53 protein-coding genes (2 of these 53 running past the window's edge) are annotated in these 57547 nt (G+C 58.5%); 34 read left to right on the plus strand and 19 right to left on the minus strand.

The annotated features are described in order from the left end of the window. From QZR14_RS10715 to lpxC, 13 genes are all read left to right on the plus strand, one after another. A protein-coding gene (locus tag QZR14_RS10715; protein WP_250606392.1) for a peptidoglycan D,D-transpeptidase FtsI family protein crosses the window boundary here: on the plus strand, positions 1–1269 show its 3' portion. It extends 471 nt beyond the left edge of the window; only the last 1269 of its 1740 coding nucleotides appear in the window; its start codon lies beyond the left edge, outside the window; its stop codon occupies positions 1267–1269. Continuing rightward, positions 1269–2732, plus strand: coding sequence for a UDP-N-acetylmuramoyl-L-alanyl-D-glutamate--2,6-diaminopimelate ligase (locus QZR14_RS10720; protein ID WP_311996518.1), 1464 nt, complete (start codon positions 1269–1271; stop codon positions 2730–2732). The genes QZR14_RS10715 and QZR14_RS10720 overlap by 1 nt, the downstream gene beginning before the upstream one ends. After that, a complete protein-coding gene (locus QZR14_RS10725; RefSeq protein WP_311996519.1) occupies positions 2725–4092 on the plus strand; it encodes a UDP-N-acetylmuramoyl-tripeptide--D-alanyl-D-alanine ligase in 1368 nt (455 codons plus the stop codon). The genes QZR14_RS10720 and QZR14_RS10725 overlap by 8 nt, the downstream gene beginning before the upstream one ends. Continuing rightward, positions 4092–5174 (plus strand): phospho-N-acetylmuramoyl-pentapeptide-transferase, encoded by a 1083-nt coding sequence (mraY, locus tag QZR14_RS10730; protein WP_007956769.1) that lies wholly within the window; start codon positions 4092–4094, stop codon positions 5172–5174. The genes QZR14_RS10725 and mraY overlap by 1 nt, the downstream gene beginning before the upstream one ends. A 5-nt stretch (positions 5175–5179) precedes the next feature. Next, complete coding sequence (murD, locus tag QZR14_RS10735) at positions 5180–6526, plus strand: UDP-N-acetylmuramoyl-L-alanine--D-glutamate ligase (protein WP_311996520.1); 1347 nt, start codon at positions 5180–5182, stop codon at positions 6524–6526. Beyond that, positions 6523–7740, plus strand: coding sequence for a putative lipid II flippase FtsW (gene ftsW, locus QZR14_RS10740; RefSeq protein WP_007916996.1), 1218 nt, complete (start codon positions 6523–6525; stop codon positions 7738–7740). The genes murD and ftsW overlap by 4 nt, the downstream gene beginning before the upstream one ends. After that, positions 7730–8800 (plus strand): undecaprenyldiphospho-muramoylpentapeptide beta-N-acetylglucosaminyltransferase, encoded by a 1071-nt coding sequence (gene murG, locus QZR14_RS10745; protein ID WP_250606236.1) that lies wholly within the window; start codon positions 7730–7732, stop codon positions 8798–8800. Before ftsW ends, murG begins: the two co-directional genes overlap by 11 nt. Next, positions 8793–10253, plus strand: coding sequence for a UDP-N-acetylmuramate--L-alanine ligase (murC, locus tag QZR14_RS10750; protein WP_016987574.1), 1461 nt, complete (start codon positions 8793–8795; stop codon positions 10251–10253). The genes murG and murC overlap by 8 nt, the downstream gene beginning before the upstream one ends. After that, the gene (locus tag QZR14_RS10755; protein WP_250606237.1) at positions 10250–11209 is read left to right on the plus strand and encodes a D-alanine--D-alanine ligase; all 960 of its coding nucleotides are present in this window, start codon (positions 10250–10252) and stop codon (positions 11207–11209) included. Before murC ends, QZR14_RS10755 begins: the two co-directional genes overlap by 4 nt. 4 nt (positions 11210–11213) lie before the next feature. Beyond that, positions 11214–12080, plus strand: a complete 867-nt coding sequence (locus tag QZR14_RS10760) for a cell division protein FtsQ/DivIB (RefSeq protein ID WP_250606238.1) — start codon at positions 11214–11216, stop codon at positions 12078–12080. 15 nt (positions 12081–12095) lie between these two features. Continuing rightward, positions 12096–13355, plus strand: coding sequence for a cell division protein FtsA (gene ftsA, locus QZR14_RS10765; RefSeq protein WP_007916987.1), 1260 nt, complete (start codon positions 12096–12098; stop codon positions 13353–13355). 104 nt (positions 13356–13459) lie between these two features. Then, positions 13460–14656 carry a cell division protein FtsZ gene (gene ftsZ / locus QZR14_RS10770; RefSeq protein ID WP_016986475.1) on the plus strand — a complete coding sequence of 399 codons (1197 nt, stop codon included), beginning with the start codon at positions 13460–13462 and terminating at the stop codon, positions 14654–14656. 112 nt (positions 14657–14768) lie between these two features. Next, on the plus strand, positions 14769–15680 hold the full coding sequence (lpxC, locus tag QZR14_RS10775) for a UDP-3-O-acyl-N-acetylglucosamine deacetylase (protein WP_007916984.1): 912 nt from the start codon (positions 14769–14771) through the stop codon (positions 15678–15680). Positions 15681–15828: 148 nt separating this feature from the next. On the opposite strand, the gene QZR14_RS10780 is transcribed toward lpxC, so the two are convergent. The 7 genes from QZR14_RS10780 to QZR14_RS10810 form a co-directional block, all read right to left on the minus strand. Next, on the minus strand, positions 15829–17334 hold the full coding sequence (locus QZR14_RS10780; RefSeq protein WP_250606240.1) for a sensor domain-containing diguanylate cyclase: 1506 nt from the start codon (positions 17332–17334) through the stop codon (positions 15829–15831). Positions 17335–17558: 224 nt separating this feature from the next. After that, positions 17559–18875: an OprD family porin gene (locus QZR14_RS10785; RefSeq protein ID WP_311996521.1), complete on the minus strand. Its 1317-nt coding sequence runs from the start codon at positions 18873–18875 to the stop codon at positions 17559–17561. Positions 18876–19072: 197 nt separating this feature from the next. Next, complete coding sequence (locus QZR14_RS10790) at positions 19073–19294, minus strand: hypothetical protein (protein ID WP_311996522.1); 222 nt, start codon at positions 19292–19294, stop codon at positions 19073–19075. A gap of 410 nt (positions 19295–19704) precedes the next feature. Beyond that, the gene (locus QZR14_RS10795; RefSeq protein ID WP_311996523.1) at positions 19705–21069 is read right to left on the minus strand and encodes a heavy metal sensor histidine kinase; all 1365 of its coding nucleotides are present in this window, start codon (positions 21067–21069) and stop codon (positions 19705–19707) included. Continuing rightward, complete coding sequence (locus QZR14_RS10800; protein WP_166221297.1) at positions 21059–21736, minus strand: heavy metal response regulator transcription factor; 678 nt, start codon at positions 21734–21736, stop codon at positions 21059–21061. The genes QZR14_RS10795 and QZR14_RS10800 overlap by 11 nt, the downstream gene beginning before the upstream one ends. Positions 21737–21745: 9 nt before the next feature. Further along, the gene (locus tag QZR14_RS10805; RefSeq protein WP_311996524.1) at positions 21746–24847 is read right to left on the minus strand and encodes a multidrug efflux RND transporter permease subunit; all 3102 of its coding nucleotides are present in this window, start codon (positions 24845–24847) and stop codon (positions 21746–21748) included. Then, a complete protein-coding gene (locus QZR14_RS10810) occupies positions 24844–26001 on the minus strand; it encodes an efflux RND transporter periplasmic adaptor subunit (protein WP_311996525.1) in 1158 nt (385 codons plus the stop codon). The genes QZR14_RS10805 and QZR14_RS10810 overlap by 4 nt, the downstream gene beginning before the upstream one ends. A 1073-nt stretch (positions 26002–27074) precedes the next feature. On the opposite strand from QZR14_RS10810, the gene QZR14_RS10815 reads away from it, so the two are divergent. The 5 genes from QZR14_RS10815 to QZR14_RS10835 all read left to right on the plus strand — a co-directional run bounded on the left by QZR14_RS10815 (position 27075) and on the right by QZR14_RS10835 (position 29428). Continuing rightward, on the plus strand, positions 27075–27437 hold the full coding sequence (locus QZR14_RS10815; protein ID WP_123595730.1) for a DUF6124 family protein: 363 nt from the start codon (positions 27075–27077) through the stop codon (positions 27435–27437). Positions 27438–27630: 193 nt separating this feature from the next. Then, positions 27631–28260 (plus strand): nucleotidyltransferase domain-containing protein, encoded by a 630-nt coding sequence (locus tag QZR14_RS10820; RefSeq protein ID WP_250606246.1) that lies wholly within the window; start codon positions 27631–27633, stop codon positions 28258–28260. After that, entirely contained in the window at positions 28223–28642 is a 420-nt protein-coding gene (locus tag QZR14_RS10825; RefSeq protein ID WP_311996526.1) for a hypothetical protein, read from the plus strand. The genes QZR14_RS10820 and QZR14_RS10825 overlap by 38 nt, the downstream gene beginning before the upstream one ends. 129 nt (positions 28643–28771) lie before the next feature. Further along, complete coding sequence (locus tag QZR14_RS10830) at positions 28772–29077, plus strand: class I SAM-dependent methyltransferase (RefSeq protein ID WP_250606248.1); 306 nt, start codon at positions 28772–28774, stop codon at positions 29075–29077. A gap of 111 nt (positions 29078–29188) precedes the next feature. Beyond that, a complete protein-coding gene (locus tag QZR14_RS10835; RefSeq protein WP_250606249.1) occupies positions 29189–29428 on the plus strand; it encodes a hypothetical protein in 240 nt (79 codons plus the stop codon). 120 nt (positions 29429–29548) lie between these two features. On the opposite strand, the gene QZR14_RS10840 is transcribed toward QZR14_RS10835, so the two are convergent. The 5 genes from QZR14_RS10840 to norR all read right to left on the minus strand — a co-directional run bounded on the left by QZR14_RS10840 (position 29549) and on the right by norR (position 34125). Further along, on the minus strand, positions 29549–30298 hold the full coding sequence (locus tag QZR14_RS10840; RefSeq protein WP_311996527.1) for a YkgJ family cysteine cluster protein: 750 nt from the start codon (positions 30296–30298) through the stop codon (positions 29549–29551). A gap of 83 nt (positions 30299–30381) precedes the next feature. Next, positions 30382–30708 carry a hypothetical protein gene (locus QZR14_RS10845; RefSeq protein ID WP_250606251.1) on the minus strand — a complete coding sequence of 109 codons (327 nt, stop codon included), beginning with the start codon at positions 30706–30708 and terminating at the stop codon, positions 30382–30384. 156 nt (positions 30709–30864) lie between these two features. Then, positions 30865–31323 (minus strand): GNAT family N-acetyltransferase, encoded by a 459-nt coding sequence (locus QZR14_RS10850; RefSeq protein ID WP_311996528.1) that lies wholly within the window; start codon positions 31321–31323, stop codon positions 30865–30867. Positions 31324–31350: 27 nt separating this feature from the next. After that, complete coding sequence (locus tag QZR14_RS10855; protein ID WP_008084803.1) at positions 31351–32253, minus strand: chemotaxis protein CheV; 903 nt, start codon at positions 32251–32253, stop codon at positions 31351–31353. A gap of 312 nt (positions 32254–32565) precedes the next feature. Beyond that, on the minus strand, positions 32566–34125 hold the full coding sequence (gene norR, locus QZR14_RS10860; protein WP_311996529.1) for a nitric oxide reductase transcriptional regulator NorR: 1560 nt from the start codon (positions 34123–34125) through the stop codon (positions 32566–32568). A 163-nt stretch (positions 34126–34288) separates the two neighbouring features. Between norR and hmpA the strand changes: the two genes are divergently transcribed. The 10 genes from hmpA (at position 34289) to QZR14_RS10910 (ending at position 43659) form a co-directional block, all read left to right on the plus strand. Then, complete coding sequence (hmpA, locus tag QZR14_RS10865; protein WP_311996530.1) at positions 34289–35470, plus strand: NO-inducible flavohemoprotein; 1182 nt, start codon at positions 34289–34291, stop codon at positions 35468–35470. 218 nt (positions 35471–35688) lie between these two features. Then, entirely contained in the window at positions 35689–36249 is a 561-nt protein-coding gene (locus QZR14_RS10870) for an ester cyclase (RefSeq protein WP_250606255.1), read from the plus strand. Between the two features lie 25 nt (positions 36250–36274). Continuing rightward, on the plus strand, positions 36275–36784 hold the full coding sequence (locus tag QZR14_RS10875) for a disulfide bond formation protein B (protein ID WP_311996531.1): 510 nt from the start codon (positions 36275–36277) through the stop codon (positions 36782–36784). Between the two features lie 825 nt (positions 36785–37609). After that, positions 37610–38551 (plus strand): ubiquinol oxidase subunit II, encoded by a 942-nt coding sequence (gene cyoA, locus QZR14_RS10880; RefSeq protein ID WP_007916947.1) that lies wholly within the window; start codon positions 37610–37612, stop codon positions 38549–38551. A gap of 3 nt (positions 38552–38554) precedes the next feature. After that, complete coding sequence (gene cyoB, locus QZR14_RS10885) at positions 38555–40585, plus strand: cytochrome o ubiquinol oxidase subunit I (RefSeq protein ID WP_007916945.1); 2031 nt, start codon at positions 38555–38557, stop codon at positions 40583–40585. A 3-nt stretch (positions 40586–40588) separates the two neighbouring features. Beyond that, a complete protein-coding gene (gene cyoC / locus QZR14_RS10890; protein ID WP_007916943.1) occupies positions 40589–41212 on the plus strand; it encodes a cytochrome o ubiquinol oxidase subunit III in 624 nt (207 codons plus the stop codon). After that, on the plus strand, positions 41212–41547 hold the full coding sequence (cyoD, locus tag QZR14_RS10895; protein ID WP_007916940.1) for a cytochrome o ubiquinol oxidase subunit IV: 336 nt from the start codon (positions 41212–41214) through the stop codon (positions 41545–41547). Before cyoC ends, cyoD begins: the two co-directional genes overlap by 1 nt. 11 nt (positions 41548–41558) lie before the next feature. Further along, positions 41559–42446, plus strand: coding sequence for a heme o synthase (cyoE, locus tag QZR14_RS10900; protein ID WP_007916939.1), 888 nt, complete (start codon positions 41559–41561; stop codon positions 42444–42446). 225 nt (positions 42447–42671) lie between these two features. After that, a complete protein-coding gene (locus QZR14_RS10905) occupies positions 42672–42971 on the plus strand; it encodes a hypothetical protein (RefSeq protein ID WP_250606257.1) in 300 nt (99 codons plus the stop codon). A gap of 196 nt (positions 42972–43167) precedes the next feature. Next, positions 43168–43659 carry a RidA family protein gene (locus QZR14_RS10910; RefSeq protein ID WP_311996532.1) on the plus strand — a complete coding sequence of 164 codons (492 nt, stop codon included), beginning with the start codon at positions 43168–43170 and terminating at the stop codon, positions 43657–43659. A 303-nt stretch (positions 43660–43962) separates the two neighbouring features. Here QZR14_RS10910 and QZR14_RS10915 read toward each other — a convergent pair whose 3' ends face one another. From QZR14_RS10915 to QZR14_RS10925, 3 genes are all read right to left on the minus strand, one after another. Next, complete coding sequence (locus QZR14_RS10915; RefSeq protein WP_250606259.1) at positions 43963–44664, minus strand: hypothetical protein; 702 nt, start codon at positions 44662–44664, stop codon at positions 43963–43965. Positions 44665–44797: 133 nt separating this feature from the next. Continuing rightward, the gene (locus QZR14_RS10920; RefSeq protein ID WP_250606260.1) at positions 44798–45202 is read right to left on the minus strand and encodes a GNAT family N-acetyltransferase; all 405 of its coding nucleotides are present in this window, start codon (positions 45200–45202) and stop codon (positions 44798–44800) included. A gap of 54 nt (positions 45203–45256) precedes the next feature. Beyond that, a complete protein-coding gene (locus QZR14_RS10925) occupies positions 45257–46162 on the minus strand; it encodes a LysR family transcriptional regulator (protein WP_250606261.1) in 906 nt (301 codons plus the stop codon). A gap of 102 nt (positions 46163–46264) precedes the next feature. Between QZR14_RS10925 and QZR14_RS10930 the strand changes: the two genes are divergently transcribed. Further along, positions 46265–47437 carry an aspartate aminotransferase family protein gene (locus QZR14_RS10930; RefSeq protein WP_311996533.1) on the plus strand — a complete coding sequence of 391 codons (1173 nt, stop codon included), beginning with the start codon at positions 46265–46267 and terminating at the stop codon, positions 47435–47437. Positions 47438–47559: 122 nt separating this feature from the next. On the opposite strand, the gene QZR14_RS10935 is transcribed toward QZR14_RS10930, so the two are convergent. The 3 genes from QZR14_RS10935 to QZR14_RS10945 all read right to left on the minus strand — a co-directional run bounded on the left by QZR14_RS10935 (position 47560) and on the right by QZR14_RS10945 (position 50763). After that, positions 47560–49479, minus strand: a complete 1920-nt coding sequence (locus QZR14_RS10935) for an alkaline phosphatase D family protein (protein ID WP_311996534.1) — start codon at positions 49477–49479, stop codon at positions 47560–47562. A 71-nt stretch (positions 49480–49550) separates the two neighbouring features. Then, entirely contained in the window at positions 49551–50288 is a 738-nt protein-coding gene (locus QZR14_RS10940; RefSeq protein ID WP_311996535.1) for a hypothetical protein, read from the minus strand. A 115-nt stretch (positions 50289–50403) separates the two neighbouring features. Further along, positions 50404–50763: a hypothetical protein gene (locus QZR14_RS10945; protein WP_311996593.1), complete on the minus strand. Its 360-nt coding sequence runs from the start codon at positions 50761–50763 to the stop codon at positions 50404–50406. 124 nt (positions 50764–50887) lie between these two features. Between QZR14_RS10945 and QZR14_RS10950 the strand changes: the two genes are divergently transcribed. Next, a complete protein-coding gene (locus QZR14_RS10950) occupies positions 50888–51634 on the plus strand; it encodes a hypothetical protein (protein ID WP_311996536.1) in 747 nt (248 codons plus the stop codon). Between the two features lie 45 nt (positions 51635–51679). Continuing rightward, positions 51680–52048, plus strand: a complete 369-nt coding sequence (locus QZR14_RS10955) for a PH domain-containing protein (RefSeq protein WP_034156100.1) — start codon at positions 51680–51682, stop codon at positions 52046–52048. A 12-nt stretch (positions 52049–52060) separates the two neighbouring features. Here QZR14_RS10955 and QZR14_RS10960 read toward each other — a convergent pair whose 3' ends face one another. Further along, the gene (locus QZR14_RS10960) at positions 52061–52390 is read right to left on the minus strand and encodes a hypothetical protein (RefSeq protein ID WP_115984401.1); all 330 of its coding nucleotides are present in this window, start codon (positions 52388–52390) and stop codon (positions 52061–52063) included. Between the two features lie 417 nt (positions 52391–52807). Between QZR14_RS10960 and QZR14_RS10965 the strand changes: the two genes are divergently transcribed. The 3 genes from QZR14_RS10965 to QZR14_RS10975 all read left to right on the plus strand — a co-directional run. After that, positions 52808–54103, plus strand: coding sequence for a DUF4062 domain-containing protein (locus QZR14_RS10965; RefSeq protein WP_311996537.1), 1296 nt, complete (start codon positions 52808–52810; stop codon positions 54101–54103). A 1032-nt stretch (positions 54104–55135) separates the two neighbouring features. Then, a complete protein-coding gene (locus QZR14_RS10970) occupies positions 55136–56758 on the plus strand; it encodes a hypothetical protein (RefSeq protein WP_311996538.1) in 1623 nt (540 codons plus the stop codon). Between the two features lie 62 nt (positions 56759–56820). Further along, positions 56821–57547, plus strand: the 5' portion of a protein-coding gene (locus tag QZR14_RS10975) for a DNA adenine methylase (protein WP_311996539.1). Its footprint extends 140 nt past the window's final position; only the first 727 of its 867 coding nucleotides appear in the window; its start codon is at positions 56821–56823; its stop codon lies beyond the right edge, outside the window.

Raw genomic sequence — 57547 nt, forward strand, 5'->3', positions numbered from 1 at the left:
ACTGCGCACATGGTCGGCTTTACCGACATCGATGACCACGGTCGTGAAGGTGTCGAGCTGGCTTATGACGAATGGCTGGCCGGAGTGCCGGGCAAACGACAGGTCATCAAGGATCGGCGCGGACGCCTGATCAAGGATGTCCAGGTCACCAAAAACGCCAAGGCCGGCAAGCCCTTGGCGTTGTCCATTGACCTGCGTCTGCAATATCTGGCCAACCGCGAGCTGCGCAACGCGATCATCGAGAACGGCGCCAAGGCCGGCAGCCTGGTGATCATGGACGTGAAGACTGGCGAGATTCTCGCCATGGTCAACCAGCCGACCTACAACCCGAACAACCGTCGCAACCTGCAACCGGCGATGATGCGTAACCGCGCAATGATCGACGTGTTCGAACCGGGTTCGACCATGAAAGCCATCTCGATGAGCGCCGCGATCGAAACTGGCCGCTGGAAACCGAGTGACACCGTCGAGGTGTATCCGGGCTCTCTGCAGATCGGCAAATACACGATCAAGGACGTTTCCAAGACCGAAGGTCCGGTGCTCGACCTGACCGGCATTCTGATCAATTCCAGTAACGTCGGCATGAGTAAGGTCGCCTTCGATATCGGCGGCGAAACGATTTTCCGCCTCGCGCAGAAGGTCGGTCTGGGCCAGGACACCGGCCTCGGCTTCCCGGGCGAACGTGTCGGCAACCTGCCGAACTACCGCGAGTGGCGCAAGGCTGAAACCGCAACCTTGTCCTACGGCTACGGTATTTCCGTGACTGCGATTCAACTGGTGCACGCGTTCTCGGCCTTGGCCAACAACGGTCGTCTGGCGCCACTGACCCTGATCAAAACCGACAAGATGCCGCAGACCACGCAAGTGCTGCCGGAAGCCGTGGCAAAAACCATGCAAGGCATGCTGCAGCAAGTGATCGAAGCGCCGCGCGGCGTGTTCCGAGCGCAGGTGCCGGCGTATCACGTGGCGGGCAAGTCGGGTACTGCGCGTAAGACCTCGGTGGGTACCAAGGGCTACGCGGAAAACTCTTATCGCTCGCTGTTCGCCGGTTTCGGCCCGATGAGCGATCCGCGTTACGCGATTGTTGTGGTGATCGATGAGCCGTCCAAGGCCGGTTACTTCGGTGGTCTGGTTTCCGCGCCGGTGTTCAGCCGCGTGATGTCCGGCACCCTGCGCCTGATGAACGTGACCCCGGACAACCTGCCGAACACTCAGCAGGCCAACGCGACTCCCGTCATTCCGCTGAAAGCCAATGGAGGGCGCGGCTGATGTCATTAAGTCTGAACAAGATATTCCCCCACGCCGGCCACGATCTGTTGATCCGTGAACTGGCGCTGGACAGCCGCAACGTACGCGCGGGCGATTTGTTCCTTGCCGTGCCGGGCGGCAAATTCGATGGCCGTGCGCACATTGCCGATGCTCTGGCGCGCGGCGCTGCCGCGGTGGCCTATGAAGTGGAAGGCGCCACCGTGCTGCCGATCACTGATGTGCCGCTGATCCCGGTCAAAGGCCTGGCTGCGCAGCTGTCGGACATCGCCGGGCGTTTTTACGGTGAGCCGAGCCATCACCTGAACCTGATTGGCGTGACCGGCACCAACGGCAAGACCAGCGTGACTCAATTGGTCGCGCAGGCGCTGGATCTGCTCGGCCAGCATTGCGGCATCGTCGGGACCTTGGGTTCCGGCTTCTATGGCGCACTGGAAAGCGGTCTGCACACCACGCCGAATCCGATCGCCGTGCAAGCGACCCTGGGCGACCTGAAAAAGGCCGGCGCCAAAGCCGTGGCCATGGAAGTCTCGTCTCACGGCCTGGATCAGGGGCGCGTTACGGCGCTGGCGTTCGACGTCGCGGTGATGACCAACCTGTCCCGCGATCATCTGGATTATCACAGCACCATGGAAGCGTACGCCGAGGCCAAGGCCAAGCTGTTCGCCTGGAATGACCTGAAATGCCGCGTGGTCAACCTCGACGACGATTTCGGCCGGCGACTGGCCGCTGAAAAACGTGAATCGCGCCTGATCACCTACAGCCTGCTCGACAGCAGCGCCTATCTTTATTGCCGCGAAGCGCAGTTCGACGACCACGGCGTGCGCGCCACACTGGTCACGCCGCAGGGCGAACATCATCTGCGCAGCACGCTGCTCGGTCGCTTCAACCTGAGCAACGTATTGGCGGCAGTGGGCGCCTTGCTCGGTCTGGATTACGCGCTCGACGAAATTCTCAAAGTGCTGCCGAAACTCGAAGGCCCGGCCGGTCGCATGCAGCGTCTGGGTGGTGGCACGCAGCCGTTGGTGGTGGTCGATTACGCCCACACCCCGGATGCCCTGGAAAAAGTACTGACCGCGTTGCGCCCGCACGTCAAAGGTCAGTTGCTATGCCTGTTCGGCTGCGGCGGCGACCGTGATCGCGGCAAGCGTCCGTTGATGGCTGAAGTGGTCGAGCGTCTGGCCGATCAGGTGCTGGTCACCGACGACAACCCGCGCACTGAAGACCCGGCGGTGATTTTCGATGACATTCGCGCCGGTTTCACGGCTGTGGATAAAGTCACCTTCGTCGCTGGTCGTGGTCAGGCGATTGCACAACTGATTGCCGGCGCGTCCGCCGATGACGTGATTGTCCTGGCCGGTAAAGGTCATGAGGACTATCAGGAAATCAACGGCGAGCGCCATGCCTTCTCTGACCTGGTCGAGGCCGATCACGCCCTGACCGCCTGGGAGGTGGCCCATGCTTAAAGCCTTGAAACTCAGCGAGCTGACCAACGCGCTCGATGCGCGTTTGATCGCGGCTGATGCCAGTTTCGACGGCGTCAGCATCGACAGCCGTGCGATCCAGCCTGGCCAACTGTTTATTGCCTTGACCGGTCCGCGTTTCGACGGTCATGACTACTTGAACGACGTCGCCGCCAAAGGCGCGGTGGCTGCGCTGGTCGAGCGCGAAGTCGCCGACAGCACCTTGCCGCAACTGCTGGTCAAGGACTCCCGTCAGGCCCTCGGCCAATTGGGTGCCTTGAACCGTGCCGCGTTCACTCAGCCGGTCGCGGCCATCACGGGCTCCAGCGGCAAGACCACGGTCAAGGAAATGCTTGCGAGCATCCTGCGCACCCGCGGTCCGGTGCTGGCCACCCGTGGCAATCTGAACAACGACCTCGGCGCGCCGCTGACCCTGCTCGAACTGGCCCCGGAGCACACTTCGGCGGTGATCGAGCTGGGTGCCTCGCGCCTCGGCGAAATCGCTTACACCGTAGGCCTGACCAAGCCGCACGTGGCGATCCTGAACAACGCCGGCACCGCTCACGTCGGTGAGTTCGGCGGCCCGGAAAAAATCGTCGAAGCCAAGGGTGAAATCATCGACGGGCTGGCGGCTGATGGCATCGCCGTGCTCAACCTTGATGACAAAGCCTTCGGTATCTGGAAGACCCGTGCGGGTGCTCGCAAGGTGCTGACCTTCGCCCTGAGCAATACGCAGGCGGATTTCTACGCCAGCGACCTGACGACTGACGCCCGTGGTTGCCCGGCCTTCAATCTGCACACACCTGAAGGTGTCGAACGCGTTCAACTGAACCTGCTCGGCACCCACAACGTCGCCAATGCCATGGCCGCCGCCGCTGCCGCTCACGCCTTGGGCGTGTCGCTGTTCGGCATCGCCACCGGGCTTGGCGCCGTGCAACCGGTCAAGGGTCGCACCGTCGCGCAACTGGCGAAAAACGGTATGCGCGTGATCGATGACACTTACAACGCAAACCCCACCTCGATGTGCGCGGCCGTTGATATACTCGCCGGCTTTTCCGGCCGCACCGTCCTGGTGCTCGGAGATATCGGCGAGTTGGGCGATTGGGCGGAGCAGGGGCACCGCGACGTGGGCGAGTACGCCCGGGGCAAGGTTTCCGCGCTTTATGCCGTTGGGCCAAACATGGTTCACGCCGTAAACGCTTTCGGTGAACAGGCGCATCACTTCGGCACGCAAGCCGAACTGATTCAGGCCCTCGACGCCGAGCAGGACACAAACACCACCATTTTGATCAAGGGTTCGCGCAGTGCAGCGATGGAAAACATCGTTGCGGCTCTGTGCGGGTCCAGTCTGGAGAAACATTAATGCTGCTGCTGCTAGCGGAGTATCTGCAACAGTTCTACAAAGGCTTCGCGGTCTTTCAGTACCTGACCCTGCGCGGGATTCTCGGTGTACTGACCGCGCTGGTTTTGTCGCTGTGCTATGGCCCGTGGATGATCCGCACCCTGCAGAACCGTCAGATCGGCCAGTCCGTGCGTAACGATGGTCCGCAATCGCACCTGTCCAAATCCGGTACGCCGACCATGGGTGGCGCACTGATTCTGTCTTCGATTGGCGTCAGCACGTTGCTCTGGGCCGACCTGAGCAACCGTTACGTCTGGGTGGTGCTGCTGGTGACCCTGCTGTTCGGCGCCATCGGCTGGGTCGACGATTACCGCAAAGTCATCGAGAAGAACTCCCGTGGCTTGCCAAGCCGCTGGAAGTATTTCTGGCAATCGGTGTTCGGTCTCGGCGCGGCGATCTTCCTTTATATGACTGCGTCCACCCCGGTGGAAACCACGCTGATCCTGCCGATGCTCAAGGACTACAGCATTCCGCTGGGCGCAGGCTTCATCGTGCTGACCTACTTTGTGATCGTCGGTTCGAGCAACGCGGTCAATCTGACTGACGGCCTCGATGGTCTGGCGATCATGCCCACCGTGATGGTTGGCGGCGGTCTGGGCATCTTCTGCTACCTGTCGGGTAACGTGAAGTTCGCCGAATACCTGCTGATTCCTTACGTGCCGGGCGCGGGCGAGCTGATCGTGTTCTGCGGTGCGCTGATCGGTGCCGGCCTGGGCTTCCTGTGGTTCAACACCTATCCGGCGCAAGTGTTCATGGGCGACGTCGGTGCCCTCGCACTCGGCGCGGCACTGGGCACCATCGCCGTAATCGTCCGTCAGGAAATCGTCCTGTTCATCATGGGCGGCGTGTTCGTGATGGAAACCCTGTCAGTCGTCATTCAGGTTGCGTCCTTTAAGCTGACCGGTCGCCGTGTGTTCCGCATGGCACCGATCCACCACCATTTTGAACTCAAGGGCTGGCCCGAGCCGCGTGTGATCGTCCGTTTCTGGATCATCACCGTGATTCTCGTGCTGATCGGCCTTGCCACCCTGAAGCTGAGGTAGAACGAGTGTCTCTGATCGCTTCTGACCACTTCCGCATCGTTGTCGGCCTCGGCAAGAGCGGCATGTCCCTGGTTCGCTTCCTGGCGAACCGGGGCACGTCGTTTGCCGTGGCCGACACGCGGGAAAATCCACCGGAACTGGCCACGCTCAAGCGTGACTATCCGCACGTGGAAGTGCGTTGTGGCGAGCTGGACGTCGAATTCCTGTGCCGTGCCGACGAGCTCTACGTGAGCCCCGGCCTGGCGCTGGCGACCCCGGCCCTGCAAGCCGCTGCGGCCCGTGGCGTGAAACTGTCCGGCGACATCGAGCTGTTCGCGCGTAACGCACGGGCGCCGATCGTGGCCATCAGCGGTTCCAACGCGAAAAGTACCGTGACCACGCTGGTTGGCGAGATGGCGGCTGCGGCTGGCAAGCGCGTCGCCGTCGGTGGCAACCTCGGCACCCCGGCGCTGGACCTGCTCAGCGACGACGTCGAGCTTTACGTGATGGAGCTGTCGAGTTTCCAACTGGAAACCACCGACCAGCTCAATGCCGAAGTGGCCACCGTGCTGAACATCAGCGAAGACCACATGGATCGCTACAGCGGTCTGCCGGCGTACCACTTGGCCAAGCACCGGATCTTCCGTGGCGCCAGGCAGTTCGTGGTCAACCGTCAGGATGCGCTGACCCGTCCGTTGATGGGCGAGGGCCAGCCATGCTGGACCTTCGGCCTGACCAAACCGGATTTCAAGGCATTCGGTATCCGCGAAGAAGACGGCGAGAAGTATCTGGCCTTCGAATTCCAGAACCTGATGCCGGTGCGTGAGCTGAAGATTCGCGGCGCCCATAACCAGTCCAACGCCCTCGCGGCATTGGCGCTGGGGCATGCCGTGGGCTTGCCGTTCGACGCCATGCTCTCGGCCTTGCGTACTTTCGCCGGCCTCGAACATCGCTGCCAGTGGGTACGCGATCTCGACGGCGTGGCCTATTACAACGATTCCAAAGCGACCAACGTTGGCGCCGCACTGGCCGCCATCGAAGGCTTGGGCGCGGACATCGACGGCAAGGTCATTCTGATCGCCGGTGGTGATGGCAAGGGTGCCGAATTCAACGATCTGCGTGGTCCGGTGGCGGCCAACTGCCGCGCCGTGATCCTGATGGGCCGCGACTCGGACAAGATCGGCACAGCCATCGGTGATGCCGTACCGCTGATTCGCGCGACCTCGCTGGTCGACGCCGTTGCGCAGTGCCGCGCCGCCGCCCAACCGGGTGACGTGGTGCTGCTGTCGCCGGCCTGCGCCAGTTTCGACATGTTCAAGAATTACGAAGACCGTGGTCACCAGTTCGTCCGCGCCGTGGAGGAACTGGCATGAGCCTGCGCAATATCATCAAGCCGTATCCGTCGCCGATTATCACCGGGCGCGGCATCGACCTCGATTTCCCGATGCTCGCCGGTTGCCTGGCGCTGCTCGGTCTCGGCCTGATCATGATTGCCTCGGCGTCCACCGAAGTTGCGGCGGCGCAGTCGGGCAGCCCGCTGTATTACATGATTCGCCACCTTATTTATGTGGTGCTGGGTCTGGGCGCGTGCATCGTCACCATGATGATTCCGATCGCCACCTGGCAACGCCTCGGCTGGCTGATGCTGATCGGTGCGTTCGGTTTGCTGGTGATGGTGATCATCCCGGGCATCGGGCGCGAAGTGAACGGTTCGATGCGCTGGATCGGTTTCAGCTTCTTCAACGTGCAGCCGTCGGAGATCGCCAAGGTGTTCGTGGTGATCTACCTCGCCGGTTATCTGGTGCGGCGTCAGAAAGAAGTGCGCGAGAGCTGGATGGGCTTCTTCAAGCCGTTCATCGTGCTGCTGCCGATGGCCGGTCTGCTGCTGATGGAGCCGGACTTCGGTGCCACCGTGGTGATGATGGGCGCTGCGGCGGCCATGCTATTTCTCGGCGGGGTCGGGCTGTTCCGCTTCTCGCTGATGGTGGTGTTGGCGGTCGGGGCGGTGGTCTTGCTGATTCAAATGCAGCCGTACCGGATGGCGCGTCTGACCAACTTCGCTGACCCGTGGGCCGACCAGTTCGGCGCCGGTTATCAATTGTCGCAAGCCTTGATCGCTTTCGGTCGCGGCGAGTGGCTGGGCGTGGGCCTGGGCAACAGCGTGCAGAAGCAGTTCTATCTGCCGGAAGCACACACCGACTTCGTGTTCTCGGTATTGGCCGAAGAGCTGGGCGCGGTGGGTTCGCTGTGCACTGTCGCGCTGTTCGTGTTCGTGTGTATTCGCGGCATGTACATCGGCTTGTGGGCAGAGAAAGCCAAACAGTTTTTCGCCGCTTATGTGGCTTACGGCCTGTCGTTCCTGTGGATTGGTCAATTCCTGATCAACATCGGGGTGAACGTCGGTCTGCTGCCAACCAAAGGTCTGACCTTGCCGTTCCTCAGTTATGGCGGCAGTTCGTTGGTGATCTGCTGTGCCTGTCTGGGCTTGTTGCTGCGGATCGAGTGGGAGAGTCGAACCCACCTGGGCAGTGAAGAGATGGAATTCCATGAGAGCGACTTCGCCGAGGAGCCGAATCATGGGCGCTAACGTATTGATCATGGCCGGCGGAACCGGCGGCCACGTATTCCCGGCGCTGGCCTGTGCCCGCGAGTTTCAGGCGCGCGGTTACACCGTGCACTGGCTCGGCACGCCACGCGGTATCGAAAACGAACTGGTGCCGGCGGCCGGTCTGCAACTGCACCGGATCAACGCCACCGGCCTGCGCGGCAAGGGCAAGCTGTCGCTGCTCAAGGCGCCGTTCATGCTGCTGAAATCGGTGTGGCAGGCGCGGGCAATCATTCGTCGCTTGAAGCCAGTGTGTGTGGTCGGCTTCGGTGGTTATGTGACCGGCCCCGGTGGCCTCGCCGCAAAACTGGCCGGCGTGCCGGTGATCGTTCACGAGCAGAACGCTGTGGCCGGCACCGCCAATCGGTTGCTGGTGCCGTTCGCCGCCCGGGTGTGTGAAGCGTTCCCCGACACCTTTACTCTGTCGGACACCCGCCGTACCACCGGAAACCCGGTGCGCAGCGAGCTGTTCCTCGACACATCGCGACCTGCCCTGGCCGGTCGCAAAGCGCGTTTGCTGATCCTCGGCGGAAGCCTGGGCGCAGAACCGTTGAACAAATTGCTGCCTGAAGCCCTGGCCCAAGTCGCTGCCGATTTGCGCCCGGAAGTGTTTCATCAGGCCGGCAAAAACCACGATGAAGTGACTGCAGAGCGCTACCGCGCCGCCGGCGTGGATGCGCAGGTGCAGCCGTTCATCAAAGACATGGCCCAGGCCTATGGCTGGGCTGACCTGGTGGTGTGCCGCGCAGGCGCGTTGACCATCAGTGAGCTGGCTGCCGCCGGTCTGCCCTCGATGCTGGTGCCTTTGCCCCACGCGATCGACGATCACCAGACCCGCAACGCCGATTATTTGGCCCGTGAAGGCGCAGCCTTCCTGATGCCGCAAAGAACGACTGGTGCCGCGGACCTTGCCGCGCGCCTGACAGAGGTCTTGATGCAACCGCAACGACTCGAAGATATGGCCCAAGCGGCCCGCCGTCTGGCGAAACCCGATGCCACCCGTAGCGTGGTCGATACCTGTCTGGAGGTGGCCCATGGTTGAGAATCAGAAAGCCATGCCGCAACCGGAAATGCGCCGCATCCGTCGCATCCACTTCGTCGGTATCGGCGGCGTGGGCATGTGCGGCATCGCCGAAGTGTTGTTGAACCTGGGCTATGAAGTGTCCGGTTCCGACTTGAAAGCTTCGCCGGTGACCGAGCGCCTGGAATCGTTCGGCGCGCACATCTTCATCGGCCACCGTGCCGAGAACGCCGCTGCCGCCGATGTGCTGGTGGTGTCGAGCGCTGTGAATACCTCCAACCCGGAAGTGGCGAACGCGCTTGAGCGCCGCATCCCGGTGGTGCCGCGTGCCGAGATGCTCGCCGAACTGATGCGCTATCGCCACGGCATCGCCGTTGCCGGTACGCACGGCAAAACCACCACCACCAGCCTGATCGCTTCGGTGTTCGCCGCCGGTGGTCTGGACCCGACCTTCGTCATCGGTGGCCGTCTGAATGCCGCGGGCACCAATGCCCAGCTCGGCACCAGCCGTTATCTGATCGCCGAAGCCGACGAAAGCGATGCGAGTTTCCTGCACCTGCAACCGCTGGTGGCCGTGGTCACCAACATCGACGCCGACCACATGGCAACCTACGACGGTGACTTCAACAAACTGAAGAAAACCTTCGTCGAGTTCCTGCACAACCTGCCGTTCTACGGTTTGGCCGTGATGTGCCTGGACGATCCGGTGGTGCGCGAAATTCTGCCGCTGGTGAAACGTCCGACCGTGACTTACGGCTTCAGCGAAGACGCTGACGTGCGCGCGATCAATATTCGCCAGCAAGGCATGCAGACGTTCTTCACCGTGCTGCGCCCGGATCGTGAGCCGCTGGACGTGTCGGTGAACATGCCCGGCAACCACAACGTGCTCAACTCGCTGGCGACCATTTGCATCGCCACCGACGAAGGCGTCAGCGATGAAGCCATCGTCCAGGGCCTGTCGGGCTTCCAGGGTGTTGGTCGGCGCTTCCAGGTCTACGGCGAACTGCCAGTGGACGGCGGCAACGTGATGCTGGTCGACGATTACGGTCACCACCCGACCGAAGTCGCCGCAGTGATCAAAGCCGTGCGCGGTGGCTGGCCGGAGCGCCGTCTGGTGATGGTCTACCAGCCGCACCGTTACAGCCGCACCCGCGACCTGTACGACGATTTCGTCAATGTACTGGCCGACGCCAACGTGCTGCTGCTGATGGAAGTCTATCCGGCCGGCGAAGAGCCGATCCCGGGCGCCGACAGCCGCAAGCTGTGCAACAGCATCCGTCAGCGCGGTCAGCTCGACCCGATCTACATCGAGCGTGGCGTCGATCTGGCGCCGCTGGTCAAACCGCTGCTGCGTGCCGGCGACATCCTGCTGTGTCAGGGCGCCGGTGATATCGGCGGTCTCGCGCCGAAGCTGTTGAAAAGTGAATTGTTCGCTGGCGCCGTGGCGGCGTCGGTCGAGGGGAAGTTGAAATGACTGCTGCCTACGCCAAACTGTTCTCCACGATCGCGCCGAAAGACTTCGGCCGCGTCGCCGTACTCTTCGGTGGCCTGAGTGCCGAGCGTGAGGTGTCGCTGAAATCCGGTAACGCCGTGCTCGACGCGCTGCAAAGCGCTGGCGTGGACGCGTTCGGCATCGACGTTGGCGCCGACATTCTGCAACGTCTGCTCAGCGAAAAGATCGACCGCGCCTTCATCATTCTTCACGGTCGTGGCGGTGAAGACGGCTCCATGCAGGGCCTGCTCGAAGTGGCGGGCATTCCGTACACCGGCAGCGGCATTCTGGCTTCGGCACTGGCGATGGACAAACTGCGCACCAAACAGGTCTGGCACAGCCTCGGGATTCCGACGCCGCGTCACGCCGTGCTGTGCAGCGAAGCCGATTGTATTTCGGCGGCGACGGAACTGGGCTTCCCTTTGATCGTCAAACCGGCGCATGAAGGTTCAAGTATCGGGATGGCCAAAGTGAGTTCTGCGTCCGAGTTGATCGACGCATGGAAAGCGGCCAGTACCTACGATTCGCAAGTCTTGGTTGAGCAATGGATTCAAGGTCCGGAGTTCACCATCGCCACTCTGCGTGACCAGGTGTTGCCTCCAATTGCCCTGGGTACACCGCACACGTTCTACGACTACGACGCCAAGTACATCGCCAACGATACCCAGTACCGCATTCCGTGCGGGCTGGATGCCGCCAAGGAACAGGAACTCATGGATCTCACGGCCAAGGCCTGTGAGGCGCTGGGTATTGCCGGTTGGGGCAGGGCGGACGTGATGCAGGACGCCGACGGGCAGTTCTGGTTCCTGGAAGTGAACACCGCGCCGGGCATGACCGATCACAGTCTGGTACCGATGGCGGCCCGTGCGGCTGGCCTGGATTTCCAGCAACTGGTTCTGGCCATTCTGGCCGCCAGTGTTGAAGACGCTCGAGGTTAAGACGATGCAAGGCGCTCAGCTCAGACATCAGCCTCCCGCACCCGGCCGCAAGCCGGTGCCGCGGGGTGCCAGCCGAATGGTGGCGAAAGAGCCGATGTCCGCGCGCCTGCCGAAAGCCAATTTCAGCTTTCTGAAAAGTCTGTTCTGGCCGGTGCTGCTGGTGGCGCTGGGCTTTGGTACCTACGAAGGTGCAACACGTTTGCTGCCGTACGCCGACCGGCCGATCACCAAGATCGCCGTGCAGGGCGACCTGAGTTACATCAGCCAGCAAGCGGTGCAGCAGCGAATCGCCCCATACGTGGCGTCGAGCTTCTTCACCATCGATTTGGCCGGGATGCGTACCGAGCTTGAACAGATGCCGTGGATCGCCCACGCCGAAGTGCGTCGGGTATGGCCGGACCAGGTGGTGATCCGCCTCGAAGAGCAACTGCCGGTGGCGCGTTGGGGTGACGAGTCGTTGCTGAACAACCAGGGCCAGGCGTTTACGCCCAGGGAACTGGCGAACTACGAACACTTGCCACAGCTGTTCGGCCCACAACGGGCCCAGCAGCAAGTCATGCAGCAGTATCAGGTGCTGAGCCAGATGCTGCGGCCGTTGGGCTTCTCGATTGCACGCCTGGAACTGCGTGAACGCGGGAGCTGGTTCCTGACCACCGGTGCCGGCAGTTCCGGCCCCGGCATCGAGTTGCTGCTGGGACGCGGAAACCTGGTGGAAAAGATGCGCCGCTTTATCGCCATCTATGACAAGACGCTTAAAGAACAGATTACGAACATTGCGCGCATCGATCTGCGCTACGCCAACGGCCTCGCTGTTGGCTGGCGGGAACCAGTCGCGCCGACGACAGCCCAACCCGCTGTCGCGAAGAATTAAGAAGAGGCAGGACCCATGGCAAACGTGCAAAGCGGCAAAATGATCGTCGGTCTCGATATCGGCACCTCCAAGGTGGTGGCGCTGGTCGGCGAGGTTTCCGACGACGGCTCGCTGGAAATCGTCGGGATCGGTACCCATCCGTCCCGTGGCCTGAAGAAGGGCGTGGTGGTCAACATCGAGTCCACCGTGCAATCGATCCAGCGCGCGATCGAAGAAGCCCAACTGATGGCGGGCTGCCGCATTCACTCGGCGTTCGTCGGTGTGGCGGGCAATCACATCCGCAGCCTGAACTCCCACGGCATCGTTGCGATCCGCGATCGTGAAGTCAGCTCGGCCGACCTTGAGCGCGTGCTCGACGCCGCTCAGGCTGTGGCGATCCCGGCTGATCAGCGCGTGCTGCACACCCTGCCGCAGGATTACGTGATCGATAACCAGGAAGGCGTTCGTGAGCCTCTGGGCATGTCCGGTGTGCGTCTGGAAGCCAAGGTTCACGTGGTCACCTGCGCCGTCAACGCCGCACAGAACATTGAAAAATGCGTGCGTCGCTGCGGTCTGGAAATCGACGACATCATTCTTGAGCAACTGGCGTCCGCGTACTCGGTGCTGACCGACGACGAAAAAGAGCTGGGCGTGTGTCTGGTCGACATCGGCGGTGGTACCACCGACATCGCGATCTTCACCGAAGGCGCGATCCGTCACACTGCTGTGATCCCGATTGCCGGTGATCAGGTGACCAACGACATCGCCATGGCGTTGCGCACCCCGACCCAGTACGCCGAAGAGATCAAGATTCGCTACGCCTGCGCCCTGGCCAAATTGGCCGGTGCCGGTGAAACCATCAAGGTGCCGAGCGTCGGCGACCGTCCACCGCGCGAGCTGTCGCGTCAGGCCCTGGCCGAAGTGGTCGAGCCGCGCTACGACGAACTGTTCACGCTGATTCAGGCCGAGCTGCGTCGCAGCGGCTACGAAGACCTGATCCCGGCCGGCATCGTGCTGACCGGTGGCACCTCGAAGATGGAAGGCGCCACTGAACTGGCCGAAGAAATCTTCCACATGCCGGTCCGCCTCGGTGTGCCGCATGGCGTGAAAGGCCTGGATGACGTGGTGCGCAACCCGATTTATTCCACTGGCGTTGGCTTGTTGATGTACGGCCTGCAAAAGCAGTCCGACGGGGTTTCGTTCTCCGGCATCGGCAGCCGCGACAGCTACAGCAACGAAGAGCCTCAGGCGCCGTTGCTGGACCGATTGAAGAAGTGGGTTCAAGGCAACTTTTAAAAGCAGCTCGAAGCGTCAAGCTTCAGGCGGCAAGCAGTAGCAGTAGATGCACCGCGACAAAAATGCAGTAGGCGAAAAAACTAGAGAATGTAAGGAGAGGGAAAATGTTCGAACTCGTAGACAACATCCCCGCAAGCCCGGTAATCAAAGTTATCGGTGTTGGCGGTGGCGGCGGCAACGCTGTCAATCACATGGTCAAGAGCAACATCGAAGGCGTTGAATTCATCTGCGCCAACACTGATGCTCAAGCGCTGAAAAACATCGGCGCGCGCACCATTCTGCAACTGGGCACCGGCGTGACCAAAGGTCTGGGCGCTGGCGCCAACCCTGAAGTAGGTCGTCAGGCCGCTCTCGAAGACCGTGAGCGCATTGCCGAAGTCCTGCAGGGCACCAACATGGTGTTCATCACCACTGGCATGGGCGGCGGTACCGGTACCGGTGCTGCGCCGATCATCGCCGAAGTGGCCAAGGAAATGGGCATTCTGACCGTCGCTGTCGTGACGCGTCCGTTCCCGTTCGAAGGCCGCAAGCGTATGCAGATCGCCGACGAAGGCATCCGCATGCTCTCCGAAAGCGTCGACTCGTTGATCACCATTCCCAACGAGAAGCTGCTGACCATCCTCGGTAAAGACGCAAGCCTGCTGTCGGCTTTCGCCAAGGCTGACGATGTATTGGCCGGTGCCGTTCGCGGTATCTCCGACATCATCAAGCGTCCGGGCATGATCAACGTCGACTTCGCCGACGTGCGTACCGTGATGAGCGAAATGGGCATGGCGATGATGGGCACTGGCTGCGCCAGCGGTCCGAACCGTGCACGTGAAGCGACCGAAGCTGCAATTCGCAACCCGCTGCTGGAAGACGTGAACCTGCAAGGTGCACGCGGCATCCTGGTGAACATCACTGCCGGTCCTGACCTGTCTCTGGGTGAGTACTCCGACGTGGGTTCGATCATCGAAGCCTTCGCTTCCGAACACGCGATGGTCAAGGTCGGTACCGTTATCGATCCGGACATGCGCGACGAGCTGCACGTGACTGTGGTTGCCACCGGTCTGGGCGCGAAAATCGAGAAGCCTGTGAAGGTCATCGACAACACCGTTCACACCTCCATGGCTTCCGCTCAGGTGCAACAACCGGCTCCGGCCCGTCAGGAAGCGCCAGCGGTGAACTACCGTGATCTGGACCGTCCGACCGTCATGCGCAACCAGGCTCAGGCCGGTGCTGCGGCTGCCGCGAAGATGAATCCGCAAGATGACCTGGACTACCTGGACATCCCGGCTTTCCTGCGTCGTCAGGCCGATTGATGGAATGTATCAGGGCTATGAAGGTGATTGGTGTTCAGCAAAGGCATGGTCTGCTATCATCGCCAGCCTTTGTTGATACCAGTTCGCAATTTGCGCTGAAGCGGCCCAAGCCATGATTAAACAACGCACACTGAAAAATATTATCCGTGCCACAGGTGTAGGCCTGCACTCCGGTGAGAAGGTCTATCTGACCCTCAAGCCTGCGCCTGTCGACACTGGCATTGTGTTTTGTCGCGCTGACCTCGACCCTGTGGTGCAGATTCCTGCCCGCGCGGAAAACGTCGGTGAAACCACTATGTCGACGACGCTGATCAACGGCGACGTCAAAGTGGACACGGTAGAGCACTTGCTCTCGGCCATGGCTGGCCTGGGCATCGATAACGCCTACGTCGAGCTCTCCGCGTCCGAAGTCCCGATCATGGATGGCAGCGCTGGACCCTTCGTATTCCTGATTCAATCGGCAGGCCTGGAAGAACAGGACGCCGCCAAGAAATTCATCCGCATCCTGCGTGAAGTGACAGTGGAAGACGGCGACAAGCGCGCCACTTTCGTCCCTTTCGAAGGCTTCAAGGTGAGCTTCGAGATCGATTTCGATCACCCGGTATTCCGGGACCGCACCCAGAGTGCAAGCGTGGATTTTTCCAGCACTTCGTTCGTAAAAGAAGTCAGCCGCGCCCGTACCTTTGGTTTCATGAGTGACATCGAGTACCTGCGCAAGCACAACCTCGCACTCGGCGGCAGCGTTGAAAACGCAATCGTGGTCGACGCTGATGGTGTGTTGAACGAAGACGGTCTTCGTTATGAAGACGAATTCGTCAAACACAAGATCCTCGATGCGATTGGCGACCTTTACCTGCTGGGCAACAGCCTGATTGGTGAGTTCAAAGGCTTCAAGTCCGGTCATGCACTGAACAACCAGCTGCTGCGCAAGTTGATTGAGCAGACAGACGCTTGGGAAGTGGTAACGTTCGAAGACGCCAGCACCGCACCGATCTCTTACATGCGCCCGGTTGCGGCCGTGTAAGTAAAAAACCTCTCTAGTTTTTTGAAGGCCATCCTCGGATGGCCTTTTTTTATGCTCGTTTAAAATCAAAAGATCGCAGCCTTCGGCAGCTCCTGCATGGGAATCCGATCATCCTGTAGGCGCTGCCGAAGGCTGCGATCTTTTGATCCTAATAGCTCACGACCCGATTACGCCCACCTTCCTTGGCCTGATACAGCGCCTTGTCCGCCGCAAACAACAACTGCTCCAGCGTCATCTCGCTCGCCGTCGTCCACGTCGCAATGCCAATGCTCACGGTCATCGGCCGATCGGCACCGTCGACCAACGGCAATTGCTCCACCGCCTGACGAATATGCTCGGCAATCTGCTGCGCGCCCTGGCCGTCGGTCTCGGCGAGAATCACCGAAAACTCTTCACCTCCGTAGCGCGCCACCAGATCCGCCGGTCTCCGCACATTTTCCGTGATGACCCTGGCCAGCGTCTTCAGCGCCAAATCGCCGCCCTGATGGCCATGCCGGTCATTAAAGGCCTTGAAGTGATCGGCATCGATCATCATCACTGACAGCGGTTTACCTGAACGCTGGGCGCGGAACCATTCGTGACGCAGTGTCTGATCGAGCATCCGCCGATTGGCCAAGCCCGTCAGCGCATCGGTGGCGGCCAGTTGCGCCAGCTCGCGCTCGGCCCGTTGGCGCAGGCGCAACTCGCGAGCCAGCAACCAGGTCAGCCACAGCAAACCCATACACAACACGCCCGTGGCACCACTGATCAGAATCGCGGTGCGCCGCCAGGTGCCGAACACTTCGTCGCTGGACAGCGCGACCATCACCGTCAGCGGCAGATTACCGACCCGCGAATAGGTATAGAGCCGCTGTTGCTGGTCCATGCTTGAGGTGCTGGTAAAACTGCCATTGCCATCCTTGTCCCCGAGGATCCGCACGACATTCGGTCGGTTGCCGAAGCTCTTGCCGATGGAATCGCTTTGCAGATAAGGCTTCTGCGCCAGCAGGATGCCGTCGTTGTTGATGATGTTCAGCGTGCTGTCATTGCCGATGTCGAGGCTGTTGAACAACTGATCGAAGTAATCGAGTTTCATCGACGCCACGGCCACACCGGCGAACTCACCGGTTTCCGAGGAAATCCGTCGACTGAAGCTGATTCGCCACTGATTGGCCTCGTCACAGTCGCAACGGGTCTTGAATGGGCGGCTGATGAACATGCCGATGTGGCGGTCGAGCGCGTGGGCGAGGAAGTAGTCGCGGTCGGCAAAGTTGCCCGGCTTCGGTTCGATCCGCGAGGAGTCGGCAAGCACATCACCGTTCTTGTCGAGCAGCAGTATGTCGCCCTTGAAGCGCGCCGTGGTTGAGCGGTCGAACAGCGCCAGGTGGCGGATCTGCGGTGAGACATCTTGCAGGTCATCGCGCTGGGCGGCGGCGATCAGACCTTGCAAGGTCAAGTCGTACAGCTCGACGGTGCGCAGTACATCGGCGTCGATCAGTTGCGCGATGGTGGTGGCGCTGCGTGTCGCCGATTCCTGAGCGTTGGCGTGCTCGCGGATCAGCAGGAACGTGACGATGCACAGAATCGCGATCACGCTCAGCAAACTGCCGCAGATCAGCAGCAATTCGGGGCGTCCGGTCTTGCCCGCAACGGGTGGGGTACGGCTCGCGATCATGATGGGCTGTCGGTTGGGGGAAAGTCTTATAAGCGTAGTTGCACAAACACTGCTGCCGAAGCCAGAAACCATTCCTAATGTGGGAGCGAGCCTGCTCGCGAAAGCGCTGTGTCATTCAACCTGGATGTCGAATGGTAGACCGCTTTCGTCGGAGCGCCGCTCGGAGCAGGCTTGCACACAGGGTGCATCACTGAATTTAAGACGGTGTTATGGCGGCGCCGATCTTAGAAGACGTTGAGCGGGTAGTCGATGATCACGCGGTACTCATCTGTATCTGAATCAATCACGCCGTAACCGTTGCCGCCACGGTTGGTTGCCCATTGCAGGTGTACCGCCAGATCCTTGGCCTGACCGCTTTGCACCACGTACTTCAAATCGAGATCGCGTTCCCAATGCTTGGCGTTGCGGCCATCGGCGCTGTACCAGTTGGAATAGCCCTTGCTGTCGGGGTCGACCTTGGTCAGATCCACCGTACCGCGTGAATAGGACACGGAGGAGGTCAGCCCCGGCACGCCGACACCGGCGAAATCATAGGCGTACTTGAGCTTCCACGAGCGTTCGTTCGGGCCGTTGAAGTCGGAATACTGCTGCGAGTTATCCAGATAAACGCTGTCGCCCTGGCTGATGTAGTCGAACGGCGTGTTGCCGTTGACCCGCTGATAGGCGGCAGTGACGCTGTGGCTGCCGACGCCGACAGTGAAATGCACGCTGTAGGTGTTGTTGTCGATGTTGCCGAGCAGCGCATCGCCGGTGTCTTGCGTGTGATAGAAGTGCAGGCCCGGGTTGAGGCTGACCAGATCGCTCAACTGCCAGGTGTAGTCGAGGTCGTAGTAGTACTGGTTCCAGATGTCTTTCAACTCAGCGGCGTACAGGCTGCTGGTCAGGCCTTCGACGCCGCTCCACGCCACGCCGGTCCAGTTCAGGTGCTGACTCTCGTCGCCATCGGCCAGCGTCCCGTACGAGGTGCCGATGCGCGTATGGCCGCTCTGGTTGTACGGTTTGGTGAAACTCGCCTGGCCCCCCTCGATCAACCAGCCGTCGAAGCTGTGGTTGGTCAGGCTCACACCCCGGAAAGTCTGCGGCAGCATGCGCGTGTCGCCGCCGGCGATGACCGGGTTGGTGAGGAACAGGTCACCGGCCTTCAACTCGGTATCGAACGCGCGCATTTTCAGCGTGCCACCCGCCGTGGAGAACGAACCCGGGGCTTTGCCGCCATTCTCCCTGACCGGCAAGATGCTCGAACCGTCGGTGCCACCACCGCCATCCAGCTTCAACCCGAGCATGGCGTGGGCATCGAGGCCGAAACCGACCGTGCCTTCGGTATAGCCTGACTGGAAAACCCCGAGAAAGCCCTGGCCCCACTCGATGTTGTCGTCCGCTTTCTGCAAGCGGTTGCGATTCATGTAGTAGTTGCGGGCGTTGAGGTTGAGGCTCGAGCCTTCGACGAAGCCTTCTTTGGCAGGTTCATCGGCGTGGACGGCGGGAGCAATCGTTGCGGCAATTGCAATGAACAGCGGGGTGAAGCGGACTGGGTAACGCACGTGCGATGGAGCTCCTTGGGTCAACTGGCCCTTCAATGGCGTGAGGGGCTTGATGTTTCTTGTTGTTACAGACGAACCAGACGGCTTTCAGACCACAACGAAAAAAGGCCGCTGAAAAGCAGCGGCCTGGAATGACGACGGTTGAACGGGAAGAGCCAAACAACCGCGTCGAGGGAAACGTTGGCGCGGTGCGCGACTCAGCTGTCTTTCTCGGTAGCTTGAGCCTGGGAAGTGGCCGCCTGCGGGGCTTGCGCGGCGTCTTGCGCCTTGGCCATCACTTCGGCCTGATGTTGATCGAAGGCCTGCGCGCGAGCGACGTTGTGCGCTACGAACGACTGCGATTCTTCAGCCATCGCCATCGGCGACAGGATCAATGAGGACAAAACGAACGCGCTGGCAATACCCATACTGTTGGACATCTTGAAAACCTTCTCGCTTGGCGAGTGCTGTTTGGTGCGGGCAAAGATAAGGTTGCCGGGCGTCGGGAAACAGCGTGATTTTCATAAATGACTGTTGCGCAGGAGGTAAAAGTCAAAGGTTGCGGTGCAGCCAAGAGCAACCCCCTCACCCCAGCCCTCTCCCCCAAGGGGGCGAGGGGGAAAGGGAGCAGATCTCCATGCTTTTCAAAGCCTGACTACGACTGGATATTTCAGGTCGGCGTACTTCGAGAGAAAAACTCGGCCAGTCTCGCTCCCCCAGGGAGAAGGGGAGCAGATCTTCATGCTTTTCAGAATCTGAGTTCGACTGGATATTCCAGGTCGGCGTACCTTGAAAGAACAACGCGGTCAGTCCCCTCTCCCTCTGGGAGAGGGTTAGGGTGAGGGGCTTTTCAGACCGGCAGATAAATCCCGAAGGTATTCATCCCGCGATCACTGCGCACAAACACATCGCCGCCATGCATCAACGCAATCGCCTTGACGATCGCCAGCCCCAAGCCATGGTTATTGCCACTGTTGCTGCGCGACGCATCCACCCGATAAAAACGCTCGAACAAGCGCGGCAAGTGTTCGCTGGCAATCGGCGAGCCGGGGTTGGCCACGCCGATACTCACCTGATGTTCCTCGATCTCGATGCGCACCTCGATCACCTGTCCCGGCCCGGTGTGTTGCACGGCGTTGCTCAACAGATTGATCAGCGCCCGGCGCAAATGCGCGACCTCGATCTGCACGAGCGCATCACCGCTGACCTGCACCTGAACCTGCGCGTCTTCAAGAATGAAATCCAGATATTCCAGTGTGGTCGCCACTTCATCAGCCAGTGACGTCGAGGTCAGTTTGGTCGCCTTGTTGCCCTGGTCGGCACTGGCCAGAAACAGCATGTCGTTGATGATCGAGCGCAGCCGTTCGAGCTCTTCCAGATTCGATTGCAGCACTTCGAAATAGTGTTCGGCGGAGCGTCCACGGGTCAGCGCCACTTGCGTCTGGCCAATCAGATTGGTCAGCGGCGAACGCAGTTCATGGGCCACGTCGGCGTTGAACGATTCCAGTCGCGAGTAAGCCTGTTCAACCCGCTCCAGCGTCGAGTTGAATGAGTCGACAAACTGCTCCAGCTCCGGAGGCAGCGGCGACAGACGCAAGCGCCCGGCGCGTAATGGGGGCGCCAAGCGCTGAGCTTCGTGGGACAGTTTGATCAACGGCTTGAGGCCGATCCGAGCGACCCAATAGCCCAGCGCCGAGGCCATCAACACGCCGACAATCGCCAGACCGATCAGCGCAATCAGCAGATTGTGCTGAGTCTCATGGAACGTCTCGGTATCGATGCCGATCATGAAGCGCAGCGGCGGGCGTTGATCCTTGGCCGGCAACTCGGTCAGCAGCACTTTCAGTGGGTAAGGCTGGCCGGGCAACTGCAGGTCATGCATGCCCAACGGGCCTTTGGCGAAGGCACGGATCGCAGCGTCCGGCTGACCATATTCGTAACCCGGATCACCACTCACCACCCAGAAACGAATGCGTTTGTCCTCTTCGCCGAGCAGCTTCAACTTGGCGTTTATCTTCACCCAATGCTCCGGCGTACCGAAGCGATTGAGCGCCGATTCGAGCACGCTATATCGGGCATCCAGCTCGGCTTCCGGCAGCAACCCCAAGCCTTTATCGACTTGCTGATACAACGCGCCGCCGATCAACAGAAACACCAGCAGCGCCACCAGAGTGAACATTCCACTGAGGCGCAGGGCAATCGAGTTACTGGACATCACGGCTCTCCAGCACATAACCCATGCCCCGGATGGTGTGCAGCAGCTTCTCGTCGAACGGCCCGTCGAGCTTGGCGCGCAGGCGTTTGATCGCGACTTCGACGACGTTGGCGTCGCTGTCGAAATTGATGTCCCAGACCATCTCGGCAATCGCGGTTTTCGAAAGGATTTCACCCTGGCGGCGGGCGAGGACGCTCAACAGCGAAAACTCTTTGGCGGTCAGATCCAGACGGGTGCCTGCGCGAGTGGCCTTGCGGCTGATCAAATCTATCCACAGGTCAGCGATACTCACCTGCACCGGTTCATGGCCGCCGCTGCGCCGGGTCAGCGCTTGCAGGCGCGCGACCAGTTCGAGGAAGGAAAACGGTTTGCCGAGGTAATCGTCGGCGCCGTCGCGCAGGCCTTTGATGCGGTCTTCGACGCGCTCGCGGGCGGTGAGCATGATCACCGGGGTCTGCTTGCGCGCACGCAACGCGCGCAACACGCCAAAGCCATCGAGGCCCGGCAACATGACGTCGAGGACGATCACCGCGTAGTCGCTTTCCAGCGCCAGATGCAGACCTTCGACGCCGTCGCGGGCCAGATCCACGGTGTAACCCTGTTCCGTCAGACCGCGGTGCAGATAGTCCGCGGTTTTTTCCTCGTCTTCGATAATCAGAACGCGCATGACCCTGCCTCAGTCTGTGGTCGCCAGTGCCGGTGAGGGCATCGGTTTGGGCCGGTGGAACAGCCGCTCGAGCCACAAGTATATGACCGGCGTGGTGAACAACGTCAGCATCTGGCTGACCAGCAAACCGCCGACCACTGCGATCCCCAGCGGCTGGCGCAACTCGGCACCGGTGCCGTAACCGAGCATCAGCGGCAGAGCGCCAAGCAGGGCGGCGAGGGTGGTCATGATGATCGGCCGGAACCGCGTGATACACGCCTCGAAAATCGCCTCCTGCGGCGACAGGCCTCGCTGGCGCTGCGCTTCGAGCGCGAAGTCGATCATCAGAATGCCGTTCTTCTTGACGATACCGATCAGCAACACCAGACCGATCAACGCCATGATCGAAAAGTCCTGACCGCAGATCCACAGCATGATCACCGCACCCAAACCTGCCGCCGGCAGCGTCGAGATGATCGTCAGCGGGTGCACGAAGCTTTCATAAAGCACACCGAGAATGATGTACACCGCCACCAGCGCCGCGAGAATCAGCCATGGCTGGCTGGCCAGCGAACTCTGGAACGCCTGCGCCGCGCCCTGGAAATTGCCGCTGATCGCCGTCGGCATGCCGATCTCGGCCTTGGCCTGATTGAGCAGAATCACCGCATCACCCAACGCCACGCCAGGCGCGAGGTTGAACGACAGGTTGGCGGCGGGGAACATGCCGTCATGCGCGATCGACAACGGGCCAATGGTCGGCGCGTCAAATTTGGCCAGCGCTGACAGCGGCACCATCTCGCCACTCAGCGGTGAGCGCAGGTAGAAATAGTTGAGGCTTTCGGCCTTGCCGCGTTGTTTGGTGTCCAACTCCAGAATCACGTTGTACTGGTTGACCTGGGTCTGGAATTCATTGATCTGCCGTTGGCCGAAGGCATCGTACAGCGCCTCGTCGACATCGCTGGCGGTGAGGCCGAAACGTGCGGCGGCGCTGCGGTCGATGCTGATGTGGGTGATGCTGCCGCCCAGTTGCAGGTCATTGGAAATGTCACGGAACGCCGGGTTGCTGCGCAGTTTTTCGGTCAGGCGTTGCGTCCACGTCGCGAGGGTCGCGCCGTCGTTGCTCTTCAGCACATATTGATACTGCGCGCGGCTCGGGCCGGAGCTGAGGTTGATGTCCTGGCCGGCGCGCAGGTAGAGAACGATGCCGGGGACTTTCATCAGTTGCGGACGGATGCGGTCGATGAACTGGCTGGCTGAAACATCACGGTCGCCGCGTTTTTTCAGGGCAATCCAGAAGCGGCCGTTGGCTATGGTCTGGTTGCTGCCGGACACGCCGACCGAGTGGGAAAACGCCTGCACGGCCGGATCGGCGGCGACGATTTCGGCCATCGCCAGGTGTTTTTTTGCCATGTCGCCGTAGGAAATATCCGCAGCGGCTTCGGTGGTGCCGAGGACGAAACCGGTGTCCTGCACCGGGAAGAAACCTTTCGGGATAAAGATGTAACCGCCGATGGCCAGCGCCAGCGATAAACCGAAAACGCCGATCATCAACTTCTGATGGGCGAGGGCGCGGCGCAGACCTTTCTCGTACCAGCCGAGCAGACGTTCGCTGAAGCCCGGTTTGGCGTGGGCGTGGTGCACCGGTTTGCGCATGAACAGCGCCGCCAGCGTCGGCGCCAGGGTCAGCGACACCACCACGGAAATCATGATGGTCGAGGTCGCCGTCAGGGCGAATTCCTTGAACAGTCGCCCGACCACACCACCCATGAACAGCAGCGGAATAAACGCCGCCACCAGCGAGAAACTGATCGAGACCACGGTGAAGCCGATCTCGCCGGCGCCTTTGATCGCGGCCTCGCGCATGTCGTCGCCGGCCTCCAGATGCCGGTGGATGTTTTCCACCACCACGATGGCATCGTCGACCACAAATCCCACGGCCACCACGATCGCCACCAGCGTCAGGTTGTTCAGGCTGAAACCGAGGATGTACATCAAGGCGAAACTGGCGATCAGCGACACGCCGAGTACCGCCGAAACAATCAGCGTCGCCGACAACTGACGCAGGAACAGCGCCATCACTGCCACCACCAGGAGGATCGCGATCAATAGCGTGATCTCGACTTCATGCAGAGAGGCGCGGATGGTCTGGGTGCGGTCGATCAGAACGTCGACCTGCACAGAGGCCGGCAGCATGGCTTCGAGGCCGGGCAGGGCGGCTTGGATGCGATCCACTGTCTCGACAATGTTGGCGCCAGGTTGGCGCGAAATCACAAGGTTTACCCCCGGTCGATCACCCGCCCACGCTTGCACATAATCATCTTCCGAACCGTTGATAACGTTGGCGACATCTCTTAGGTGAACCGGGGCGCCATCCTTGTAGGAAACGATGAGCTGGCGGTACTCCTCAGGCTGGAACAACTGGTCGTTGGTCGACAGCGTGGAAATACTCGACTCGCCGTACAGCGCGCCCTTGGCGAGGTTGAGGCTGGTTTGCTGGATCGCCAGACGGATGTCGGCGAGGGTCAGGCCGATCGCCGCGAGTTTGTCCGCCGAAGCCTGAACGCGGATCGCCGGACGTTGCTGACCGGTGATGTTGATTTGGCCTACGCCGTCTATCTGACTGATCTGACGCGCGAGCAGGGTTTCCACCAGATCGCTGAGTTCGGTGCCGGGCATCTGCGTCGAGCTGACACTGAGGATCAGCACCGGGCTGTCGGCCGGGTTGACCTTCCTCCAGGTCGGCAGCGTTGGCATGTCTTTGGGCAACTTGCCGGCGGCGGTGTTGATCGCTGCTTGGACTTCCTGAGCGGCGGTGTCGATGCTCTTGTCGAGGCTGAATTGCAGGGTCAGCAGGGTAGAGCCGAGCGCACTGCTGGAAGTCATCTGGGTCATGCCGGGGATGGCACTGAATTGCACCTCCAGCGGCGTGGCCACGGACGAGGCCATGGTGTCGGGGCTGGCGCCGGGCAATTTCGCGGACACCTGAATCGTCGGAAATTCCGCTTCCGGCAGTGGGGCAATCGGTAAGCGCGGGAAGGCAATCAACCCGACCAGTACCAAGGCAATGGTCAGCAGAATTGTTGCGACCGGGTGATCGATACACCACGTGGAGACGCCTTTGTGCGCCTTCATGGTTTCGGCTCCGCTTGCACCACCTGCGGCGGCTCGCTCATGACTTGCACGGTCGAACCGGGTTTGAGCCGCGACTGGCCATCGGTCACCAGCACATCACCGGCCTTCACGCCTTTGATGATGTCCTGGCCGCTGCCTTGGTGAACCATCTGCACCTGCACCGCTTCGACCTTGTCGCCATTCACTCGGTAAACGAAGTGTTGATCGAGGCCACGTTGTACGACGGTGGGCGGGACGACCAGCGCATCTTTGTCGAGGGCTGTCTGAATTTTTACCGTCACCAGCAGGCCGGGCCAGAGTTTTTGGCTGGCGTTGTCGAATTCGGCTTTGGCGCGGATGGTGCCGGTGTTGGCGTTGATCTGGTTGTCGATCAGGGTCAGGTGCCCTTCGCCGAGCAGGTTGCCGGTTTCGCCATCGGTGTCGGCGCCGATGTAGGCCTTGACCTGCGCACGCTGTGGATCGTTGATCAGGCCTTGCAGGGTCGGCAGCATTTGCTGGGGCAGGGAGAATTCGACGGCGATCGGGTCGATCTGGGTGACGGTGAACAGTCCGGCGGTGTCGGTCGTGCGCAGGAAGTTGCCTTCATCTACTGTGCGAATACCGACGCGGCCGGTGACCGGGGAGCGGATTTGCGTGTAGGACAGTTGTACTTGCGCGGCGTCGATCGAGGCTTGGTTGCCTTGGGCGGTGGCTTTGAGCTGGTTGACCAGGGCTTGTTGCTGGTCGTAGGTCTGTTTCGAGATGCCGTCGTCGACGGTGAGCAGTTTGTAGCGTTTGAGGTTGACCTGGGCGACTTGCAGTTGCGCCTGGCTTTCGCCCAGTTGGGCGCGGGCCTGGTCGAGGCTGGCGCGGATGGAGCGGTCGTCGATGGTGGCCAGCAGGTCGCCTGCTTTGACGAGTTGGCCTTCTTTGACGAGGATTTTGGTGAGGATGCCGTCTATTTGTGGGCGCACGACGACGCTGTGTAATGAGAGTACGGAGCCGATGCCGCTGGTGTAGCGGGGGACGTCTTTTTCGCTGACCGCGATGACTCGCACGGGGATGGCGGTGGGGGTGGCGAGTTTGGTGGGGGCGGGTTTCATTGCCCACCATGTGCCTGCGGCGGCCAAGACGATCACTAGGGCTAGCAGGGCTTTGTTCTTTTGGATTCGCATGCGGGGTGGGCGCCGGGCGGAGTTTGGGCAGGGTTGTTGTCTTTATAAACCTGTCTGCGGGTCAGTAGGGTGACGGCTAGCTGTCAGCGCTGTCAGTTTTCTTTGCGGTGGATCCGTTGCTGCGGTAACGGCGGCTTAGGGTTTCGCCCTTACGGCGACTCACTTTTTTACAAGAGCGCCTAAAAAAGTAAGCAAAAAACGCTTGCTCCTACGTACGGCCCGCTCGCTGGGGCTCGGGGTTCCTTCGCTCCGGGATCGATCCGGGCGCAGCGTCTCCGGTTTGCTTCGCTGCACCTACTCCCGCTGTGTTTGGCTTCGCCAAACGGTCGCTGCGCTCCCACGCCCGGATCAATCCCTCCACTCAGCCTTCCGACGTCGCCCGTGGATCAAGATCAAAAGCAGGCGAGCTGACACTCGGCCTATTGAGTGGTGAGGAGCACAGCGTGCTCGGCTTTGGATTTGTGGTGGATTTGCCCCTCACCCCAGCCCTCTCCCGAGGGAGAGGGAGCCGATTTGTGTGCTTTTCAAGATCCAAATTCAACGAGGTATTGCACGTCGGCGTACCTCCCGCAAACACCACGGTCAGTCCCCTCTCCCTCCGGGAGAAGGCTAGGGTGAGGGGCTTTTGATCTGTTTCAGAATCTGAGTTCGACTCGGTATTTCACGTCGGCGTAGCTCTCCCAAACGACTCGGTCAGTCCCCTCTCCCTCCGGGAGAGGGCTAGGGTGAGGGTTGGCTTTTGGCTGTTTAAATTTGTGTCAAATAACCAGAACCTTCCCACAAGGTTTTCAGGTTGTCCGTCGGACGTGCGCTCTCTAGTCTTTGGGTGTCGCCGAAAACTCGGTGATCGGGTGTGAGAACCCGGGCTAAGTATTATTCCAACACCAGTACCGTCATAATCGGCGCCAGCTGATTGCTGCCTGCTTTTTTATGGCAGCTATGTGCGGGCGGACTTCGGTCCGGCCGGAGGTTGTACTGGTCCTTGCCCGGTTTCTCACCCCGTACGTAGCTGCCACCCAATTCGCCGCGTGAGAAACGGTAATTGTTGGCTCCAATCAGTAAGGACTGAATCAATGACTAAGCCAGTTCCCGATCCACCCATCGATCCCACCACCCCACTCGAAGACGCCCTCCGCGCCGACGATCAGATCAAAACCCGCGAAGCCATCAAGCGCGCTCTCGATTTCTACCTCTGCCCCGAACCGGTCAAGCCGCGTCAGCCCAGTACGATGTTCCTCATCCACCCGAACATCGACACCGAAAGCCTGCTGGCCCACGCCTGCGAATCGCTGGCTTCAGCCAATGTCATGGCCGGTGATCTGGCCGATCAGCTCAGTCGTCCGCAGCGCAGTACGGCGCTGGCGATTCAGCAGATCGTCATGCTCGCCGAGCTGGCGGTAAACCGGGCGCTGGATCGGGTTGATCCGCAGACATAATCCGTCTGAACACCGCGTCATCGTTCTTCGCGAGCAGGCTCGCTCCTACAAGGGGATCGCATTCCAAATGTGGGTGTGAGCCTGTTCGCGATGGCTATTGGTCTGTGGCCGCTGTCTCTGGAAATATTCTCAAGGTTGATAAGTCCCAAAAAGGGACCTATCGTTCCCTTTTTGGGACTCTTTGGGCTTCACAGTGGAAACGATCTCTCTAAGCGAAGCGCTGTTTACCACCACTCAACAAAAAGTGTTGGGTCTGCTGTTCGGTAAGCCTGACCAGACTTTCTATGCCAATGAGATCGCGCGCTGGGCGCGTGTTGGCAAAGGCAGTCTCATGCGTGAACTCGACCGTCTGCAGCGAGCCGGTGTGTTGCGCATGACGAGAGTGGGCAATCAGAACCATTACCAGGCCAATCCCACCTGTCCCATCTATGCCGAACTACTGGGCATCGCCCGCAAGACGTTTGGCATCGCCGAGCCTCTGCGTCAGGCATTGCAGCCATTTACCGAGCAGATCACCTGGGCGTTTGTCTATGGCTCCATCGCCAAGGACACAGCAAACACACTCAGTGACATTGATCTCATGCTGATCGGCGAAGGCCTGCACTACAGTGACGTCATGGAACGGCTCATGCCCATGGAGGAGCAATTGGGTCGTCCCATCAATCCGACGCTTTACACCCCGCAAGACTGGGCGGCGAAACTGGCTGCGCAAAACAGCTTTGTCGTGCGGGTGGTGCAGCAGGAAAAAATCGATCTGTTAGGGGCAAACCCTTTGGAGTCCAAGGATGGGCAGCAACGAGAGTCTGGAGAATCTTCTACGTAGCGGTGGGCTGAAAGCGGAGCCGCCGGATCGCAAGGAGTGTGAGGGCTTGATGCGCTCGGCCGTGGATCGGCTCAAGGATGCGCAAACTTCTACATTGTCTTTTTCCAGCCGTTTCGACTTGGCTTATAACGCAGCGCACGCGTTGGCGCTGACTGCGCTCCGATTGAGTGGCTATCGATCGGATAAACGCTATCTGGTCTTTCAGTGTCTGGTGCATACGGCGCATATCAGCAAGGTTCAGGTGCGATTGTTCGCGTTGTGTCATGAGCGGCGCAATCTCGCAGAATACGAAGGGTATATGGATGAGGATGACGCGCTTCTGGCGCAGTTGTTGGAAAGCACCTCGCAATTATTGAGTAACGTCCAGCAACGAATTAACTGACATCCGGCACGGCTTGCGATCCTGACTAATCTCTTAAAGATCCGCCTCTATGAGCGGATACAGCTTGTATGGCTCAGGCCGCGCACGGCCCAAATCTCTCTGGGCCGTCCACTTCGGGAGTGTCTTGAAATGAAGCTGAAAACCGCTCTGCCGTCTGTGCTTCTCTTGCTTCCACTCACAGCGTTCGCCGCGCCGGCCAGTCAATCCGGTGAGATCCGCTTCAGCGGGCAAATCGTTGATTCGGGTTGTCAGGTCGGACCGGTCGGGGCGTTTGTTGCTCGTGATTCTCGTCAGATCGAAATCACGCCCGGCGTGAAAGTCGATGTCGACACCGATCGCAATGCTTGCAGTCATCAGGCGCTGCCGATTTCCATGCGCTACGAAGCGCTGAAGACCTCGAACGACAAAGGCATTGTCATCATCAGTTATCTGTAAACCGTTCGGCGTGCGCTGCAAATCTTCAGGTGCCGAGCCATGGCGCACAGGTATACTGCGCGCCTTCGCGGCTCACTGATCGGGCCCGACTTTTTGCTTTCCGGAGCTTTTATGACTTCCCCGACCCTGCCGCCGGTTGACGACGCCGTGAGCGATGTCTCGGCTGAACTGGCCGATACCAGCGAAACCAAAGCCGAAATCCCGGCATTCAAGTTCCCCTTCAAACCGGGCGAACTGGCCGCTGCCAAAGGCTCGAACCAGCCTTGGTACAAGAACGGCGCCAAGAACGGCCACACCAAGACCCCGGGCATGGCGCCGCCGGGCACCCGTCGTTCGATGGGCAAGCGCTGAGTTTTATTCCCGCCAGCTCCCACAGGGTTCTGTGTCGTACACAAATTATGTGAATGCCCGAGATACCTGTTGGAGCTGGCTTGCCAGCGATGAGGCCAGTTCGATCTTGCAAAACCCCGATCAAGCCGCCCGAAGCGAGATAAACGCATAGGTCTGCGCCGGCTCAGTCACCACCTGTGCCCCCGCCGCCAACACCTGCCCGGCCACATCATCGCCCGACAGATGAAACACCCACTCACTCGGCGCCATCGTCAACGGTTGGGCCGTTACCTGATCAATCACCGCCGCAAACGCATCCATGTTCGGCAAATACGCAGTAAAGCCGTCACCCTTCAGCGCTGTGGTGCGAATCCCCAGCGTCGCGCAGATCGCGTCCTTGATGCCGATGTCATCGCGATCGGCCTGGCGCGAACGTTGAATCAATTCAATCAGCTCCTGATCGACCAACTCGCCCCCGGCAATCAGCACCGGCCCCTGTTGCCAGGACTCCGGCGGGCAATCCTTGGCGGCAGGGTTGAGCGGGATATGCGGATTGATTTCCGCCGGATAAATGCGGCACACCAACGGCCGTCGCTCGTAGATCCGGCACAGGTTTTCTTCGTCAAGATTCCGGCAGCGGCCGACGTTGTAAGCGGCGAAGGTGATTGCTACATGGGCGTCTGTCGTGCCGCTGCGAACGTGCGTTGAGCGACGTTCGGCATGTTCCCGCTGCTGCGCCGGCAAACCCAGGCCATTACCGAGAAAAGCCTCCACCAGCACGATCACCTGACCGCCATCCGCCGCCCACATGCGGGCTTCGGCCAGGGTCAGCGGGACATGGTGGTCGGTGCAGCATTTGCCGCAGCCTACGCAGGAAAACGTCGTATTCATTGAGCGATCTGTCTTCAATCAGGGTGTGAAACGGTGGCGGAAAACCACCGCACAGGCGCGGATCGAAGCAAGTTATGCGCCACTCACTGGGCTTTGGCGGTCGGACGGATCGAGTCCCACTCGGTGACGAAGGCGGTTTTCGATTGTTTGTTGTACAGGCAAAGCTCGGTGCCTTGCTGGCCTTTCATGTGTTTTTGCGGGTATTGGCCTTGCAGCAGGACGGCGGTATAGCCGACGCGGTCATCGAATTGTGCGGGCGTGCCGACCGGTTTGGCGCTTTTCAGACCGCTGGCCTTGGTGCAACTGGCGAGTACGGTTTTGTCGTAAGCGGCCCAGGCGTCGGGGCTCGAGGCTTGGACCTGGGAGGCGAGGGCGGTGAGGCAGAGCAGGCTTAAGGTGATGGCTTTCATGATGGGCGTCCTTGGGCGTGGGTGGCCAAGGTTGGAGTATGCCTAAAGAGTTTTGTTGCCTGGGACACGATTAAAAGATCGCAGCCTTCGGCAGCTCCTACATGGATATGCGGTTCCCTGTAGGAGCTGCCGAAGGCTGCGATCTTTTGACTTTAATCAGTCCGGCACCAGCTCGCGGCGGACCACGTACATCCCGGCACTTTCATACAACCGCTGCGCCCGCCGGTTGTCTTCCAGCACCTTCAGATCAACAAACCCTTCGCGGCGTTGCTGAAACACCTTGAATGCATTGAGCAACAACGCCCGGCCCAATCCGCGCCCCTGCATGCGCGGATGCACCACCAGATTCTTGATATAGGCGCTGGTCCAGCACTGCGCCACACCGACCACGCCTTCGGCATCGCGGGCAATTAAACACAGGCTCGGATCGTATTCAGGATCGCTTTCGAACTGCCGCTGCCAAACGTCCAGCGCCGGCACTCGGCCACCACCTTCGCGGTAGCCGAGTTGCATCAAGTCATGCGCGTCCGCCGCCAGTTCGACGGAGTACGTGCACAGTTCAATGCCTTGCGGCACCAGCGCCTGCGGCGCGTCCCTGGTCAGATCGCGCCGCATCAGAAAACAATACGTCTCGGCCAAGACTCAGTGCCCGTGGGCGGCGACGTGTTTGGCCGCTTCGATCAGGCAGTGGGTCAGTTCCGGCGAGGAGAACTTGGTCAGCACGCCGTTCGCCCCGGCCAGCCGCGCTTTCTCGCTGTTCATCGCGCTGTCGAGCGAGGTGTGCAGCAGCACGTACAAATGGGCGAAGTCCGGGGTCTCGCGCAGGGTGCGGGTGAAGGCGTAGCCGTCCATCTCGGACATTTCGATATCGGAGACGATCAGGTTGATCTGCTGCGCGGTGCCTTGCAGGTCGAGCAGGCAGTCGATGGCTTCCTTGGCGCTGCGTGCGGTGTGGCATTGCAGGCCGAGATTGCGCAGGGTGTGCACCGATTGCTGCAGCGCCACCTGGCTGTCATCGACCACCAGAATGCGCGCATTGCCGAGCACTTCGGCGTCTTCCATTGTCAGGTCGGTCGGGGCCATTTCGATCTGCGCCGGGGCGATGCTGTGGATAACCTTTTCGATATCCAGTACCTGCACCAGCGTGCCGTCCACCGAGGTCACGCCGGTGATGTAGGCGCGCGAGCCGCCGGAGCCGAACGGCGGCGGTTTGATGTCGGTGGTCAGGCAGTGGACGATTTTACTCACCGCCTGCACGTGCAGACCCTGCTTCGAGCGGCTGACGTCGGTGACGATCAGGCAGCCGCCGTTCGGGTCTTCCAGCGGGCGCTCGCCGATGGCGCGGCTGAGGTCGATCACCGACAGGGAAGCACCGCGCAACGTGGCGATGCCTTTCACGTGCGGGTGCGACTCCGGCAGTTTGGTCAGCGGCGGGCAGGGGATGATTTCACTGACTTTCAGCAGGTTGATCGCCATCAGCTTGCCGCTGCGCAAGGTAAACAGCAGAAGCGAAAGTGAATCTGCGCGGGCTTTGGTGGAGGACATATGAACCTTCTGTGGAAAGGTGGTGGGCGAGGGTGGGAATCGCCAGAAACTATTGATGCCGGGTTATCGGCGTCAAAAGGTTGGGCTTTAGGTTAGTTGTCGGGTTGTGTTTCGATCTAAAGCCAAAGCCCCTCACCCCAGCCCTCTCCCGGAGGGAGAGGGGGCCGATTGGGGAATATTGTAGTAATTCACCGACCTGAACCTGCTCTGCCGAATCCATAATCGACTCGATATTTCAGGTCGGCGTATGGCGAAAGACGCCTCGGTCAGTCCCCTCTCCCTCTGGGAGAGGGCTAGGGTGAGGGTGTGCTTTTAGCTCTTCATCCCCAACCGCTTGGCCATCCGCCCAAGATTCGCCCGATCCAGCCCCAGCTCCCGCGCCGCACTCGCCCAGTTATCCTGATTACGCTCCAGCGCCGCACTGATCAAACGCCGCTGATACTGCTCGGTCGCACTGCGCAAATCCCCGCTGATCAGCGGCATCTCGGTCACCGCACCAACAACAGCCTCAACCGAGTTATCCACAACCTCACGCGGCAGATCCAGATCTGCCGCACTCAAACTGAGGATCTTCGGCCGCACCTGGCAGTTGCCCAGCGCCTTCAACGCACTGCGCCCGATCAAGTGTTCCAGTTCACGCACATTGCCCGGCCAAGTGTAGGCGAGCAGCGCTTCCTGGGCGTCGCTGCTCAGGCGCAGGCTGTTCAGGCCCATGCGCGAGCGATTCTGTTCAAGGAAAAAACCGCTGAGCAACAACACATCGCGGCCGCGATCACGCAGCGCCGGCACGCGTAGCGGGTACACGCTCAGGCGATGGTAAAAGTCGGCGCGATAGCGACCGCTGCGCACTTCTTCGGCCAGGTCACGGTTGGTCGCGGCAATCAGGCGCACATCGACCTGATGCTCCTTGTCCGAACCCAATCGCTGCAACTGGCCGCTCTGCAAAACGCGCAGCAGTTTCGCCTGCACGGTCAGCGACAGTTCGCCGACTTCATCGAGAAACAGCGTGCCGCCATTGGCCAGTTCGAACTTGCCGCGACGGTCGCTGGTGGCGCCGGTGAAGGCGCCGCGCACGTGGCCGAACAGTTCGCTTTCGACCAGTGTGTCGGGCAGGGCGGCGCAGTTGAGGCTGATGATCGGTTGGTCGGCGCGCGCTGAAGCGGCGTGAATCGCCTGGGCGACCAGCTCTTTGCCGACCCCGGTTTCGCCGGTGATCAATACGGTCAGATCGCTGCCGCCGACCAGATTGATTTCCTCCACCAGTTTTTTCAGCGCCTTGCTCTGGCCGATCATTTCGCGGTTCTGCTGACCGCTGGCCTGGCGATAAACCTCGGCGCGCTGGTGCTCGTCTTCAGCGCGATTGGCTAAACGCTGGATGCGTTCGGCGGCGTTGACCGTGGCCGAGGCGAGGCTGGCGAAGGCTTGCAGGGCGTCGAGTTCGATCGGTTCGAAACGCTCGGGGTCGAGGGCGTCGAGGGTGATCAGGCCCCAGAGTTTTTCATCGACAAATAATGGGCAGCCGAGGCAATCGTGGACTTCGAGGTGTTCGTCGAGTCCGTCGACGAGACCGTCATAAGGATCGGGCAAGTCGCTGTCGGCGGCGAAGCGCGTGGGGCCGGTTCCGCTGAGGAGAATTTCGAAGCGCGGGTGCTCGCTGACCTTGAAGCGCCGACCGAGGGTGTCCGTACTTAAACCGTCCACGGCCAGCGGCACCAGCGCTTCGCCGTCGAGGCGCAACAATGCGGCGGCATCGCACGGCAGTAGCGCGCGCATGGCTTCGAGCAAGCGCCGATAACGCTCGCCCTCGGGCAGTTCGCGGGACAGGTCGGACACTAGAGGCAGCAGCGCGGTGAGCAGGGATTTTGCGGTCATGGTTTTGTAGTCAAAGAGACAAGATGTAGTCGGGATGACTATAAGGCTCTTTGAGTCTTTATGACTACGTAAACCTCAAATCATTGATTTATATGAATAAATTAGTTGGCACGAATACTGATAACCCAAAGGTAACTTTTCCAAGAAGCTCAGGAGTCACCTTATGCTTAGCGTTCAGGATCGTGCCATCGTCAAATCCACCGTGCCTCTGCTGGAAAGCGGCGGTGAAGCGCTGATCACCCACTTCTATCGCATGATGCTCTCCGAATACCCGGAAGTCCGGCCGCTGTTTAACCAGGCCCACCAGGCCAGCGGTGACCAGCCACGCGCCTTGGCCAATGGCGTGCTGATGTATGCGCGGCACATTGATCAACTCGATCAGTTGGGCGATCTGGTGGCGAAGATCATCAATAAGCACGTCGCCCTGCAGATCCTTCCGGAGCACTACCCGATTGTCGGCGCCTGCCTGCTGCGTGCGATTTCTGAAGTGCTTGGCGAAGAGATCGCCACACCGGAAGTGATGAGCGCGTGGGGTGCGGCTTATGGGCAATTGGCAGACATTCTGATCGGCGCCGAAACCGCGATTTACGACCAGAAAGAACACGCCGTCGGCGGCTGGCGCGGGGCGCGTGAGTTCATCGTCGCGGCCAGGGTCGATGAGAGCGCGGAAATTGTCTCCTTCTACTTCGAACCAGCAGACAAAGGCCCGATTCTCGCGGCCGAACCGGGTCAGTACATTGGCATGAAGCTGATCCTTGATGGCGAGGAAATCCGCCGCAACTACTCGCTGTCGGCACTGGCGAACAACGGTCAGTACCGCATCAGCGTCAAACGCGAACCGGGTGGCCGAGCGTCCAACCACTTGCACGATCAACTGCAGGTCGGCGCCAGCATTCAGCTGTTCCCGCCATCGGGTGAGTTCACGCTGACCGCAAGTGACAAGCCGTTGGTGCTGATCAGTGGCGGGGTGGGTATCACGCCGACACTGGCGATGCTTGAAGCGGCGCTGGAAACCGAGCGTCCGGTGCACTTTATCCACTGCGCGCGCAATGGCCGCGTGCACGCGTTCCGCGACTGGATTGATGAGCTGGCGGCGCGTCATCCGCAACTCAAGCGTTTTTACTGCTATGCCGAAGATGACGGCGTGAGCCCGGCGGCGGACAAGGTCGGGATGCTGGATCAGGCGCTGCTGGGCGAGTGGTTGCCGGCTCAGCGTGATGTCGACGCTTACTTCCTTGGGCCGAAGGGATTCATGGGGGCGATCAAGCGCCATCTGAAAGCCTTGGGTGTGCCTGAGAAGCAGAGCCGTTATGAGTTCTTCGGGCCGGCTGCGGCTTTGGAATAATTCAGAACCGGGTTGCCTTCATTCGCGAGCAGGCTCGCTCCCACAGGATTTGTGTACAACGCAGATCCAATGTGGGAGCGAGCCTGCTCGCGAAGGCCGTTACGCGGTCTCGATTCTTAAAAAGTGTTTAAAGGTTAATCGTTTCTTAACCGGTTTATCGTTTATTCCCCGATGCTGATGATAGGCGCTCGTTCGTTTACATGATCAGGATCGCCCCCATGTCGCATTTCATCTTCGCCCGTCGTTTCAGCTTTGCAGCCATCGGTCTTTCGGTCGCGTGGCTGGCCAGCCCGTTTGCTGCTGCCGAATCTGCCTTGATCAAACCGCAGACGCTGATCGTCGATCAGAGCCTGCCCAAGGCGCAGGTAGAAGCCATGACCCTGGCCGCGCGGCGTTATGGCAGTTTCTGGAATTCCGGTGAAGAGGCGTTGGCCGTAGCGGCGTTGTCGCCGCAGTTTGTCGACCAGACGCCGCCCGAAGGTCGGGTGCAGGGGCCGACCGGGCCGTTGCTGGCGTCGAAGTTCTTTCGCACGGCTGTTCCGGACTTGAGTTGCGACATCGAGCAAATGATCATCGCCGGTGATCGCGTGGTGGTGCATCTGCACTTTCGCGGGCACTTCAGCGGTACGTTCAAGGCTCTCAAAGGGCAGGGCCAGCGTGTAGACTTCCGGGCAACCGATATCTATCAGATCGACAACGGTCGCATCGCGGCCAATTGGCATATCGAAGACAACATCAGCTTGATGGCGCAACTGCAGGCGCAGCCGCCATCCAGCTGAACCATGGACATATAAGGGAAACGCGATGAGCGAGGAAACGATTCGACTGGGACGTGAGCGGCGCTTTCTGGTGTTGCTGGGCATCATCTGCCTGGCACTGATCGGTGGTGCGCTGTACATGCAGATCGTGCTCGGCGAGGCGCCGTGCCCACTGTGCATTTTGCAGCGCTACGCGTTGCTGCTGATCGCGCTGTTCGCGTTCATCGGCGCAGCCATGCGCACGCGCCGCAGCATCACCGCGTTCGAAGTGCTGGTGGTGATCTGCGCGATTGCCGGGGCCGGTGTGGCCGGGCATCACGTGTACACCCAGTTCTACCCGGCGGTGAGCTGCGGCATCGATGTGCTGCAGCCGATTGTCGATGACCTGCCGCTGGCGAAGATCTTCCCGCTGGGCTTCCAGGTCGACGGTTTCTGCTCGACGCCGTACCCGCCGATCCTCGGTCTGTCGTTGGCACAATGGGCATTGCTGGCGTTCGTGCTGGTGGTGATTCTGGTCCCGCTGCTGACCTCGCGTAACCGAAAAGCACTGCGCTGAGTCAACTAATCGGCTGTCTGGCCGATACAGAAAACGCCTCGATTTGCGTATCAGTATGTCGGGGCGTTTTGCATTTCGAGGTGTTTGTGAAAACACCGTGACGGGTGGCAAGGAAGGGTGTGGCAAGTGTGCGACATGTTGTCACACGCGCCGTGTCGCAGGCCGCTTCGATGACGCGGAATTGGTCGTTGTTACAAAAAAGGATTGGTCAGTTTCAGGGTTTTTTGGCTTTAGCACGCGAGTGCCAGAGCAGGCAGTTTTAACAAGCGCTGGCAGATGGCCAAAAGCCTTGGGTTATCGGGCTTTGCGCTGTTCCAGCGTTCGGAAAAGGCCTTCGGAGCTGTCTGAACTGACGCGGGTACACCCACAATTTTTGGTGTTTTTGTTGAGAATCTATTTCGATAACATGTGGAACTTTTGCAAAAATGGTGATGCATTGTTGCTCGAACGGATAAAAATTATTTCGGGATAAGACATGGTGTATAGGGCGCTACCTATCTACAATCGCCCGCACTGAATTCCCGGCACTGTTCAGCCTTTATTAAGGAGGCGAGCAGGAAGTCGGGTGTCGAGTGAGTCGAAAGGCTTTCAAGACACCCAGGTGTCGGTGCCTTCCAACTTTCCGCACCAAATGGAATTGGTCTGTAACAAGGCCTTTGACCACGAATTCGAATAAGAACTGACCGCTGTCCCAGGTTTTGTCGAGCGTCTGACGCGCGACGGGCGGCCCTTATTCAATCCAAAGAAAATGCCAACCCTTGGCAGGGTGAAGTGTTGGCGATCAAAACCCAACTGCATTGCGCAAGCTGCTTTAGAGGTCGTGAGATGAGTAAAAACAGGTACCCCAGATTACTAGGCCTAGTGCCGCTGCTCGGCACGTTGTTGCTGGGAGGCTGCAACATGACCTTGCTCAATCCAACGGGCCAGGTTGGCCTGGAACAGCGAAACCTGATCATCACCGCGACCCTGCTGATGCTGTTGGTCGTCGTGCCGGTTATCGTCATGACCTTCCTGTTCGCCTGGAAGTACCGCGCGTCGAACAAGAACGCCGTCTACACCCCGAAATGGTCGCACTCGACCAAGATCGAAGTGGCAGTCTGGACCATCCCGGTCCTGATCATCATTGCCCTGGGTTACATCACCTACATTTCGACCCACGAACTGGACCCGTATCGTCCGATTCAATCCGACGTCAAGCCAGTGACCATCGAAGTGGTCGCGCTGGACTGGAAGTGGCTGTTCATCTACCCGGAACAAGGCATCGCCACGGTCAACAAGATCGTGTTCCCGGCGCACACGCCCATCAACTTCAAGATCACCTCTGACGCTGTGATGAACTCGTTCTTCATCCCGGGTCTGGGCGGCCAGATCTACGCGATGGCGGGCATGCAGACCAAGCTGCACCTGATCGCTGACCGCAACGCTGAAATGGACGGTATCTCCGCCAACTACAGCGGCGCGGGTTTCACCGGTATGAAATTCAAGGCTATCTCCACCACTCAGGAAGATTTCGACGCCTGGGTAAGTGAAGTCAAGAAGTCACCTAAACAGCTTGATCAAGCTGAATACGCGGCCCTTGCCAAACCGAGCCAGAACAACCCAGTCGAGCTCTACTCCTCGGTCACGCCGAACCAGTTCCAGATCATCGTCGACAAGTACGAAGGTATGAAGCCGGGCAAGCCGCTGAAGCACGAGAAGAAAGAGAAAGAAGTGGCGGCCACGGAAATTGACTCGAGTTCGCATTCAGCTGCCGGGGCAGAGGAGTAAACGATGTTTGGTAAATTAAGTTGGGAAGCAGTCCCATTCCACGAGCCGATCGTGATGGTGACCATCGCCATGATCGCCCTCGGTGGTCTGGCGCTGTTCGCTGCAATCACCTACTTCAAGAAGTGGACCTACTTGTGGACCGAGTGGCTGACTTCGGTCGACCACAAGAAAATCGGCGTGATGTACATCATCGTCGCCATGGTCATGCTGCTGCGCGGTTTTGCCGACGCCATCATGATGCGTACCCAGTTGGCCATGGCCACCGAGGGTTCGCCTGGCTACCTGCCACCTGAACACTATGACCAGATCTTCACCGCTCACGGTGTGATCATGATCATCTTCATGGCGATGCCATTCTTCACCGGCCTGATGAACCTTGCAGTGCCGCTGCAGATCGGCGCGCGTGACGTTGCGTTCCCGTTCCTGAACTCCCTGAGCTTCTGGCTGCTGGTGTCCGGCGTAGTGCTGATCAACCTGTCCCTTGGTGTCGGCGAATTCGCCAAGACCGGTTGGGTTGCCTATCCACCGCTGTCAGGTCTGCAATACAGCCCTGGCGTGGGCATGGACTACTACATCTGGGCGCTACAGCTATCCGGGTTAGGTACGACGTTAACGGGGGTTAACTTCCTCGCGACCGTACTGAAAATGCGTACCCCTGGCATGAAACTGATGGACATGCCGATCTTCACCTGGACCTGCACCTGGGCAAACGTTCTGATCGTGGCTTCGTTCCCGATCCTGACCGCTACCCTGGCACTGCTGACCCTTGACCGTTACATGGATTTCCACATTTTCACCAATGAACTTGGTGGCAATCCAATGATGTACGTCAACCTGTTCTGGGCGTGGGGCCACCCTGAGGTTTACATCCTGATCCTGCCGGCCTTCGGCATCTTCTCGGAAGTGATCTCGGCGTTCACCGGCAAGAAACTGTTCGGCCACCACTCGATGATCTACGCCTCGGGCGCGATCTCGGTACTGGGCTTCATGGTTTGGCTGCACCACTTCTTCACCATGGGTTCGGGTGCCAGCGTCAACGCCTTCTTCGGTCTGGCGACGATGCTGATTTCCATCCCGACGGGTGTGAAGCTGTTCAACTGGCTGTTCACCATCTACCAGGGCCGTCTGCGCTTCACCAGCCAGGTTCTGTGGACCCTGGGCTTCATGGTGACCTTCGCCATCGGCGGCATGACCGGCGTACTGCTGGCCATCCCGGGTGCTGACTTCGTGCTGCACAACAGCCTGTTCGTGATCGCGCACTTCCACAACGTGATCATCGGCGGTGCGGTATTCGGTTACATCGCTGGTTTCGCGTTCTACTTCCCGAAAGCGTTCGGCTTCAAGCTGCACGAAGGCTGGGGTAAAGCAGCGTTCTGGTTCTGGATCTCGGGCTTCTTCGTCGCGTTCATGCCGCTCTATGCACTGGGCTTCATGGGCATGACCCGTCGTCTGAACGCCACCACCAACCCTGAGTGGGTACCGTACCTGTACGTTGCCATGTTCGGTGCGGTGATGATCGCTGTCGGTATCGCCTGCCAACTGATCCAGCTGTACGTCAGTGTGCGCGACCGCAACAAGCCAGAGAACGTTTGCGATCACGGTGACCCGTGGAATGCACACACCCTGGAATGGTCGACCTCGTCGCCACCTCCGTTCTACAACTTTGCTGTGCTGCCTAAGGCTGACTGCATCGACCCGTTCACCGAAGCCAAGGAAAACGGTACTGCGTACCAGCGTCCGGCCAAGTACGAGCCGATCCACATGCCGAACAACACCGCCACTGGCGTGGTGATGGGCGCACTGTTGACCGTCTTCGGTTTCGCGATGATCTGGCACATCTGGTGGTTGGCGATCGCCAGCCTGGCCGGCACCGTCATCTACTTCGTGATCCACGCTGCACGTGACGACCAGGGCTATATGGTTCCGGTTGAAACGATCGAGCGTATCGAAGCCGAGCAGCACAAGCGTCTGGTTGCGGCAGGGAAAATCCCGGCCGGTGCCACCCGTGTTGAAACCTCGTTGGAACAGGCTTAAACCATGTCGAACTTAGTGACCAATGTTGGACACGCCCATGGTGACCATGGGCACGATGACCATCACCACGACTCGGGCGAGATGACCGTATACGGTTTCTGGCTCTACCTGATGACCGACTGCATTCTGTTTGCGTCGATCTTCGCGGTGTACGCAGTACTGGTAAACAACGTAGCCGGTGGCCCGTCGGGCCACGACATCTTCGAACTGCCATACGTGCTGGGCGAAACCGCTCTGCTGTTGTTCAGTTCGATCACCTACGGCTTCGCCATGCTGGCGTTGTACAAAGGCAAGAAGCAGGCGGTCCTGGGTTGGTTGTTCATGACCTTCCTGCTCGGCGCAGGCTTTATCGCCATGGAGATCAACGAGTTCCACCTGCTGATCTCCGAGGGCTTCGGTCCTAGCCGTTCGGGCTTCCTGTCCGCGTTCTTCACCCTGGTCGGTACCCACGGTCTGCACGTATCTGCGGGTCTGATCTGGATGGGCATCATGATGTACCAGGTCAACAAGCACGGCCTGACGGCGACCAACAAGACCCGTCTGAGCTGCCTGAGCCTGTTCTGGCACTTCCTGGACGTGGTGTGGATCTGCGTATTCACCGTTGTTTACCTGATGGGGACTCTGTAATGGCTAATGCACACTCCCATGACAGCCATGATGCTGGCCACGGCAGCGTAAAGTCGTACGCCATTGGCTTCATCCTGTCGGTGATCCTGACCGTGATTCCTTTCGGTCTGGTGATGTACCCGAGCCTGCCGAAGGCCACCACGCTGGCAATCGTTCTGTTGTTCGCCGTGATCCAGGTGATCGTTCACCTGTATTACTTCCTGCACCTGGACCGTTCCATTGCTCAGCGTAACAACGTGATTGCATTCGTCTTTACGGCGATCGTAATCGTGCTGCTGGTTGGCCTGTCGTTGTGGATCATGTTCAGCATCCACACCTACATGATGGCGAAGTGAGGTAAGACCCGATGTCGCTCAAGCACTTTATCCAAATCACCAAACCGGGGATCATTTTCGGTAACGTGCTTTCTGTGGCAGGCGGGTTTTTCCTGGCCTCGAAAGGGCATGTGGATCTGGCGGTGTTTCTGGCTGCCATGATCGGTACATCCCTGGTTGTTGCCTCCGGTTGCGTGTTCAACAACTGCATCGACCGCGACATCGACCTGAAGATGGAACGCACTAAAAACCGGGTGCTGGTGCAGGGCTTGATCTCCCTGAAACTGGCCCTGGTCTATGCGACCATCCTTGGTGTTCTCGGCGTTGCGTTGTTGTACAAGGTGGCCAATCCGTTGGCCGCTTTGTTCGCGGTGATCGGCTTCATCATCTACGTCGGCTTCTACAGCCTGTACCTCAAGCGCAAGTCGGTTCACGGCACGCTGGTGGGCAGTCTGTCGGGCGCCATGCCGCCAGTGATCGGTTACGTCGCCGTCACCAACAGCTTCGACATGGCCGCGCTGACGTTGCTGGTGATGTTCAGCCTGTGGCAGATGCCGCATTCCTACGCCATCGCGATCTTCCGCTTCAACGATTACCTGGCCGCATCGATTCCGGTGCTGCCAGTGAAGCGCGGGATTCAAGTGGCCAAGAAGCACATCCTGCTCTACATCCTGGCGTTCCTCGTAGCGACCTTGATGCTGACCTTCAGCGGTTACGCTGGCATGAGCTACCTCGCAGTGGCTGCGGCCATGGGCATGTACTGGTTGTACATGGCCTGGACCGGCTACAAGGCAGTGGATGACACGGTCTGGGCACGCAAGCTGTTCGTGTTCTCGATCTTCACCATCACTGCATTGAGCGTCATGATGTCCCTGGACTTCAAGGTGCCTGCAGAGTTGCTGCTGACGTACGCGCCGTAAGGCTCAAAGGCTTGAAGAAAAACCCCGCACATCGAGAGATGTGCGGGGTTTTTTTGTGATTATGGAAAGCGAAGTGATTCTGTGGATGGCATAGGCAATAGACTGAATGAGCATGAAAAAAAGAATTTAGAAGCGAATTCGCCTAAAAAACTGTCATTTTTTACAGGTGAATAATAGGGCGACTAGAAGGAAGCTATGACCTTGTTTTCTTAAGGAGCAACAATCATGGTTTATGCGCAGAGTTCATTTTCAAACGTAAAAATTGACGAAGAAATAGTGCTCATCGAAAAAGAGGGAGGCGCGCAGCGGCAAGGGATATTCAAAGGGGCTACGACGGATGGGGTAACAATCTATTGGACCACCTACGATAAGGAGTTCACCCTGAGTTATTCGAAGATGGGCGGGGTACTCGTCAAGGGAGGAGATAAGATCGTGAGGAGTAGGCTGAATGAGAATGGGACTGTCACTGCTCCACCGTCCTTGAATAACAACCCTTATTCAATCACCAATCTGAAGGGTCAATAGCCGCTCAACCTTATCGATCATCACGAAGCCCTGTATTTCAAAAGATAATAGGGCTTTTTAGTTTTCGCCGTTGCTTGCTCTGTATAAATCCCCTAGATTTGGATCCAACCATGCCAGTGATAGCGCCATGCCACTGGCCGCTGTTTGGCTGTCTTGACCTGCGGTTCTTCATGCACTGATCAAAAGGCTGGGCGAAATGACTGAGAGGATGACCTGCGACGAGCGTTTTATTGCCCTGGCCCAAGAGCTTAACTACGACATTTATGGTGAGAACACCGCTGGTGGCAATTACGCGCCGCTGATCCGTCATCACGATGAGTTGTACATCAGCGGCATGGTGCCGCGCACTAACGGCAAGATTCAGTACCCGGGTCGCGTCGGGCTGGAACTGAACCTCAAGGATGCGCAAGCCGCCGCCAGCATCAGTGCAATGCGTTGCCTGGCGTTGATCGTCGACGCGGTGGGTTCGCTGGACAAGATCAAGGCGTTGTTGCGGGTCACTGTTTACGTGAAGTCGACGCCGGACTTCGTTGACCTTAGCGAAGTGGCCAACGGCGCGTCGGACGTGTTCAGCCATGTGCTCGGCGATGCCGGCCGGCACACGCGCAGCACGGTCGGTGTGTATCAGTTGCCGAAGAACGCGGCGATTGAAGTGGACATGATTGTAGCGTTGCATCCTTCGGCTTGAGAGTAACTTCTCGGCTTGCCCTCACCCTAGCCCTCTCCCATAGGGAGAGGGGACTGACGGAGGTGTCTCCCGCTATACATCGACCTGAGAGACCGAGGCGATTGTGGATTCGACACTGCACTTTCATTTCGGTGTATCTCTTGAATATCTCCCGATCGGCTCCCTCTCCCTCGGGAGAGGGCTGGGCGGGCGGCGTTCCGATGAGGGGCGAGGATTTTCGCCTCCTCACGAATCCCAAGCCGGACAGCAAAAAGCCCCGCACTGAATCCCAGTGCGGGGCTTTTTCGTACAGCAGCTGCGCTATTACTGCGCGGCGATGCTATAGCCATCAAACGCGGTCTGCTGTTGCAGCGCGGTGATGATGTTCTTGCGGTTTACCGCCTGCTCGGTGCCGGCGTTGTCGAGGAACGTTTCGCTCTCCAGCTCCGCTTCTTCGCCTTCACCGACGAAGGTGAAACCGAGGAACTCCAGCGCTGCACGGTCAACGTTCAGGCGCGAGCGCGGTGTGCGCAGCGGCAGGGTTACGCTGATGCCGTCCTTGCTGATGGTAAAGATCTCGACTTCTTTCTTCTTCGCCGCTTTGCTCTTGCCGCCGCTCGGGTTGCTGATCGCTTGGTGGGTCTGGTTCAGCACTTTGAGGGCCAGACCATAAACGATTTCCTGGAACGCCGGATCGTCCTTGAAACTGGACAGGATACGGCCGATCGAGAACTTGCTGCTCAGGTCTTCAAGGGCGGCGAGGTCAGCGGCTTCGGCGTCTTTCAGGGCTTTGAGCTGGCCCATCAGTTCGTAGGCCTTGTCGTCATCGAAGCTGTCGTGAGCCTGACGGATCGCCGCGCGCAGTTCGCGGATCTGGTCGCTCTCGCGGGTCGACTGGAATGCGTCCAGGACCATCTCGCTGATGATTTTGGCTTGCGGCAGGTGTTGTGAAAGATTGATGGAGTTTTCGTATTCCGCTTTGGACGATTCGGTGACTACGGATTCAGCGGTGTTGAAATCGGACATTGAAATTTCACTACTTTTTAACTTGAGTGGAGATGAGAAAGCCGCGGGCTTTTTCAGGCCGACTAATTTAGGGGAGCGGGGCGGCGTTGTCACGGAGCAACGGTCTGCCGGTCGAGTTTTTTGCCGGCGTGTACTATTTCCGGCGCGGGCGTTCCATGGCAATCACCGAGGTCTCGAAACCCAGGCTGGCGAAAAAAGCCTCTGCGCCTTCGCGCCCGGCGCGCAGTACCCACGTGATATCCGCGTTGTCGCCCATGATGTGCTCAACCAGTGCGCGGCCAATCCCTTCACGCCGATGCTGGTCATCGACCACCACCATCGACAGGTAACCGTTGGACAAACCATCGGTGATCCCACGAGCGAAACCGATGATGCGCTCACCCTGAACGGCGACGGCCGTGCGCTGAGAGTGCTCGATCAACCGGGCGAAGTGTTCAGCTGAGCCTGTGCGATGGCCCCAGCCATGCTGCCCGAGAAACTGCCTCACCGATTCCGTTTCGGCGGGCTGTAAATTGCGTACGTTGAGTGTGTTGTTCATCTGCTGTTCGAGTCCTTGTCAGCGATTCTTCCGGGGAGGCTGGTGCAGGTGACGTCAGGATTTGCCCCATCGCTGCATGACAAACTCTACGAAACGACGCAGTTTCGGCAAGCGATAGCGATCCGGCGCGTAGAGGAGATGCATCGGTCGGCTGGGTGGCTGGTAATCGGCGATCACTTTCACCAGTCGGCCTTCGCGCAGGTCTTGTTCCACCAGCGCATCCGGCAACATCACGATGCCCATGCCGGTGCGGGCAGCCTGATGCAGCCCGGCGGAACTGTTGATCAGCATAGGCCCGCTGACGTCGACCATGATCTCCCCGTCGGGGCCGCTGAGGCGCCAACGCTTTTCCACCGATTGCCAGTCGTCACCGGCGGGATAGGCGAACGACAGGCAGTCGTGTTGTTGCAAGTCTTCCGGCGTTTTCGGCATGCCGCGCCGGGCGACGTATTGCGGCGACGCGCACGCGGTCAGGGTGTAGTCGATCAAGGGCCGGGCGATCAGGTTGGACTGTTCGAAATTGCCCAGCCGAAACGCGACATCGAGGCCGCTTTCCAGTAGATCGGGACGGCTGTTGGTCAACACCACATCGAGTTTGACCTGTGGATAAAGCAGTGAAAATTCACTCAGCGCCGGCGCCAGCCGTTCAACGCCGAACGTCAGCGGCGCGGTGAGGCGCAGCATGCCTCGGGGTTGATCGAGGGTCTGCTCGGCGAGGCGTTCGGAATCGGCGACCAATCCCAACACTTCCAGACAGCGCTGGTAATAAACACTGCCGAATTCAGTGAGTCGCTGACGGCGGGTCGTGCGTTGCAGCAGTTGCACGCCCAGCCGTCGTTCTAGCGCACGCAGATGATTGCCAACCATGGTCGTCGACATGTCGCACTGCAACGCGGCCGCCGTCATGCTCCCGGTTTCGACGACTTTGACGTACACGCTCATCGACTGGAACAGGTCCATTATCAAGCCCTGCTTTTAAATGAATGAAGTTTTGCCGAGTTTATCCAGTTTCGGTGGCTAACCATACTGCCAGCACACCGACCTTCACTGGAGTTTGAAGTCATGACCGCCGCCCTGATGAACACCTACCAACCGCTGGCCCTGAGTTTCACCAAAGGCCTCGGCACTCGCCTGTGGGATCAGGCCGGTCGCGAATATCTGGATGCGGTTGCCGGTGTCGCGGTGACCAACGTCGGCCACTCGCACCCGCGGATCGTTTCAGTGATCAGCGAGCAGGCGGGATTGCTTCTGCATACCTCTAATCTGTACAGCATCGACTGGCAGCAGCAACTGGCCAAGCGACTGACCAAGCTGTCGGGCATGGAGCGCGCGTTCTTCAATAATTCCGGTGCGGAAGCCAATGAAACGGCGCTGAAGCTTGCGCGTCTGTTCGGCTGGCGCAAAGGCATCGAGCAGCCGCTGGTGGTGGTCATGACCAACGCGTTCCATGGCCGCACACTCGGCACCTTGTCGGCCAGCGATGGCCCGGCGGTGCGCCTGGGTTTCAACGAATTGCCGGGGGATTTCCTCAAAGTGCCGTTCGGTGATCTCGCAGTGCTGCAGCAACTGCAGCAAAAACACGGCGAGCGCATCGTGGCGATTCTGATCGAGCCGATTCAGGGCGAAAGCGGTGTACAGATCGCGCCGCCCGGTTACCTGAAAGCCCTGCGCGAACTGTGCAATCGCCACGCGTGGCTATTGATGTTCGATGAAATCCAGACTGGTATTGGCCGCACCGGGCGTTGGTTTGCGTTTCAACATGAAGGCATTGTCCCGGATGTCATGACCCTGGCAAAAGGGCTGGGCAACGGCGTGCCGATCGGCGCGTGCCTGGCGCGGGGGCGGGCGGCAGATCTGTTCACCCCCGGCAGTCACGGCAGCACCTTCGGCGGCAATCCTCTCGCGTGCCGGGTCGCTTGCACGGTGCTGGATATCATCGAAGAACAGGGCCTGCTGGAAAATGCCCGGATTCAGGGTGAACGCCTTTTGACTCGTCTGCGTGCAGAGCTGGCGGACAATCCCAATGTGCTGGCGATTCGCGGGCAGGGCTTGATGATCGGTATCGAGCTGAAACAACCGGTACGTGATCTGACCCTGATCGCCGCGCGGGATCATGGACTGTTGATCAACGTCACGCGTGGCAAGACGATACGGCTGCTGCCACCGTTGACGATTGATGAGCGTGAGGTGGAGATGATTGTCAGAGGTGTGGGGCGAGCACTGATCGCGCATTGATGGCTTGCAGGTAGCACTGTGGGAGCGAGCCTGCTCGCGAAGGTGAACTGTCGGTCGACATCTCTGCTGGATGATCGACCGCTTTCGCGAGCAGGCTCGCTCCCACATTTTCGGTGTAGGCCTTAGTCCGGATAATCCGCCAGATCCGGCGCCAGCATCCGTGTCTTCGCCTTGCCATTCGAATTGTGCTGAATAATCTCGCGCGGCTGCCCCTGCTCATTGAAAAACACCTGACCGATGCCCGCCGAATTCCATAGGCGTTCGCCAGCCTCGGCATGTTCTGGCGTGTACGGCACGATGCGCATGCGGCGGCGTTTGGTGAACCAGTTCAGCGGTGAGCGTGGCGAATAGAGCCAGCGGTTGAGGCGGTCGAACCATTCCAGCAGGGTTTTCGGAAACTCGTTTTTGATCCCGCTGCTGGTGATCTGCCAGATCCGCGGCCCCGCCTTGCGGTGGCGGATGAGCACTTCGTAGACGAAGGAGTAATGCACATCGCCGGACAGCACCACGTAGTTCCCCGGCGTGCGCGAGTGGCGGAAAATATTCAGGATCACTTGCGCGGCACCGCGATGGGCCATCCAGTTTTCCGCGTCGACCAGCAGCGGATAACCGCACCAACTGAAAACCTTCTGCACGGTTTCAATCAGCTTCACGCCGAAGATCGGCGCCGGAGAAACGATGATCGCTGACGGGTGATCGAGCAGTTCCTGTTGCAGTTCGCTCAGCGCCTCCCAATCGAGCAGGCCCGACGGTTGTTTGAGCGCCATCTCACTGCGCCAGCGCCGGGTACGGGTATCGATGACCACCAGTGCCGGACTGCTCGGCAGGACGAAATGCCATTGCTGAAAGCGCAGCAAATCATCGATCAGAGCATCTTGCACCGGGATGTCGAGATACTGATCATCACCGCTGGCGCTCAGCCCCAGTGTTTTCTCCAAGACATCCTTGAACGCATCGGGATTATTGCCCCAGCCCTGACACAACATGTAGGCGATCAGCGCGTTGCCGATGATGCGTTTGGAGAACGGATGGCCGTAGGCCGTTTCCTCCCATTGCGCGGACAGGTTCCAGTCATCCGTGATGTCGTGATCGTCAAAAATCATCAGGCTCGGCAGATGCGCCAACGCGCGGGCGACCTTGTCCAATCCAGCCTTGAAGGCATCGATGCGAGTCTGTTCGAGGGTGTAGCGCTTGAGGCGTTCGGGCGTCAGTTCGGGCGCTTGCGGATCGATCAGCGACCAGGCCGTCGGCGACCACACCAGCAGGTACATCGCCATGACTTCGGCGAAGGTCACCAGGTGATTGTCAGCGCTGCTGCTGGTGAAAATCGGCTTACGCGCACCGCCGAAAAAACGCTCGCGCAAGGTTTCGTTGCTCTCCAGCGCCGGTAACAAATCCGCACGGTGGTAGTAACTGGCCGGGTGTTCGTAGAGCTTGGCGCTGTCGCTGACCACGGCGCCTTCGAGGTGTTCGTCGAACAGGCCGAGCCGTTCGATCAAGGCATGAATCGCCCGCAACATCGGGCCGGCGACATCGTCGGCGTAGACCTGATCACCGCTCATCATCAACAGCGCCGGCCGTTGTTGCGCGTCGGTTTCCGTTGCCAGCAATTGATCGACGCACAGCAAGCCATCCGCCGCCGGGTGATGCGGTTTGCGGCAGGAGCCGTGCAACAGTTGATCGATCCGCGAGCGCAAGACGAAGTTCGGGCTGGTTGCATCGCCGTATAGCAGATGCGCCGCCCAGTCGGCGATGCCCTCTGCATTGTCGATCAGCAGGTCATAGTCGATACGTGTGTCGCAGGGCAGGGCGCTATCGAGAGCAACATCGATGAGATGAACAAAGGCCTCGCGGCCTACTGGAATGACCGTGCATTTCCCGGCGTCGAGAGGAATGTCTCCTACACCTTGCAGGCGCAAGGTCAGCGCCAGTGGCCGTGTGCCGACCAGCCACATGACCACGCGCGTTGGCTCCAGCCGTCGCATCAGCGGGCCGGCCAGGACAGGAGGCAGCGGGATCAGGTCAGCGGGTGTCGAAGACATCGAGGGCAAAGCTCAAGGCGCACAGGCCGGCGATGATAGCGCAGGCGGCGCCTTTAACCCTTAAATGAGGCTTAAGAGGCGGCTTTTTCCAGTTTCAGCGCCAACAAACGCCATTGCGCCGGTAGCGCGTCAGCTCGCGGCTGCTCTTGCACGGAGCAATCGAAACGGTAAGCGACATCGTCGCCGTTCATGTTGCGCGCGGTGACGGTGTTGCTGAAGGTGTAGACCTGATCCTTGAAGCGGTGGCTGACCAGCGCTTTGCTGTCAGCAAAACGCGCCGACCCGGGAAAGCGCAACGTGCTGGTCACAAACGGGCTGCACATGACATACGCGATCATCGATTTGTCGGCCTGCGCGTCGCCGCGCAACTTCTTGTTCAGCGCTGCCAGGGCCATGCGCCCCTGATAGTCGCTTTGATCCAGCACGGTCTGTAAGCCGATTGATTTCGGCGCCCGGCCGGCGTAGTTCGGCAGCAATGCGGAGTCGGCGGGAGAGGGCTTGTCGTCCGGCTCGATGGCGGCAAAAACCGGCGCATCCTTCAGTTCGGCAGCGGGTGTAACGGCCTCGGCTTCAGGCAATAGCGAGGTAGGCTCGATGACTTGCGTGTTTTCGGCCTGCGCCGGTTCGTAGTCATGCGCCGAAGGAAACAACGACAACGTGATCGACAGCACCACCATCGCCACAATGAACCCACCCGCTGCGCCAACGATGTTGCCGTAGAAGATATTCCAGCTGCCACGGTTCTTGACCACCCAGCGCCACATGAACCCCCACACCGCGACAAACGCCAGAAAACGCAGAAACTCCATTTGATCCTTTCCTTAAACCTTCAAAACCTGAAATCAACGCACGCCCAAGGTGAACGCTGACGATGGGCGGCAAGATAACAAAACAGACGGGTAATGCCAGTGACGATAGCGGCGCTCAGTGGAAATTGTGCGCGAAAAACGCCAGCGTCGTCACACCCGCAGCCAAGCCACAGATGCCAGCGAAAAGTTGCCGTGCCAACGGATGCTCTGGCCGAGGACGCCTGACCAGCCACATCCGGACGCCCGCCAACACACCGAACGTGGTGATCATTTGCAACACGCTACTGGCCAGGTTTTCCGGTGAAGGAGGCACGTGCGAAGGGAAAAGGCCCGAACAGACCACAGAAAAAATCATCGCGACGATGAAGCCGCTGGCGGCACCCGCCAGGTTGGCGAGGATCAGGTTCCAGGCACCACGGGTCTGCACGACCCAAGCCCAAACGGCAGCCCAGACGAAAAAGTACAACACGGCCATCAAGGTGTTTCTCCCTCTGAAAATTGACTCCATCGAGGCCCTGGCGACCTCGTTACTGGCAGTGGACGGCAAGATAGCAAAATAGTAGCGTCACGCCACTGCCCATCTCCGTAACGGACTACCTATGCCAGTCAGTACCCATTGTTTGCGCCTGCTCTGCGCAATCACACTCGCCGTCGCAATGACCCCGGCATTCGCCGCCGTGCAAGAACACCCGGAAAACAGCTGGAAGTATTACGCCGGCAACTGCCAGCGCGTGCTGGAGAAAATGGCCGATGTGCAAAGCGGTCGAACCACGGCTTATGACGTGATGTTTGCACTGGAAAGCAACCTGCAGACGATGAATGAACACCGTTCCAACCTGACGCCTGATCACCTGAATTCTCAGGAGTTCGCGCAATGCGAAAACTTTGCAGGCCAGGCTGAAGCAATGATCGCCCAAGGCAAAGCCGAGTTCGCCGCGAAAATGCAAGGTGCTGCGGAGGAAGGCCGCATCGCCCACCAGAACTCCCCCGAATACCAACGCGCCCGCGCCCTCGGCTACAGCGACGTCGGTGACATCTCCTTCCTGAAACTGCACGAAGACACCGACGGCGAAGCACGCCTGAAGACCATGCTGATCACCGTCGACGAAATCTGCGGCCAATACTTCCGCGCCACGCAATACGTGAAGCCGTATGTGATCTATACGGTTCGGCCTTCTGACGGCGGTTGTGGCGAAGTCAAACGCGTGGCGGTGGTTGGCGGTCGATCCGTGGAGAAGGGTGATTACATTGATGAGAAGGGTGAGTTTCAGTATCTGGGCTGGAAGAAGCTTGTTGGCGCTGATGGATTTCCGACCGATATCCGCGTGCTGAAAGCCCGTCGTTGAACCAAAGAAATACCGGGATGTTTTCTTGAAGATGAGGATGGACAGATGATCGACTTCAACAACAAAGGCTTCTTCAAACTCAAGCAGAACGATGAGTACGCCGAACGCGTAAGCGCGCTGTTGCTCGACGGCGAAGAAGTGATCGACTCTTACAAGGCCATGCGTGACGGCGTGGTGTTTACCAACAAACGCATCATCGCCGTCAATGTTCAGGGCATTACCGGCAGCAAGAAGGATTTCACGTCCCTGCCGTACAAGAACATCGTCGCGTACTCCGTGGAAACCTCGGGCACCTTCGATCTGGACTCGGAGCTGGAGATTTACTTCTCGTCACTGGGGAAAGTGAAGTTCGAGTTCACCGGGAAGACGTCGATGGTGGAGATATCCAAGTACATTTCCAAGCATCTGCTGTAACGGCTCAGCCCATTACAAGATGTCTTTCAAATAGCCCTTGAGCGCGAGGAGCGGCTGATCCAGCTGCTCCAGCGAACGCGCCTCGCTGAACTCAGCGGACAACTTGTGCAACTCGCGCCCCAGCGGTTTCTCGACACCGCCCAATGCATTCATCGCCAGCCCCAGGCATTCGTTCATCTTGAACTGAATGGTCTCGACATCCCCGCGCCGCACCAGCAGTTCGAACACGTCTTTCTGGTAATCACCCATGACCATGTCGTCCCGCAGGATCGGGCTCAGGCCTTCTTCCTCGTAAGCAAGTTTGAGGGAGAACAGGGCGACTGTTTCCAGTGACGTTTCCATGGGGTGACCTTTGTGGGATCTCGCCGGACGGCCAGCGGCACTTTCCGGCAGACGAAAAAAAAGGCCTTGCTAAGCAAGACCTCTCTTAATTTTGGTGCCCGAGGGAGACTGGAGTCTTCCAGTAAAACCAAGGCTTACAAAGAGGTTTGCTATCTCGGGATACACATAGGGATACATGCTCATGAGCGCTGCCCTAGTGTGAATAGACTACAGGGAACCATGCAACCCCTTTAACCACGCGTCGTTTTGAGTCGGAGGCATAGATGTCCGATTTGTATGGGGATGTTCAAAGTGTTTTTGGTTGGGCATACATCTGACCTGTACGGCTTTGGCTGTTGCCTGCCGCAGCTATCGCAACGCCGCTATCTTCTTCTTCTGTTAGTCTTTAGCGACTTACTAATCAATTAAGGGAAGCCAGTGGCTAACAAACTGCGCGCATTTATCAGTAGCACCATGGAGGACCTGGGTAACGAGCGTCGTGCGGTTGTGCAGCAGCTGTTATCCATGGGTATTGAACCGATCAACGCTGAGGACATGTCACCGGTCGGTCGCCCAAGCTGGAGTACCATCCGCTCTGAGATTGATCAGTGCCACTTGTTCATTTTGATCCTAGGCGACCGCTACGGGTGGGAGCCAGACAACGGCTATGGTGCGGGCACTGGTCTATCCGTTACTCATCTTGAACTACAGGCCGCGCGCGAAGGTTCCAAGGTGGTATTGGCATTCATGAAAAAGCTTCGTTACGGCGCTGCAGTTGATGTTAAGCGTGATTCGCTACGTAGGGAGGTGTCCGATTGGGCCACAGGCGTGTTTCGACAGGAGTTTGAATGGGCCGATGAGCTTGCTCGTAAGGTGGGTGCGTCCATGAATAGTCTGTTTACCGACGCATTGCTCAAGCAGTTAGTCAGGAGTGCTGATGAGGCTTATGGTGCCAGCACGGTCGTCTCAGCTGCTGCCTGCACGATCGCCTCAGCTGCACCTCGTGCAGGCGCCGCGATGTTGAAGCCGAGTACCGAAAAGGTGCTACTCGCAGGAGCTGGTATGTCAGTCGCTGCCGGTTATCCAACAGCCTTGCTTTTGATGGGCATTCTGGCAAACGATCTATGGGGCCAGCAGCAAGATGCGAACCAATTGATGGTTTACAACTTCAGTGAGGTTGCTGCCTATTATGAAGCCGTTGTGGGACGAGCGGCGTTGGAGAACCGTATCAAAGAGGTTCTAGACACTCCCCAAACTGTCCTGCCAACTCCGGCTCACATGAAAGCAGTTCGTGTCTTCAGAAGTATCGTTACTACGAACTATGACAGGCTATTTGAGCTTGCTAGTGAGCTGCAAGGGTTGGCCTATCGAGTGGTTCATCCATTTGACGCCGCACCTGGCGATGAGTTTGATGGCCTGACTATCTACAAACTTGTCGGTTCAGCCTTGGCGCCGCAAACACTGATCCTTACAAGCGACGATTTGCTTCGCGTCGCACAAGGACAGGTATTTGCGAAGGTTAAAAGTCTAATTGCGCATAATGATTTAGTGGTAATAGGACATTCGTTACGGGATGGCAATGTTCAGATCCTTCTACAAAGCCGAGGCTCAGCCCACACCGCTGTCTACGTCTCACCTTCTACAGCCGTGATTGAAGACTTGGTGCTTTCAAAGTATGGCTTTAAGCGCGTGCGGGCTACAGCGGATGACTTTATGTCGAACTTTACGATGTGACCACAGACCACTGCGAGACTTGGAGACCACTCCCTTCGCAATGCCTCTGCATCAGATTAGGTCCTGTATGGATGCTGGGCAGGAAAACTGGCTGGGGACCCTGAGTAATTTGGATTTATACGGGGTCGGAAACCCGCGGGGCTGTGGTAGCGGAAGACGCTGCGGCTTACTGAAATTTCAACGTTGAAATTGAAAGGATCTTGAAGAAAAAAGGACATCGTTACCGTACCGGTAATGGTGGCCTTGGATCGATTGTTTCGTAGTGCAGATGCACAGGTGAACAGGCAGTTCACCGTGTTCACCTGTTCACTAAGCAGGGAGGTCTCCCGCTAACAAGGTCCGGCGGGTTTCCGACCCCGTGTCCTTCAGATACACCTAGGGTCCCCGGTTGTCTTCGGCGCTCAAGATCGGGTGCATAAGTCCTATTCGCCCGCCGGGGTTTACTACCCCATGTCCAAAAGAAACCCCAAGCCCCCTAGCAGATGATGGGAGTTGCAGCTTTCTTCCGCTGGGGGAAGCGATGCTCCCGGGGAGAGGGGTAGGCACCCCCTGAAAACCGGTGTTACGCATGTTACTGGTGTAACAACCATTGCTAATGCATTGTATTTATTGAGGATTATTAAAGTAACACTGCTTTCTTACGTAAGGCTTGAGTTGTGTTACTTGCCCCATAGGTGTAACGCTTAGGGCGAATGAAGACGGGAAAAAAGGGCTTACACCAATGACTTAGGAACGTAGTCTCATCGCATACGTACTTGTCAGTTAGCAACGACCATTCGTTTTCGATATTAGCTGTCCGGCCTCAGCAGCGACTGACCAGAAAATTCGCCGGATTTTCTTGACGTCTCCAGTCAGCTGAGGAACGGGGGTAGCATATGTCGGACAATGAGACGACTGCAGGAAGACAGGAATTGGGCCGATTTATCCAAGAGAATCGGCAGCGTAGATTGAAAAGTTATTCATCATATTAGGCTCCGTACATTCTCGGGATGTATTATTATATTGCCAGCATTGGACGCATCTGGGTGAAAAATGAATAGTGAAGTTATGATGCGGGACATTCGGGTCATCCCGCTGGATAAGATAAAGCTCGACCAGGAAAACGTTCGATTCGGCAACGATATTGCGCTCAACCAGCGCGAAGCGATCAAGCTGATGCTGTCCAATCCTGACGACGCCAAGAAAATCCTCAGACTGGCTGAGCACATCGTTGAGAACGGGCTTGATCCCACAGAGCTTCAGCTTGTGACTCCGGACCAAGACGGTAACTTCATTGTGCTTGAGGGTAATCGTCGACTTACGGCACTTAAACTATTACAACGTCCGGATCTCTGTCCCTCCGACCGTGGGTATAAAGGTTTTGCAAAAGCCCACAGCCAGCTGAATAACGGCATTCCAGAAAACTTGCAATGTAGTGTAGTGGCAAGTCGAGCCGCGGGTGACTTGTGGATCGAACTGAAGCATACCGGGGAAAACCGGGGGGTTGGCCGAGTAGGCTGGGATAGCGATATTCGGGACGAGCGTCGCGCTCGCCAGACAGGAGTCGAATCCATTGGCCGCCAGATTCGAAATCTCGTTAATGACAACCAGCATATTTTTTCTGCTAAAGCAGCGCTAGATGTTATGGAAGTAGACGTCACTACGCTTACTCGAATTTTCGCATCCAGCCTAGGTCAGAGCACTTTTCGCCTGAAGGTCGAGAATAAGGCTATAGTTCCACAGCTTCCGCTTGAGTACATCGCTCCATCGCTTGAATTCTTGCTGGAGATGTTTGTATCACATGGATACAACGTCAACGATGTCCGCAAACATGAAAACCAACAGTTAACACTTGGACATATTCCGAAAGAGTTTCTTCCTCATGCCTTGGCGGAGGCCGCAAAATCCCGGAACAAATTAGAGCAACCAAAACATAGTTCAGGCGCTGATGGAAGTACGCTTGGAGAAGATCAGAAAAACCTAGAGAATAGTCAAGAAGCGTCCATGCTTCCCACCGAGTCTGGTGAAGGTCTTGCGACAGGCATAATTACTGGCAGTGAGGTCACTGATTCTAACGTCCCTTCGGCACAAGTCGTCGCTCCACAGGCGCCTGTGGCAGGTGCACTTGACACTGGTAAGGTTGAGCAGGTTGAACTCTCAAAAACAGAACTTCAAAAAGATCCAGATATTCGAGCTAAACCTCAGGTTCGAGCAAGGAAATTCCTCACACCATGGTCGCTGAAAATCCCCAATACTCGAATTAACGCGATATACAAAGAGCTGCGTACAATATTAAAGGTCGATGAATGCCCAAATGCCACTGCGATTACGTTTCGAGTGTTCTTGGAAACTACTTGCGATGAATATATAAAATTAAAAAAGGATTTAGGCAAACCAATTCTTCGATGGGATACTAATCATGAAGTGCGCGGTGGGGTAGGTGGGGACAAACTGACCATAAAGGTCCAAGCAGTTATCAAACATTTACAAGCGAACAATTTGATTGCAACTGGCCCAGCTAAGGCTATTTTCAAAAGGGCAGGCTCAAGCGATCAACCGGGCTCGATTGACCATTTCAACCTGTTTGTCCATAGCGCACATGGCGCACCAGTGCCATCAGAGCTCAAAGACATCGCCGAGGAGTATCGGCCAATGCTGGAAGCTATCTGGAGCTAAGTCATTGGAAAATATCTTGATATGTGTTCTCATGTACCGCTTGATTGGCTGGGATCAGATTCATGGGCGCTTCTAAGGTATTTTCCACTCCGCTACGTTACCCAGGTGGTAAAGGAAAATTTGCTCACTTCATTAAAAATATATTTGAAGTGAATAACTTGCATGATGGTCATTATGCTGAACCTTATGCTGGAGGCGCGGGGGTCGCGCTAGAGCTCATGTTTCACGAATATGCTTCCGTTATTCATATCAATGATCTGGATCCAGCAATTTTTGCTTTTTGGCAGTCGGTGGTACATCATACTGATGACATCAGTAGAGTAATTAATGACACCCCTGTTACGATGGAAAATTGGCATAGGTTTAAAGCTGTTCTAGCAAACCCTCAGGATTGCTCTGTCATTGATTTAGCTATGGCTACATTTTTCCTTAATAGAACTAATCGCTCGGGAATCCTGAAGGCAGGCGTTATCGGTGGAAAAGATCAGGCTGGAAAGTGGAAGCTTGACGTGCGTTATAATAAGATCGATTTGATTAAGCGAATTGAGCTGATTGGGAAGTACAAAAATCGAATTAGACTTTATAATGAAGATGCGCTCGGTTTTATTGGTAGTGTTATACCTACTCTTCCCCCAAAATCCCTTACCTATCTAGATCCTCCATATTACATCAAAGGCTCAGGTCTTTATCGTAATTTTTACGTTCATGACGACCATGTTCAGATTGCTAACGCTTTAAGTGATATCGATAAACCTTGGATTGTCTCGTACGATAATGTCCGAGAAATCA

The sequence above is a fragment of the Pseudomonas sp. rhizo66 genome (genome assembly GCF_031931925.1).
Taxonomy (GTDB): Bacteria; Pseudomonadota; Gammaproteobacteria; order Pseudomonadales; family Pseudomonadaceae; genus Aquipseudomonas.

Bases quoted from the DNA above. Each gene is read 5' to 3' on its own strand.
- cyoC (WP_007916943.1), top strand. From the start codon at position 40,589: ATGTCGAACTTAGTGACCAATGTTGGACACGCCCATGGTGACCATGGG.
- cyoB (WP_007916945.1), top strand. From the start codon at position 38,555: ATGTTTGGTAAATTAAGTTGGGAAGCAGTCCCATTCCACGAGCCGATC.
- QZR14_RS10805 (WP_311996524.1), bottom strand. From the start codon at position 24,847: ATGAAGGCGCACAAAGGCGTCTCCACGTGGTGTATCGATCACCCGGTC.
- ftsZ (WP_016986475.1), top strand. From the start codon at position 13,460: ATGTTCGAACTCGTAGACAACATCCCCGCAAGCCCGGTAATCAAAGTT.
- QZR14_RS10925 (WP_250606261.1), bottom strand. From the start codon at position 46,162: ATGGACCTGTTCCAGTCGATGAGCGTGTACGTCAAAGTCGTCGAAACC.
- QZR14_RS10935 (WP_311996534.1), bottom strand. From the start codon at position 49,479: ATGTCTTCGACACCCGCTGACCTGATCCCGCTGCCTCCTGTCCTGGCC.
- QZR14_RS10910 (WP_311996532.1), top strand. From the start codon at position 43,168: ATGACTGAGAGGATGACCTGCGACGAGCGTTTTATTGCCCTGGCCCAA.
- cyoE (WP_007916939.1), top strand. From the start codon at position 41,559: ATGTCGCTCAAGCACTTTATCCAAATCACCAAACCGGGGATCATTTTC.
- QZR14_RS10825 (WP_311996526.1), top strand. From the start codon at position 28,223: ATGGGCAGCAACGAGAGTCTGGAGAATCTTCTACGTAGCGGTGGGCTG.
- QZR14_RS10800 (WP_166221297.1), bottom strand. From the start codon at position 21,736: ATGCGCGTTCTGATTATCGAAGACGAGGAAAAAACCGCGGACTATCTG.
- norR (WP_311996529.1), bottom strand. From the start codon at position 34,125: ATGACCGCAAAATCCCTGCTCACCGCGCTGCTGCCTCTAGTGTCCGAC.
- QZR14_RS10840 (WP_311996527.1), bottom strand. From the start codon at position 30,298: ATGAATACGACGTTTTCCTGCGTAGGCTGCGGCAAATGCTGCACCGAC.
- QZR14_RS10835 (WP_250606249.1), top strand. From the start codon at position 29,189: ATGACTTCCCCGACCCTGCCGCCGGTTGACGACGCCGTGAGCGATGTC.
- QZR14_RS10875 (WP_311996531.1), top strand. From the start codon at position 36,275: ATGAGCGAGGAAACGATTCGACTGGGACGTGAGCGGCGCTTTCTGGTG.
- QZR14_RS10720 (WP_311996518.1), top strand. From the start codon at position 1,269: ATGTCATTAAGTCTGAACAAGATATTCCCCCACGCCGGCCACGATCTG.
- cyoA (WP_007916947.1), top strand. From the start codon at position 37,610: ATGAGTAAAAACAGGTACCCCAGATTACTAGGCCTAGTGCCGCTGCTC.
- QZR14_RS10945 (WP_311996593.1), bottom strand. From the start codon at position 50,763: ATGGCCGTGTTGTACTTTTTCGTCTGGGCTGCCGTTTGGGCTTGGGTC.
- QZR14_RS10950 (WP_311996536.1), top strand. From the start codon at position 50,888: ATGCCAGTCAGTACCCATTGTTTGCGCCTGCTCTGCGCAATCACACTC.
- mraY (WP_007956769.1), top strand. From the start codon at position 4,092: ATGCTGCTGCTGCTAGCGGAGTATCTGCAACAGTTCTACAAAGGCTTC.
- QZR14_RS10795 (WP_311996523.1), bottom strand. From the start codon at position 21,069: ATGTCCAGTAACTCGATTGCCCTGCGCCTCAGTGGAATGTTCACTCTG.
- murG (WP_250606236.1), top strand. From the start codon at position 7,730: ATGGGCGCTAACGTATTGATCATGGCCGGCGGAACCGGCGGCCACGTA.
- cyoD (WP_007916940.1), top strand. From the start codon at position 41,212: ATGGCTAATGCACACTCCCATGACAGCCATGATGCTGGCCACGGCAGC.
- QZR14_RS10970 (WP_311996538.1), top strand. From the start codon at position 55,136: ATGAATAGTGAAGTTATGATGCGGGACATTCGGGTCATCCCGCTGGAT.
- QZR14_RS10915 (WP_250606259.1), bottom strand. From the start codon at position 44,664: ATGTCCGATTTCAACACCGCTGAATCCGTAGTCACCGAATCGTCCAAA.
- QZR14_RS10815 (WP_123595730.1), top strand. From the start codon at position 27,075: ATGACTAAGCCAGTTCCCGATCCACCCATCGATCCCACCACCCCACTC.
- QZR14_RS10845 (WP_250606251.1), bottom strand. From the start codon at position 30,708: ATGAAAGCCATCACCTTAAGCCTGCTCTGCCTCACCGCCCTCGCCTCC.
- QZR14_RS10905 (WP_250606257.1), top strand. From the start codon at position 42,672: ATGGTTTATGCGCAGAGTTCATTTTCAAACGTAAAAATTGACGAAGAA.
- murC (WP_016987574.1), top strand. From the start codon at position 8,793: ATGGTTGAGAATCAGAAAGCCATGCCGCAACCGGAAATGCGCCGCATC.
- QZR14_RS10790 (WP_311996522.1), bottom strand. From the start codon at position 19,294: ATGTCCAACAGTATGGGTATTGCCAGCGCGTTCGTTTTGTCCTCATTG.
- QZR14_RS10725 (WP_311996519.1), top strand. From the start codon at position 2,725: ATGCTTAAAGCCTTGAAACTCAGCGAGCTGACCAACGCGCTCGATGCG.
- QZR14_RS10760 (WP_250606238.1), top strand. From the start codon at position 11,214: ATGCAAGGCGCTCAGCTCAGACATCAGCCTCCCGCACCCGGCCGCAAG.
- QZR14_RS10850 (WP_311996528.1), bottom strand. From the start codon at position 31,323: ATGCGGCGCGATCTGACCAGGGACGCGCCGCAGGCGCTGGTGCCGCAA.
- QZR14_RS10755 (WP_250606237.1), top strand. From the start codon at position 10,250: ATGACTGCTGCCTACGCCAAACTGTTCTCCACGATCGCGCCGAAAGAC.
- QZR14_RS10940 (WP_311996535.1), bottom strand. From the start codon at position 50,288: ATGGAGTTTCTGCGTTTTCTGGCGTTTGTCGCGGTGTGGGGGTTCATG.
- QZR14_RS10960 (WP_115984401.1), bottom strand. From the start codon at position 52,390: ATGGAAACGTCACTGGAAACAGTCGCCCTGTTCTCCCTCAAACTTGCT.
- QZR14_RS10920 (WP_250606260.1), bottom strand. From the start codon at position 45,202: ATGAACAACACACTCAACGTACGCAATTTACAGCCCGCCGAAACGGAA.
- QZR14_RS10810 (WP_311996525.1), bottom strand. From the start codon at position 26,001: ATGCGAATCCAAAAGAACAAAGCCCTGCTAGCCCTAGTGATCGTCTTG.
- QZR14_RS10855 (WP_008084803.1), bottom strand. From the start codon at position 32,253: ATGTCCTCCACCAAAGCCCGCGCAGATTCACTTTCGCTTCTGCTGTTT.
- QZR14_RS10780 (WP_250606240.1), bottom strand. From the start codon at position 17,334: ATGATCGCGAGCCGTACCCCACCCGTTGCGGGCAAGACCGGACGCCCC.
- hmpA (WP_311996530.1), top strand. From the start codon at position 34,289: ATGCTTAGCGTTCAGGATCGTGCCATCGTCAAATCCACCGTGCCTCTG.
- QZR14_RS10955 (WP_034156100.1), top strand. From the start codon at position 51,680: ATGATCGACTTCAACAACAAAGGCTTCTTCAAACTCAAGCAGAACGAT.
- ftsA (WP_007916987.1), top strand. From the start codon at position 12,096: ATGGCAAACGTGCAAAGCGGCAAAATGATCGTCGGTCTCGATATCGGC.
- ftsW (WP_007916996.1), top strand. From the start codon at position 6,523: ATGAGCCTGCGCAATATCATCAAGCCGTATCCGTCGCCGATTATCACC.
- QZR14_RS10930 (WP_311996533.1), top strand. From the start codon at position 46,265: ATGACCGCCGCCCTGATGAACACCTACCAACCGCTGGCCCTGAGTTTC.
- QZR14_RS10870 (WP_250606255.1), top strand. From the start codon at position 35,689: ATGTCGCATTTCATCTTCGCCCGTCGTTTCAGCTTTGCAGCCATCGGT.
- lpxC (WP_007916984.1), top strand. From the start codon at position 14,769: ATGATTAAACAACGCACACTGAAAAATATTATCCGTGCCACAGGTGTA.
- QZR14_RS10830 (WP_250606248.1), top strand. From the start codon at position 28,772: ATGAAGCTGAAAACCGCTCTGCCGTCTGTGCTTCTCTTGCTTCCACTC.